70 protein-coding genes, 2 rRNA genes and 1 other annotated feature (2 of these 73 only partly in view) are annotated in these 56,768 nt (G+C 46.9%); all 72 genes read left to right on the top strand.

From position 1 onward, the window contains the following. Positions 1–496, top strand: a 23S ribosomal RNA gene (locus tag N288_RS00560) (it extends 2,449 nt beyond the left edge of the window). A 69-nt stretch (positions 497–565) separates the two neighbouring features. Beyond that, positions 566–682, top strand: a 5S ribosomal RNA gene (gene rrf, locus N288_RS00565). A gap of 1,390 nt (positions 683–2,072) precedes the next feature. Continuing rightward, positions 2,073–2,537, top strand: a complete 465-nt coding sequence (locus N288_RS00570) for a CtsR family transcriptional regulator (protein ID WP_263623464.1) — start codon at positions 2,073–2,075, stop codon at positions 2,535–2,537. A 27-nt stretch (positions 2,538–2,564) separates the two neighbouring features. Next, the gene (locus N288_RS00575) at positions 2,565–3,113 is read left to right on the top strand and encodes a UvrB/UvrC motif-containing protein (protein ID WP_009791535.1); all 549 of its coding nucleotides are present in this window, start codon (positions 2,565–2,567) and stop codon (positions 3,111–3,113) included. Positions 3,114–3,117: 4 nt separating this feature from the next. After that, a complete protein-coding gene (locus tag N288_RS00580) occupies positions 3,118–4,185 on the top strand; it encodes a protein arginine kinase (RefSeq protein ID WP_009791536.1) in 1,068 nt (355 codons plus the stop codon). A 16-nt stretch (positions 4,186–4,201) separates the two neighbouring features. Further along, positions 4,202–6,655, top strand: coding sequence for an ATP-dependent protease ATP-binding subunit ClpC (clpC, locus tag N288_RS00585; RefSeq protein ID WP_009791537.1), 2,454 nt, complete (start codon positions 4,202–4,204; stop codon positions 6,653–6,655). Positions 6,656–6,879: 224 nt separating this feature from the next. Continuing rightward, the gene (radA, locus tag N288_RS00590; protein WP_009791538.1) at positions 6,880–8,262 is read left to right on the top strand and encodes a DNA repair protein RadA; all 1,383 of its coding nucleotides are present in this window, start codon (positions 6,880–6,882) and stop codon (positions 8,260–8,262) included. A 3-nt stretch (positions 8,263–8,265) separates the two neighbouring features. Continuing rightward, the gene (gene disA / locus N288_RS00595) at positions 8,266–9,339 is read left to right on the top strand and encodes a DNA integrity scanning diadenylate cyclase DisA (RefSeq protein ID WP_009791539.1); all 1,074 of its coding nucleotides are present in this window, start codon (positions 8,266–8,268) and stop codon (positions 9,337–9,339) included. Between the two features lie 210 nt (positions 9,340–9,549). Beyond that, positions 9,550–10,632, top strand: coding sequence for a PIN/TRAM domain-containing protein (locus N288_RS00600; RefSeq protein WP_009791540.1), 1,083 nt, complete (start codon positions 9,550–9,552; stop codon positions 10,630–10,632). Positions 10,633–10,653: 21 nt separating this feature from the next. Further along, positions 10,654–11,346, top strand: coding sequence for a 2-C-methyl-D-erythritol 4-phosphate cytidylyltransferase (gene ispD / locus N288_RS00605; RefSeq protein WP_009791541.1), 693 nt, complete (start codon positions 10,654–10,656; stop codon positions 11,344–11,346). Positions 11,347–11,364: 18 nt separating this feature from the next. Beyond that, positions 11,365–11,844 (top strand): 2-C-methyl-D-erythritol 2,4-cyclodiphosphate synthase, encoded by a 480-nt coding sequence (ispF, locus tag N288_RS00610; RefSeq protein ID WP_009791542.1) that lies wholly within the window; start codon positions 11,365–11,367, stop codon positions 11,842–11,844. 92 nt (positions 11,845–11,936) lie between these two features. Next, on the top strand, positions 11,937–13,394 hold the full coding sequence (gene gltX / locus N288_RS00615; protein ID WP_009791543.1) for a glutamate--tRNA ligase: 1,458 nt from the start codon (positions 11,937–11,939) through the stop codon (positions 13,392–13,394). Between the two features lie 492 nt (positions 13,395–13,886). Beyond that, positions 13,887–14,537 carry a serine O-acetyltransferase gene (gene cysE, locus N288_RS00620; RefSeq protein ID WP_009791545.1) on the top strand — a complete coding sequence of 217 codons (651 nt, stop codon included), beginning with the start codon at positions 13,887–13,889 and terminating at the stop codon, positions 14,535–14,537. Next, entirely contained in the window at positions 14,537–15,934 is a 1,398-nt protein-coding gene (gene cysS, locus N288_RS00625) for a cysteine--tRNA ligase (protein WP_009791546.1), read from the top strand. The genes cysE and cysS overlap by 1 nt, the downstream gene beginning before the upstream one ends. 4 nt (positions 15,935–15,938) lie before the next feature. Further along, positions 15,939–16,364, top strand: a complete 426-nt coding sequence (locus N288_RS00630; RefSeq protein WP_009791547.1) for a Mini-ribonuclease 3 — start codon at positions 15,939–15,941, stop codon at positions 16,362–16,364. After that, positions 16,361–17,104: a 23S rRNA (guanosine(2251)-2'-O)-methyltransferase RlmB gene (rlmB, locus tag N288_RS00635; RefSeq protein WP_009791548.1), complete on the top strand. Its 744-nt coding sequence runs from the start codon at positions 16,361–16,363 to the stop codon at positions 17,102–17,104. The genes N288_RS00630 and rlmB overlap by 4 nt, the downstream gene beginning before the upstream one ends. A gap of 3 nt (positions 17,105–17,107) precedes the next feature. Next, positions 17,108–17,617, top strand: a complete 510-nt coding sequence (locus N288_RS00640) for an NYN domain-containing protein (protein WP_009791549.1) — start codon at positions 17,108–17,110, stop codon at positions 17,615–17,617. A gap of 93 nt (positions 17,618–17,710) precedes the next feature. After that, positions 17,711–18,349, top strand: a complete 639-nt coding sequence (gene sigH / locus N288_RS00645) for an RNA polymerase sporulation sigma factor SigH (RefSeq protein ID WP_009791550.1) — start codon at positions 17,711–17,713, stop codon at positions 18,347–18,349. 114 nt (positions 18,350–18,463) lie between these two features. After that, complete coding sequence (gene rpmG, locus N288_RS00650; RefSeq protein WP_009791551.1) at positions 18,464–18,607, top strand: 50S ribosomal protein L33; 144 nt, start codon at positions 18,464–18,466, stop codon at positions 18,605–18,607. 57 nt (positions 18,608–18,664) lie between these two features. Next, on the top strand, positions 18,665–18,835 hold the full coding sequence (gene secE, locus N288_RS00655; RefSeq protein ID WP_009791552.1) for a preprotein translocase subunit SecE: 171 nt from the start codon (positions 18,665–18,667) through the stop codon (positions 18,833–18,835). Positions 18,836–19,082: 247 nt separating this feature from the next. Further along, a complete protein-coding gene (gene nusG / locus N288_RS00660; protein WP_009791553.1) occupies positions 19,083–19,616 on the top strand; it encodes a transcription termination/antitermination protein NusG in 534 nt (177 codons plus the stop codon). Positions 19,617–19,789: 173 nt separating this feature from the next. Beyond that, a complete protein-coding gene (gene rplK / locus N288_RS00665; RefSeq protein ID WP_141195060.1) occupies positions 19,790–20,215 on the top strand; it encodes a 50S ribosomal protein L11 in 426 nt (141 codons plus the stop codon). Positions 20,216–20,381: 166 nt separating this feature from the next. Beyond that, positions 20,382–21,080: a 50S ribosomal protein L1 gene (rplA, locus tag N288_RS00670; protein ID WP_009791555.1), complete on the top strand. Its 699-nt coding sequence runs from the start codon at positions 20,382–20,384 to the stop codon at positions 21,078–21,080. 50 nt (positions 21,081–21,130) lie between these two features. Next, positions 21,131–21,268, top strand: a sequence feature (ribosomal protein L10 leader region). Positions 21,269–21,300: 32 nt separating this feature from the next. Beyond that, positions 21,301–21,801: a 50S ribosomal protein L10 gene (gene rplJ / locus N288_RS00675; RefSeq protein ID WP_022543216.1), complete on the top strand. Its 501-nt coding sequence runs from the start codon at positions 21,301–21,303 to the stop codon at positions 21,799–21,801. Positions 21,802–21,852: 51 nt separating this feature from the next. Continuing rightward, positions 21,853–22,218, top strand: coding sequence for a 50S ribosomal protein L7/L12 (gene rplL, locus N288_RS00680; protein WP_022543217.1), 366 nt, complete (start codon positions 21,853–21,855; stop codon positions 22,216–22,218). 121 nt (positions 22,219–22,339) lie between these two features. Further along, the gene (locus N288_RS00685; protein ID WP_009791338.1) at positions 22,340–22,942 is read left to right on the top strand and encodes a class I SAM-dependent methyltransferase; all 603 of its coding nucleotides are present in this window, start codon (positions 22,340–22,342) and stop codon (positions 22,940–22,942) included. A 301-nt stretch (positions 22,943–23,243) separates the two neighbouring features. Beyond that, positions 23,244–26,804 (top strand): DNA-directed RNA polymerase subunit beta, encoded by a 3,561-nt coding sequence (gene rpoB / locus N288_RS00695; RefSeq protein ID WP_035401163.1) that lies wholly within the window; start codon positions 23,244–23,246, stop codon positions 26,802–26,804. A gap of 111 nt (positions 26,805–26,915) precedes the next feature. Further along, positions 26,916–30,515 (top strand): DNA-directed RNA polymerase subunit beta', encoded by a 3,600-nt coding sequence (gene rpoC, locus N288_RS00700; protein WP_009791336.1) that lies wholly within the window; start codon positions 26,916–26,918, stop codon positions 30,513–30,515. A gap of 200 nt (positions 30,516–30,715) precedes the next feature. Then, positions 30,716–30,964: a 50S ribosomal protein L7ae-like protein gene (locus N288_RS00705; RefSeq protein ID WP_022543219.1), complete on the top strand. Its 249-nt coding sequence runs from the start codon at positions 30,716–30,718 to the stop codon at positions 30,962–30,964. A 102-nt stretch (positions 30,965–31,066) separates the two neighbouring features. Beyond that, the gene (gene rpsL / locus N288_RS00710) at positions 31,067–31,489 is read left to right on the top strand and encodes a 30S ribosomal protein S12 (protein ID WP_009791334.1); all 423 of its coding nucleotides are present in this window, start codon (positions 31,067–31,069) and stop codon (positions 31,487–31,489) included. A 47-nt stretch (positions 31,490–31,536) separates the two neighbouring features. Continuing rightward, entirely contained in the window at positions 31,537–32,007 is a 471-nt protein-coding gene (gene rpsG / locus N288_RS00715; RefSeq protein WP_009791333.1) for a 30S ribosomal protein S7, read from the top strand. Between the two features lie 51 nt (positions 32,008–32,058). Continuing rightward, a complete protein-coding gene (gene fusA, locus N288_RS00720) occupies positions 32,059–34,137 on the top strand; it encodes an elongation factor G (protein ID WP_009791332.1) in 2,079 nt (692 codons plus the stop codon). Between the two features lie 118 nt (positions 34,138–34,255). Continuing rightward, positions 34,256–35,443, top strand: a complete 1,188-nt coding sequence (gene tuf / locus N288_RS00725; protein ID WP_009791331.1) for an elongation factor Tu — start codon at positions 34,256–34,258, stop codon at positions 35,441–35,443. A gap of 636 nt (positions 35,444–36,079) precedes the next feature. Further along, positions 36,080–36,388 (top strand): 30S ribosomal protein S10, encoded by a 309-nt coding sequence (gene rpsJ, locus N288_RS00730; protein WP_009791329.1) that lies wholly within the window; start codon positions 36,080–36,082, stop codon positions 36,386–36,388. Between the two features lie 36 nt (positions 36,389–36,424). Continuing rightward, positions 36,425–37,051 (top strand): 50S ribosomal protein L3, encoded by a 627-nt coding sequence (gene rplC, locus N288_RS00735; RefSeq protein ID WP_009791328.1) that lies wholly within the window; start codon positions 36,425–36,427, stop codon positions 37,049–37,051. A 28-nt stretch (positions 37,052–37,079) separates the two neighbouring features. Next, positions 37,080–37,703, top strand: a complete 624-nt coding sequence (rplD, locus tag N288_RS00740) for a 50S ribosomal protein L4 (RefSeq protein ID WP_009791327.1) — start codon at positions 37,080–37,082, stop codon at positions 37,701–37,703. Further along, positions 37,700–37,987 carry a 50S ribosomal protein L23 gene (rplW, locus tag N288_RS00745; RefSeq protein ID WP_170939578.1) on the top strand — a complete coding sequence of 96 codons (288 nt, stop codon included), beginning with the start codon at positions 37,700–37,702 and terminating at the stop codon, positions 37,985–37,987. Before rplD ends, rplW begins: the two co-directional genes overlap by 4 nt. A gap of 30 nt (positions 37,988–38,017) precedes the next feature. Continuing rightward, positions 38,018–38,848, top strand: coding sequence for a 50S ribosomal protein L2 (gene rplB / locus N288_RS00750; protein ID WP_009791325.1), 831 nt, complete (start codon positions 38,018–38,020; stop codon positions 38,846–38,848). Positions 38,849–38,908: 60 nt separating this feature from the next. Then, positions 38,909–39,187: a 30S ribosomal protein S19 gene (rpsS, locus tag N288_RS00755; RefSeq protein ID WP_009791324.1), complete on the top strand. Its 279-nt coding sequence runs from the start codon at positions 38,909–38,911 to the stop codon at positions 39,185–39,187. A gap of 18 nt (positions 39,188–39,205) precedes the next feature. Next, the gene (gene rplV / locus N288_RS00760; protein ID WP_009791323.1) at positions 39,206–39,547 is read left to right on the top strand and encodes a 50S ribosomal protein L22; all 342 of its coding nucleotides are present in this window, start codon (positions 39,206–39,208) and stop codon (positions 39,545–39,547) included. A gap of 3 nt (positions 39,548–39,550) precedes the next feature. After that, entirely contained in the window at positions 39,551–40,207 is a 657-nt protein-coding gene (gene rpsC, locus N288_RS00765; RefSeq protein ID WP_009791322.1) for a 30S ribosomal protein S3, read from the top strand. A gap of 1 nt (position 40,208) precedes the next feature. Beyond that, complete coding sequence (gene rplP / locus N288_RS00770) at positions 40,209–40,643, top strand: 50S ribosomal protein L16 (RefSeq protein WP_009791321.1); 435 nt, start codon at positions 40,209–40,211, stop codon at positions 40,641–40,643. Continuing rightward, entirely contained in the window at positions 40,633–40,836 is a 204-nt protein-coding gene (rpmC, locus tag N288_RS00775; protein WP_003351417.1) for a 50S ribosomal protein L29, read from the top strand. Before rplP ends, rpmC begins: the two co-directional genes overlap by 11 nt. A 19-nt stretch (positions 40,837–40,855) precedes the next feature. Further along, positions 40,856–41,119, top strand: coding sequence for a 30S ribosomal protein S17 (rpsQ, locus tag N288_RS00780; RefSeq protein ID WP_009791320.1), 264 nt, complete (start codon positions 40,856–40,858; stop codon positions 41,117–41,119). Between the two features lie 40 nt (positions 41,120–41,159). Beyond that, positions 41,160–41,528, top strand: a complete 369-nt coding sequence (gene rplN / locus N288_RS00785) for a 50S ribosomal protein L14 (RefSeq protein ID WP_009791319.1) — start codon at positions 41,160–41,162, stop codon at positions 41,526–41,528. Positions 41,529–41,561: 33 nt separating this feature from the next. After that, a complete protein-coding gene (gene rplX, locus N288_RS00790; protein WP_009791318.1) occupies positions 41,562–41,873 on the top strand; it encodes a 50S ribosomal protein L24 in 312 nt (103 codons plus the stop codon). Between the two features lie 25 nt (positions 41,874–41,898). Next, positions 41,899–42,438: a 50S ribosomal protein L5 gene (rplE, locus tag N288_RS00795; protein ID WP_009791317.1), complete on the top strand. Its 540-nt coding sequence runs from the start codon at positions 41,899–41,901 to the stop codon at positions 42,436–42,438. 25 nt (positions 42,439–42,463) lie between these two features. Continuing rightward, the gene (locus N288_RS24460) at positions 42,464–42,649 is read left to right on the top strand and encodes a type Z 30S ribosomal protein S14 (protein ID WP_009791316.1); all 186 of its coding nucleotides are present in this window, start codon (positions 42,464–42,466) and stop codon (positions 42,647–42,649) included. Between the two features lie 30 nt (positions 42,650–42,679). Then, entirely contained in the window at positions 42,680–43,078 is a 399-nt protein-coding gene (gene rpsH, locus N288_RS00800) for a 30S ribosomal protein S8 (RefSeq protein WP_009791315.1), read from the top strand. Positions 43,079–43,108: 30 nt separating this feature from the next. Next, positions 43,109–43,645 carry a 50S ribosomal protein L6 gene (rplF, locus tag N288_RS00805; RefSeq protein ID WP_009791314.1) on the top strand — a complete coding sequence of 179 codons (537 nt, stop codon included), beginning with the start codon at positions 43,109–43,111 and terminating at the stop codon, positions 43,643–43,645. A 32-nt stretch (positions 43,646–43,677) separates the two neighbouring features. Beyond that, entirely contained in the window at positions 43,678–44,040 is a 363-nt protein-coding gene (gene rplR, locus N288_RS00810) for a 50S ribosomal protein L18 (RefSeq protein ID WP_009791313.1), read from the top strand. 21 nt (positions 44,041–44,061) lie between these two features. After that, on the top strand, positions 44,062–44,562 hold the full coding sequence (gene rpsE / locus N288_RS00815; RefSeq protein ID WP_009791312.1) for a 30S ribosomal protein S5: 501 nt from the start codon (positions 44,062–44,064) through the stop codon (positions 44,560–44,562). A 13-nt stretch (positions 44,563–44,575) separates the two neighbouring features. Beyond that, positions 44,576–44,758 (top strand): 50S ribosomal protein L30, encoded by a 183-nt coding sequence (gene rpmD, locus N288_RS00820; RefSeq protein WP_009791311.1) that lies wholly within the window; start codon positions 44,576–44,578, stop codon positions 44,756–44,758. A 30-nt stretch (positions 44,759–44,788) separates the two neighbouring features. Next, positions 44,789–45,229, top strand: coding sequence for a 50S ribosomal protein L15 (rplO, locus tag N288_RS00825; protein WP_022543220.1), 441 nt, complete (start codon positions 44,789–44,791; stop codon positions 45,227–45,229). Beyond that, positions 45,229–46,524, top strand: coding sequence for a preprotein translocase subunit SecY (secY, locus tag N288_RS00830; RefSeq protein WP_009791309.1), 1,296 nt, complete (start codon positions 45,229–45,231; stop codon positions 46,522–46,524). Before rplO ends, secY begins: the two co-directional genes overlap by 1 nt. Before the next feature lie 59 nt (positions 46,525–46,583). Next, positions 46,584–47,234: an adenylate kinase gene (locus tag N288_RS00835; protein ID WP_009791308.1), complete on the top strand. Its 651-nt coding sequence runs from the start codon at positions 46,584–46,586 to the stop codon at positions 47,232–47,234. After that, a complete protein-coding gene (gene map, locus N288_RS00840; protein ID WP_009791307.1) occupies positions 47,234–47,980 on the top strand; it encodes a type I methionyl aminopeptidase in 747 nt (248 codons plus the stop codon). Before N288_RS00835 ends, map begins: the two co-directional genes overlap by 1 nt. An 11-nt stretch (positions 47,981–47,991) precedes the next feature. Further along, complete coding sequence (locus N288_RS00845; RefSeq protein WP_224952345.1) at positions 47,992–48,279, top strand: KOW domain-containing RNA-binding protein; 288 nt, start codon at positions 47,992–47,994, stop codon at positions 48,277–48,279. Between the two features lie 50 nt (positions 48,280–48,329). Continuing rightward, complete coding sequence (infA, locus tag N288_RS00850) at positions 48,330–48,548, top strand: translation initiation factor IF-1 (RefSeq protein ID WP_009791305.1); 219 nt, start codon at positions 48,330–48,332, stop codon at positions 48,546–48,548. Positions 48,549–48,585: 37 nt separating this feature from the next. Next, a complete protein-coding gene (rpmJ, locus tag N288_RS00855) occupies positions 48,586–48,699 on the top strand; it encodes a 50S ribosomal protein L36 (RefSeq protein WP_000868344.1) in 114 nt (37 codons plus the stop codon). Positions 48,700–48,720: 21 nt separating this feature from the next. Further along, positions 48,721–49,086: a 30S ribosomal protein S13 gene (gene rpsM, locus N288_RS00860; protein ID WP_009791304.1), complete on the top strand. Its 366-nt coding sequence runs from the start codon at positions 48,721–48,723 to the stop codon at positions 49,084–49,086. A 22-nt stretch (positions 49,087–49,108) separates the two neighbouring features. Next, positions 49,109–49,498, top strand: a complete 390-nt coding sequence (gene rpsK, locus N288_RS00865) for a 30S ribosomal protein S11 (protein ID WP_009791303.1) — start codon at positions 49,109–49,111, stop codon at positions 49,496–49,498. A 171-nt stretch (positions 49,499–49,669) separates the two neighbouring features. Further along, positions 49,670–50,614: a DNA-directed RNA polymerase subunit alpha gene (locus N288_RS00870; RefSeq protein WP_009791301.1), complete on the top strand. Its 945-nt coding sequence runs from the start codon at positions 49,670–49,672 to the stop codon at positions 50,612–50,614. Between the two features lie 65 nt (positions 50,615–50,679). Then, entirely contained in the window at positions 50,680–51,042 is a 363-nt protein-coding gene (rplQ, locus tag N288_RS00875; RefSeq protein ID WP_009791300.1) for a 50S ribosomal protein L17, read from the top strand. A 586-nt stretch (positions 51,043–51,628) separates the two neighbouring features. Further along, on the top strand, positions 51,629–52,468 hold the full coding sequence (locus N288_RS00880) for an energy-coupling factor ABC transporter ATP-binding protein (RefSeq protein ID WP_009791297.1): 840 nt from the start codon (positions 51,629–51,631) through the stop codon (positions 52,466–52,468). Continuing rightward, positions 52,444–53,313: an energy-coupling factor ABC transporter ATP-binding protein gene (locus N288_RS00885; RefSeq protein ID WP_009791296.1), complete on the top strand. Its 870-nt coding sequence runs from the start codon at positions 52,444–52,446 to the stop codon at positions 53,311–53,313. The genes N288_RS00880 and N288_RS00885 overlap by 25 nt, the downstream gene beginning before the upstream one ends. After that, on the top strand, positions 53,310–54,107 hold the full coding sequence (locus N288_RS00890) for an energy-coupling factor transporter transmembrane component T family protein (protein WP_009791295.1): 798 nt from the start codon (positions 53,310–53,312) through the stop codon (positions 54,105–54,107). Before N288_RS00885 ends, N288_RS00890 begins: the two co-directional genes overlap by 4 nt. A gap of 12 nt (positions 54,108–54,119) precedes the next feature. Further along, positions 54,120–54,857: a tRNA pseudouridine(38-40) synthase TruA gene (gene truA, locus N288_RS00895; protein WP_009791294.1), complete on the top strand. Its 738-nt coding sequence runs from the start codon at positions 54,120–54,122 to the stop codon at positions 54,855–54,857. A gap of 193 nt (positions 54,858–55,050) precedes the next feature. Continuing rightward, positions 55,051–55,485, top strand: a complete 435-nt coding sequence (gene rplM, locus N288_RS00900) for a 50S ribosomal protein L13 (protein ID WP_009791293.1) — start codon at positions 55,051–55,053, stop codon at positions 55,483–55,485. 22 nt (positions 55,486–55,507) lie between these two features. Beyond that, entirely contained in the window at positions 55,508–55,900 is a 393-nt protein-coding gene (gene rpsI / locus N288_RS00905; RefSeq protein ID WP_009791292.1) for a 30S ribosomal protein S9, read from the top strand. Between the two features lie 193 nt (positions 55,901–56,093). Further along, a complete protein-coding gene (locus N288_RS00910) occupies positions 56,094–56,537 on the top strand; it encodes a YbaK family protein (RefSeq protein WP_022543221.1) in 444 nt (147 codons plus the stop codon). Positions 56,538–56,614: 77 nt separating this feature from the next. Further along, positions 56,615–56,768, top strand: partial view of an N-acetylmuramoyl-L-alanine amidase CwlD gene (gene cwlD, locus N288_RS00915; RefSeq protein WP_009791290.1) — the start only. The gene runs 566 nt beyond the window's last position; only the first 154 of its 720 coding nucleotides appear in the window; it begins with the start codon at positions 56,615–56,617; its stop codon lies off the right edge, out of view.

The following is a 56,768-nucleotide window of genomic DNA, read 5'->3' on the forward strand; positions in this document are numbered from 1 at the left end:
GCATGGAAGGGCCATCGCTCAACGGATAAAAGCTACCCCGGGGATAACAGGCTTATCTCCCCCAAGAGTCCACATCGACGGGGAGGTTTGGCACCTCGATGTCGGCTCATCGCATCCTGGGGCTGTAGTCGGTCCCAAGGGTTGGGCTGTTCGCCCATTAAAGCGGTACGCGAGCTGGGTTCAGAACGTCGTGAGACAGTTCGGTCCCTATCCGTCGTGGGCGCAGGAAATTTGAGAGGAGCTGTCCTTAGTACGAGAGGACCGGGATGGACGCACCGCTGGTGTACCAGTTGTCTTGCCAAAGGCATCGCTGGGTAGCTATGTGCGGAAGGGATAAGTGCTGAAAGCATCTAAGCATGAAGCCCCCCTCGAGATGAGATTTCCCATAGCGTCAAGCTAGTAAGATCCCTGAAAGATGATCAGGTTGATAGGTCTGAGGTGGAAGCGTGGTGACACGTGGAGCTGACAGATACTAATAGATCGAGGACTTAACCACATTTGATTGCTTTGTAATTCTTCTTCTGCATTATCTAGTTTTGAGGGAACAAAAACCTCATCTAAATAGTCTGGTGGCGATAGCGAGAAGGTCACACCCGTTCCCATACCGAACACGGAAGTTAAGCTTCTCAGCGCCGATGGTAGTTGGGGGCTCTCCCCCTGTGAGAGTAGGACGCTGCCGGGCGAAACGAAGAACAGTCTGTGAGACTGTTCTTTTTTTGTGCTTTTTAGTTTATGTTGGAGTGGGTTTTGATCAGAAAAGGGATCGTTTGGTGAAAATGAATAGCCGGAGGGCTTTAAGAGCGTTGCTTGTGGTTTGAAAAAAGGGGAGAGCGGCTGTTTGAAATATGGATTTCATTAATTGGCTCGATAATCTACCGACTCGGCGATTAATTTTATCAATTGGACGATTAATTTACCGAATTCCTTAAATAATTTACCATTTACCACAAAACAGTCATAGTCTGCCCGCAAACTTCCCCAAATGGCTGAAAAATAGATGCCGGGCGGGCAAACAAGCAGTGTTTTAAATCAAATATATGAGCTAGCAGGCGTTTAAACTGTGAATTTAATCAAATGACCGATTAATTTACCAACTCAACGATTTATTCAATCAAACGACCGATTAATCTACCGAATTCCTCACTTAATTTACCAATTGCCACAAAACAGCCATAGCCCGCCCGCAAACTTCCCCATATGGCTGAAAAATAGATGCCGGGCGGGCAAACAAGCAGTGCTTTGAATCGAATATATGAGCTAGCAGGCGTTTAAACTGTGAATTTAATCAAACGACCGATTAATTTACCAACTCAACGATTTATTCAATCAAATGACCGATTAATCTACCGAATTCCTCGCTTAATTTACCAATTGCCACAAATATCGCGGGATCCCATCCGCAAGCTCCATCAATAGATTGCCATCTTCGTTCAAATCCAAACACAGTAGCACCGTCACCTAGCACTTTCATGCTGCTGGAAAAAGAAAAGTCCTGATGGATGAATAAACCTGGTTTTTATCCGACATAAGAGAGCTGTTAGCAAAAACCGCAAACTTAATCACTCCTACCGATATCCTACCAACCTAACGTCATATCTAACCGTTCTGCCAAATAGTTTACCAACTCCTACGTCTAATCAAATCGTCTAGCGAACTTCTCACTCATCCACTTACCACACACCATTGCCAAGCAAAGAAACGTCCCATCCAATCTCCCTCAACCCAGCTCACCCCAGCTCAACCCACCCCAACTTAGCACCCATTCAACTTCCCATCATCCCCACTCGCATTCACTCTCCCTCCTTCACCCGTATATTCCGGCTGCCCTCCCCAGCGAGCTGCAAACGTACCCTGCATACACGTCCCCCCTTTCACCAAAACCAAATTTCCCACCCATGACAAGCACCCAAAAGCCCACCGGCTGAATACTCTATACAGCTGGAAGAATTTGCTCTTGTTACGTTTGAGATATTTATTAAATGGGAAAATTAATAAGGCATCCATCTTGCAACTTTTTACATAATTCATTTATAATTAAAGTCAAATATAGTCAAAGTCAGGGAGGAGGAGGCCTGGTGAGGAATATATCCGACATAATCGAGAAATATCTGAAGGAAGTCCTGGAGCTGAGTGAACGGGAAAGTGTCGAGATCAAAAGAAGCGAAGTGGCTGATAAATTCCAATGTGTCCCCTCGCAGATCAATTACGTCATTAATACCCGATTTACAATCGAAAAAGGATATATTGTTGAAAGCAAGCGGGGCGGCGGAGGATATATCCGGATCATGAAGGTACAGTCCTATGATCATGCGGACCTGATTGATCAGCTGCTGATGCTGATCCAAAGCAGGATATCGCAGGGAAGCGCTGAGAGCGTCATCTTGCGCCTGGTGGAAGAGGAAGTCATCACACGCCGCGAGGCTAAAATCATGCTCAGTGTAATCGACCGGTCGGTTTTATATATAGAGCTTCCGTTCCGCGATGAATTGCGATCAAGAATGCTGAGAGCAATGCTGACTTCGTTGAAGTATAAATAAAGATTAAGCAGCTGGAGAGGTGAGTGCATGATTTGCCAAGAATGTAATCAGAGGCCGGCAACGCTGCATTTTACAAAGAGCATAAATGGCGGGAAGACCGAATTCCATCTTTGCGAGGTCTGCGCCAAGGAAAAAGGCGAAATGTTCATGATCAATAATCAGGCTTCAGGCTTTTCCCTCAACAGCCTGCTGGCGGGGCTTTTGAATATTGAGCCTGGTCTGCAGCAGCCGAAAAAAGAGCAAAGGCCGCAGGAGCAAGTTCTGCAGTGCAGCAAATGCCAGATGACTTTTAAGCAGTTCATTAAAATCGGACGGTTTGGCTGTGCCCACTGCTATTCGGAATTCAAGGGGCAGCTTGACCCGATCCTGAAGCGCCTCCACAGCGGGAACTGGTCCCATAGAGGGAAGATACCGGCGAGAGCCGGCGGGAGCATTCAGCTCAGGAGAAAGATTGAGGATATGAAAAAAGAATTGAAGGAATTGATCCTGCAGGAAGAGTTTGAAAAAGCTGCCGTGCGCCGGGATGAGATACGGTCCCTTGAAAAACAGCTGAGCAGCGGCAGGGAGGGGGACTGATATCATGTCACTGGAACGTTTCATCAGCCAGGCGGTCAGTTCCTGGATGAGTGCGGAAGGCCCTGATTCTGATATTGTGCTAAGCTCCCGCATCCGTCTGGCAAGGAATATGAATATATATAAGTTTCCTACTCTTTTTTCAAATGAAGAAGGACAGAGCATCATTGAAGATATCAGGAAGATTTCCACCGAGAAGCCTTTCAAAGGGCTTGGAGGATTGGAGCTTTTAGAGATGGGAAGTCTTCAGCCCCTCCAGAAAAGGGTGCTTGTTGAAAAGCATCTGATCAGCCCCAATCTGGCTGAGCAGTCTCCTTACGGGGCTTGTCTCCTGTCAGAAAATGAAGAGGTCAGCATCATGGTCAACGAGGAAGACCATATCCGGATTCAATGCCTGTTTCCTGCATTCAGGCTGACCGAGGCACTTGAGATGGCCAATAAGCTGGATGACTGGCTTGAGGAGAACCTTGAATTTGCCTTTGATGAAGACTACGGGTATCTTACCAGCTGCCCGACCAATGTCGGAACAGGGCTAAGGGCTTCTGTCATGATGCATCTCCCAGGTCTGATGCTCACCCATCAGATGAACCGGATCATCCCGGCCATCAATCAGCTGGGGCTTGTGGTGAGAGGGACATATGGCGAAGGAAGCGAGGCGCTGGGCAATATTTTTCAAGTGTCCAATCAGATCACGCTCGGAAAGTCTGAGGAAGATATCGTAGAAGATCTGAAGAGTGTCGTGGGCCAGCTCATCGCCCAGGAAAGATATGCCCGGGAAGCATTAGCAAAGACTTCAAACATACAATTAGAAGACAGAGTGTACCGTTCCTATGGGATTCTCTCCAACAGCCGGATCATTGAATCAAAAGAAGCGGCAAAATGCTTATCTGATGTCCGGCTGGGTATAGATATGGGATACATCAAAGATATTCCCAAAAATATTTTAAATGAATTGATGATTCTTACACAGCCCGGTTTCCTGCAGCAATATGCCGGCGGGCCGCTCCGGCCTGAAGAACGTGATATTAGAAGGGCTGCACTTATACGCGAAAGATTGAAAATGGAAAAACAATAGTCGGGAGGATGAAATTATGATGTTCGGACGATTTACTGAAAGAGCTCAAAAAGTATTGGCATTAGCACAGGAGGAAGCCATTCGCTTAGGACACAGCAATATCGGCACAGAGCATATCCTGCTCGGCCTCGTCCGTGAAGGAGAAGGGATTGCTGCAAAGGCGCTTTATGCACTCGGACTGGGCTCTGAAAAGATCCAAAAAGAGGTGGAAAACCTTATTGGCCGCGGCCAGGATTCCTCACAGACTCCCCACTATACACCAAGGGCTAAAAAGGTCATTGAGCTCTCAATGGATGAGGCCAGAAAACTGGGCCACTCTTATGTTGGCACAGAGCATATCCTGCTCGGCTTGATCCGTGAGGGTGAGGGTGTTGCCGCACGGGTGCTGAACAATCTGGGAGTCAGCTTGAATAAAGCAAGGCAGCAGGTGCTCCAGCTTCTGGGCAGCAATGATTCAGGAAGCCATCAGGGAGGATCAGCAGCAAGCGCTAATACACCGACCCTTGATAGCCTTGCAAGAGACCTGACAGCCATTGCCAGGGAAGGAAGCCTTGATCCGGTCATCGGCCGAAGCAAGGAAATCCAGCGCGTCATTGAAGTGCTGAGCCGCCGGACAAAGAACAATCCGGTCCTGATCGGGGAGCCTGGCGTCGGTAAGACAGCCATCGCAGAAGGACTTGCACAGCAGATCATCAACAATGAAGTGCCGGAGATCCTCCGCGACAAAAGGGTTATGACACTGGATATGGGGACAGTTGTTGCCGGAACAAAATACCGTGGCGAATTCGAAGACCGCTTGAAAAAAGTAATGGATGAAATCCGCCAGGCTGGCAATATCATTCTCTTCATCGATGAGCTTCATACTTTGATTGGTGCAGGAGGAGCAGAGGGGGCAATCGATGCTTCCAATATCCTGAAGCCATCCCTTGCAAGGGGCGAACTGCAGTGCATCGGCGCCACTACCCTGGATGAATACAGAAAGTATATCGAAAAGGATGCTGCGCTTGAAAGGCGTTTCCAGCCGATCACGGTAGATGAACCGACAGCAGATGAGTCTGTTCAGATCCTTAAGGGGCTGCGCGACCGCTATGAGGCCCATCACAGAGTATCCATCACAGATGAAGCCATCGAGGCAGCTGTTAAGCTTTCTGATCGTTATATCTCAGACCGCTTCCTTCCGGATAAGGCGATCGATCTGATTGATGAAGCAGGTTCAAAAGTACGCCTGCGTTCTTACACTACTCCCCCTAACCTGAAAGAGCTTGAATTGAAGCTTGAAGAAGTCAGGAAGGAAAAAGATGCTGCCGTCCAAAGCCAGGAGTTCGAGAAAGCTGCATCCCTCAGAGACTCTGAACAGCGCCTGCGCGAGCAGCTGGAGGAAACAAAGAAGAGCTGGAAAGAGAAGCAGGGGAAGGAAAACAGCGAAGTCACAGTTGATGATATTGCACATGTAGTAGCAAGCTGGACTGGAATTCCTGTAGCGAAGCTGGCTCAGACAGAAACAGCCAAGCTCCTGAACATGGAAGAAATTCTTCATTCCCGTGTCATTGGCCAGGAAGAAGCGGTCAAGGCGATCTCCAAAGCGGTCCGCCGTGCGCGTGCCGGGCTGAAAGATCCTAAGCGCCCAATCGGCTCCTTCGTATTCCTCGGCCCTACTGGGGTCGGTAAGACTGAGCTTGCGCGTGCGCTTGCAGAGGCGATGTTCGGCGATGAAGATGCAATGATCCGCATCGATATGTCTGAATATATGGAGAAGCATTCAACTTCCCGTCTTGTTGGTTCACCTCCGGGATATGTAGGATATGAGGAAGGCGGCCAGCTGACAGAAAAAGTCCGCAGGAAGCCATACTCAGTTGTCCTTCTGGATGAGATTGAGAAAGCACATCCGGATGTATTCAATATCCTCCTTCAGGTTCTTGAGGATGGACGCCTGACAGATTCTAAAGGCCGGACTGTCGACTTCCGAAACACAGTCCTGATCATGACATCCAATGTCGGGGCAGAAGCGCTGAAACGCAATAAATATGTCGGCTTTAACATCCAGGATGGAGAGCAGGACTATAAGGATATGAAAGGCAAGGTAATGGAAGAGCTTAAGAAGGCTTTCCGCCCTGAATTCCTTAACCGGATCGATGAAATCATCGTGTTCCACGCCCTTGAGAAAAAACATCTCAAGGAAATCGTTACATTGCTTTCCGATCAATTGGTTAAACGCCTGCAGGAACAGGAAATTGTCCTTGGCCTGACCGATAAGGCAAAAGAGAAAATTTCCGAGGAAGGGTACGACCCTGAGTATGGTGCAAGGCCGCTCCGCCGCGCGATCCAAAAGCATATCGAGGACCGTTTGTCAGAGGAGCTGCTGAAGGGCCAGGTGCTGACAGGGCAGAATGTCATTATCGATGTAGAAGATGGGGAATTTGTCGTGAAAACAGAAGAATCTCCTGAAACTGCAACAAACTTATCTAAATAAACGTCATATTATATAATAAAAAAGGTACACGGTGCACAATGCGTGTACCTTTTTTCCATTGAAGGCATTTCAATCTGTCCTTATATAAAAAATCAGCCATTTCCACTACTTTCCTTGGACAGGCATTTTTATATAAGCGGGGAAGTATAATATACTTTCCCTATAATGAAACTAATGGTGCACTTTTCACAATAGAAGAGAATGAAATAGAAAGGGAGAAACGGATGGCAAAAAGAAAGACCAAATTCATCTGCCAGGAATGCGGCTATGAGTCCGCCAAGTGGATGGGCAAATGTCCTGCCTGCGGGCAGTGGAATACAATGGTGGAGGAAACGGAGAAGCCTGCAGCTGGAGGAAGAAGGGGTGCATTTGCCCATTCGGCAGGCGTAACCCTTGCTTCTAAAGCGACGCCGATCACCTCAATTGAGACAGTCAATGAACCGCGGATCTATACAGACCTGAAGGAGCTCAACCGCGTTCTGGGAGGCGGGGTGGTAAGGGGCTCGCTTGTTCTGATCGGGGGCGACCCCGGAATCGGGAAGTCGACGCTCCTCCTGCAGGTATCTTCCCAGCTGGCCCGGAAGGATCATTCTGTTCTTTATATTTCCGGAGAGGAATCCATGAGGCAGACAAAGCTCAGGGCTGACAGGCTTGGGGTTGTATCAGATAAGCTGCTCGTATATGCAGAAACGAATCTCGAGGAAATCAGCCGGACCATTGAAAATGAAAATCCCAGCTTTGTGATCATTGATTCAATCCAGACTGTTTTTCATCCGGATATCACCTCGGCCCCTGGAAGCGTCTCGCAGGTAAGGGAATGTACCGCGGAGCTGATGAGGATCGGAAAGACCAAAGGCATCGCGATCTTTATCGTGGGGCATGTCACGAAGGAAGGATCGATTGCCGGCCCGAGGCTGCTCGAGCATATGGTTGACACAGTCCTCTACTTCGAGGGTGAAAGGCATCATACGTACCGCATTCTCAGGGCTGTTAAGAACCGTTTCGGATCAACCAATGAAATGGGCATCTTTGAAATGAAGGAATTCGGCCTTGAAGAGGTGGAAAATCCATCGGAAATATTCCTTGAAGAGCGCTCCCAGGGGGCATCCGGATCTACAGTTGTTGCCTCCATGGAAGGGACGAGGCCGGTGCTGGTTGAAATTCAGGCGCTCATTTCCCCGACGAGCTTCGGGAATCCGAGGAGGATGGCAACCGGGATCGATCATAACCGCGTCCCGCTTTTAATGGCTGTGCTTGAAAAGCGTGTCGGGATGCTTCTGCAAAATCAGGATGCTTATTTGAAGGTGGCAGGCGGCGTTAAGCTGGATGAACCTGCGATTGACCTGGCAATTGCCGTCAGCATTGCCTCAAGCTTCAGGGATAAGCCAACACAGGCCTCTGATTGCATCATTGGAGAAGTGGGTTTGACCGGCGAAGTCCGCCGTGTCTCCAGGATCGAACAGCGTGTCCAGGAAGCTGCTAAGCTTGGGTTTGAACGGATCATCCTTCCTGCTAAGAACCTTGGAGGCTGGGACTCTCCGCCGGGCGTGCAGCTAATCGGGGTTAATACAGTCAGCGAGGCCTTAAAAGCGGCATTAGGAGGATAAGATATGGACAATAAAAAGCTGGGCGAAAAGACCCGGAGCGACATTTTGAAATTTCTGGCACCGGGAACACCGATACGCGAAGGGATCGATAATGTCCTGCGTGCAAACACAGGCGGACTGATTGTACTGGGCTGCAATGAAAAGGTGAAGGCGATTGTAGATGGGGGCTTTCAGATCAATTGCCCTTTCACGCCAAGTTATCTGTATGAGCTGGCCAAAATGGATGGCGCCATCGTCCTGAATGAGACAGGCAGCAAGATTCTTATAGCCAATGCCCAGCTTGCCCCGAACCCGGGCATCCCTTCTTCGGAAACCGGGATGCGGCACCGGACGGCAGAGCGGGTGGCAAAGGAGACAGGGGCGCTTGTCGTTGCCATTTCACAGCGGCGGACAGTCATCACACTCTACCAGGGCCATTTCAGATATGCATTGAAAGACATCGCCGTCATTCTCGCAAAAGCCAACCAGGCAGTCCAGACGCTTGAGAAATACAAAGTGGTGCTGGAGCAGAGCATCGCAAGCCTCGGGATCCTTGAGTTTGAAGAGCTTGTGACCTACAGCGATGTTCTTCAGGTGCTGCACCGCTATGAGATGGTGCTGAAGATCAAGCAGGAACTGATGTCCTACCTGAGTGAACTGGGTACAGAAGGCAGGCTGATCCGCCTGCAGATGAACGAGCTCTTGACTGACATGGAAAAGGAAACTTCTTTGATCATCAAAGACTATGCCTTTGATAAGGATGTCAGCACGAAGGAAGCAATCAGCAAAATGCAGGAGCTGGCAAGCGGCGAAACGATCGAGGACAGCATCCTCCTGAAGCTGATCGGCTATAGCGGCTATGTCCACCTGGATGAAGGAATTTGTCCAAGAGGGTACCGGATGCTTAATAAAATCCCCCGGCTCCCGCCAATCATTATTGAAAATCTCATCACCAGATTCCAGGAGCTTCCTGAAATCACAGCAGCTTCAGTAGAGGATCTTGATGAGGTGGAAGGCATCGGTGAAGTCAGGGCGAGAAAAATCCGTGAGGGCCTCAAGCTGGTCAAGGAGCAGCTGTTTGCGGACCGTCAGCTTTAATTGCCCATTGAATTGGTCTATACAGTATGCTAAAATGGTGGTTTTATATTATTTGACACTCTGTTTGCACGGTGCTACGCTTAAGGTGTATCAGTATATAAAACCTCCGATATTATTATATTTAAATAATGTTACAAAAAACCAAATTAACATATTCTGCAGGTTTCAATTCAGGGAATTTGTTTATAATGATTAAAAGGAGGTGAAGGAATGTTAAAACGCATTGTACAGGCATGCTTTCTTATTACCGGGGGGACCCTTGGGATCTTTTTGATTCCGGACTTGCTCGGGCTAGTTGCTTTGGACGACATTCCTCTTTTAAATAATCCGTATGTGTCCGCTATTTTAGGTGCCATTATTTTTTATCTTATATCTTTTTGGGCAGTTGATTATGTAACCAATTTCGTGAGATGGGTAGAGGAATCATTGGTGAAAGCGCCTATAACAGATATTATTTTTGGCAGTGTGGGCCTTGCTTTCGGCCTGATAGTGGCATTTTTGATCGGCTTTGCGCTCAATGCAATCGAATTTCCGATTGTCAATACGGTCGCCCCGATCCTGCTGACGCTGATTTTTGGCTATCTTGGCTTCCAGGTGGGCTTTAAAAAGCGGGATGAGCTTCTGGGATTATTTACGAGCCGGAAAAAGAAATCCGGTGAAGAGGAAGCAGAGCCAGTTGAGAAAAACGCATTAAAGATTCTGGATACAAGTGTGATCATTGACGGAAGGATCGCGGATATCTGCCAGACGGGCTTCCTTGAAGGAACCATCGTCATACCCCAGTTCGTCCTTGAGGAGCTTCAGCATATAGCTGATTCTTCAGATGTATTGAAAAGGAACAGGGGGAGGCGGGGGCTGGATATCCTGAACCGTATCCAGAAGGAGCTTTCCATCAAGGTCGAGATTTATGAAGGGGACTTTGAAGAGATCCAGGAAGTAGACAGCAAGCTTGTGAAATTGGCAAAGCTGACGAACGGTGTTGTGGTGACAAATGACTTTAATCTTAACAAGGTATGCGAGCTACAGAAGGTATCTGTGCTCAATATCAATGACTTGGCCAATGCGGTCAAGCCGGTGGTGCTGCCTGGAGAAGAGATGAAGGTGCAGGTCATCAAGGACGGGAAAGAGCATAATCAGGGTGTTGCTTATCTGGATGACGGTACAATGATTGTCGTCGAAGATGGCCGCGATTATATCGGCAAGCACATCGATGTCCTTGTCACCAGCGTGCTGCAGACCTCTGCGGGCCGCATGATATTTGCAAAGCCTAAGCTGCTTGAAAAAGCTTTATAAAAGAGAGTTGGGAGACTGTTTATGCCTTATCAGGTAATTATTCCTGCTGCAGGCCAGGGGAAAAGGATGGGCGCCGGCAAAAATAAACTTTTGCTTGAGATCCGCGGTGTGCCGGTTTTCATACACACGCTGAGGGTGTTTGAAAGCGATCCGGATTGTACTGGCATCCTGCTTGCGGTCAATCCGTCCGAGAAGGCGGAGATCCAAGAGCTTCTTGCCTTTTACGATATCAAGAAAGTCATTGGACTCGTTCCCGGTGGATCCGAACGCCAATACAGCGTCTATAATGCGGTGAAGGAGCTGCAGGGCGATGGCATTGCCATGGTGCATGATGCGGCCCGCCCCTTCATCGACCAGCACCTGATCAGGAAGCTGACGGAGGCTGCGGATCAGGATGGCAGCGCAGTATTGGCCGTGCCAGTGAAGGATACTGTGAAAAAGGCTGCCGGCAATCAAATCCTGGAAACAGTTGAACGATCAAGTCTGTGGGCAGTCCAAACCCCACAGGCTTTTCGTGTTTCCACCCTCCTGCACATTCATCAGAAAGCGGCTGAGGAGGATTACCTCGGCACAGATGATGCCAGCCTGGCAGAACGGCTCGGCATCCCTGTGAAAATCGTTGAAGGAAATTATGATAATATCAAGCTTACAACCCCGGAGGATCTTTATTTTGCAGAAGCGATTATCCGGAAACGTGAAGCTCGAAGTAACTGACATAAAGGGGAATATACTATGTTTCGTATTGGACAGGGCTTTGATGTACATCAATTAACCGAAGGAAGGCCGCTGATTATCGGCGGTATTGAAATTCCCTATGAAAAGGGGCTGCTGGGCCATTCTGATGCGGATGTGCTTCTTCATACCATTGCAGACGCGTGTCTCGGGGCAATTGGGGAAGGCGATATTGGCAGACACTTTCCGGATACAGATCCTGAATTCAAGGATGCTGATTCAGCCAAGCTGCTGGAGCATGTATGGAAGATTGTAGATGAGAAAGGATATAAGCTTGTGAATGCCGATTGCACCATCATTGCGCAAATGCCGAAAATGGCGCCTTATATCGGCCAGATGAGAGAGCGGATTGCAGAGCTGCTGCAGGCAGATGCGGACCGCATCAATGTCAAGGCAACGACAACAGAAAAGCTCGGTTTTCCGGGCAGGGGCGAAGGGATCGCTTCACAGGCTGCCGTCCTGCTGCAGAAAAAGGACTGAGCCCCCCCGAAAAAATTAGCTTTATAAGGCAAAAACATGGTGTTAGAATATAGCAAAGAAGAAGGAAAATGACTACAATAGGAGGCTTATTCATGTCTAATGAAATCAGGGTCCGCTATGCGCCAAGCCCAACCGGACATTTACATATAGGCAATGCCCGCACAGCGCTGTTCAACTATTTGTTCGCACGCTCAAAAGGCGGGAAATTCATCATCAGGATCGAGGATACCGACCTTAAGAGGAATATTGAAGGCGGAGAGGAAAGCCAGCTGAAGTATCTGCAGTGGCTTGGAATCGACTGGGATGAAAGCATTGATAAAGATGGGGGATACGGCCCGTACCGCCAGTCAGAACGGAATGATATCTACCAAGAGCTGTACCAGGAGCTCCTGGATAAAGATCTTGCTTATAAATGCTATTGCACAGAGGAAGAGCTTGAAGCAGAGCGCGAAGAGCAGATGGCAAGGGGAGACAACCCCCAATATTCCGGCAAATGCCGCCATTTGACCCAGGAGGAAAGGGAAAAGCTGGAGGCTGAAGGCCGCAGGCCAAGCATCCGATTCATCGTGCCCAAAGGGAAGGTTTATGCATTCAATGATATGGTCAAGGACGAAGTTTCCTTTGAGTCTGACGGATTCGGCGATTTTGTCATCGTAAAGAAAGATGGAATTCCAACTTATAATTTTGCGGTGGCTGCCGATGACCATATGATGAAAATTTCCCACGTACTGCGCGGGGACGACCATATTTCCAACACACCAAAGCAGCTGATGATCTATGAGGCCTTCGGCTGGGAGCCTCCTGTCTTTGGCCATATGACGCTCATCGTCAATGAAAGCCGCAAGAAGCTCAGCAAGCGGGATGAATCCATCATCCAGTTCATCGAGCAGTACGAAGACCTTGGCTATCTTCCGGAAGCATTATTCAACTTCATCGCCCTGCTTGGATGGTCGCCTGCCGGAGAAGAAGAGATCTTCACGAAGGAAGAGCTGATCAATATCTTTGAAGCGGACCGGCTTTCAAAGTCGCCAGCTCTGTTTGATAAGCAGAAGCTGACATGGATGAATAACCAATACATCAAGCAGGAAGAACTCGATAAGCTGGTGGAAATTTCACTTCCTCATCTCATCAAGGCAGGAAAAGTAAGTGAAAACCTGACAGCCGCAGATGAAGAGTGGGTGCGCGGGCTCATTTCCCTTTACCAGGACCAAATGAGCTATGGCGCTGAAATCGTTGACCTTTCAGGTATCTTCTTCACAGAGGACGTCAGCTATGATGGAGAAGCGAAAGAAGTCCTGAGCGAAGAGCAGGTGCCGGAAGTGCTTTCTGCCTTCCTGACCGAGATTGATTCCCTGGAAGATTTTACGGCAGAAGAAATCAAAGCAGCCCTGAAGGCAGTCCAGAAAGGCACAGGCCACAAAGGCAAGAAGCTGTTCATGCCTGTACGTGCAGCCATTACAGGCCAGACACATGGACCTGATCTTCCTAAGGCCATCGCTCTTTTAGGAAAAGACAAGGTAAAAAATCGTTTGGCAAGCATTAATGATTAACATCTTGGCAAAAATGTAATATAGTAAGAGTAATTCAAATTTCATGATTCAAAAGTGTTGAAGAGGAAGAGTAGAAAAATGATGCTTCATAGCCTGGCCCATAACGGGATAAGGCTGAAAGAGAGAACCATCACCGGCTGAAAGTGGTTCAGGCCCCTCATTTTTTGAAGTGCCCCTCTGAGTCCCATTTCGAAAATGCAGAGTAGATTTGGGCGGATTTCCTACCGTTAACAGGGCAGAGTTGGGGCCTTTTTTACATGTGCCTAAACAGAGTGGAACCGCGCTTTCAGCGTCTCTGTCATTATGACAGGGGCGCTTTTTTGTTGTTAAGGATCAAAGCTTGCCGGGCTTGAATAAACAGCCCGAGGCCTGCTTGAGCACCCGGTCACTCGTATATGAGCCGCTCCGGAAGGGAATTCCCTGAAGGGATGCAGGCTGTCCGGAAGATAAATTTCAACCGTCAGATAGGCAAAAACAGGGAGGGGAGAACAAATGTTCCGAAGGCTTAAAGAGGATATAGAGGTGGTTTTTGACCAGGACCCCGCAGCCAGGAGTTATATTGAAGTTATACTTACGTATTCCGGAGTCCATGCCATATGGGCACATCGGCTGGCACATGCCCTGTTCAAAAGGAAATTCTATTTTTGGGCCCGGGTTGTTTCCCAGATCAGCCGATTCTTCACCGGTATTGAGATCCACCCTGGTGCAAAAATCGGCCGGCGTTTCTTCATTGACCACGGCATGGGCGTAGTGATCGGCGAGACATGCGAAATAGGCGATAATGTGACGGTGTTCCAGGGAGTCACCCTCGGCGGGACCGGCAAGGAAAAAGGAAAACGCCACCCGACCATCAAAGATAATGCCCTGATAGCCACCGGTGCGAAGGTTTTAGGTTCCATCACCATCGGCGAGAACTCGAAAGTGGGAGCGGGGTCGGTCGTCCTTAGGGATGTTCCCCCCAATTCAACGGTAGTGGGGATTCCGGGCAAGGTGGTCATCAAAGATGGCGTAAAGCTTAAGAAGGATCTCAACCACAGCGATCTGCCCGATCCAGTGAGCGACAGGCTGGTCGAGATGGAGAAGAAGCTTCAGGAGATGCAGGTCGAACTGGAGGATTTGAGAAGAGAAAGGAGCCTTAAATAATGGCAATTGCTATTTATAATACAATGTCCAGGCAGAAGGAAGAGTTTATCCCCCTTGAAGAAGGGAAAGTCAAAATGTATGTATGCGGACCGACCGTATATAACTATATCCATATAGGAAATGCCCGTCCGCCGATCGTTTTTGATACGGTAAGAAGATATCTGGAGTTCAGGGGCTATGATGTGCAATATATCTCCAATTTTACGGATGTGGATGATAAGCTGATCAGAGCTGCCAAGGAGCTTGGGGAGGATGTTCCATCCATTGCCGAGCGTTTCATCGATGCATATTTTGAGGATGTGTCAGCGCTTGGGTGCAAACGGGCGGATGTGCACCCGCGCGTAACTGAGAGCATGGATCTTATCATCCAGTTCATCGAGGCCCTGATTGAGAAAGGATTTGCCTATGAATCAAATGGAGATGTGTATTTCCACACCAGAAGATTCGATGAATACGGCAAGCTGTCACAGCAATCCATTGACGAACTCCGTGTCGGAGCCAGGATTGCTGTAGGGGAGAAAAAGCAGGATGCCCTTGACTTTGCACTCTGGAAAACGGCGAAAGAAGGAGAGATATCCTGGGAAAGCCCATGGGGCAAAGGACGTCCGGGCTGGCATATCGAGTGCTCTGCCATGGCGAGGAAATATCTTGGCGACACGATTGATATCCATGCCGGCGGCCAGGATCTCTCGTTCCCGCACCACGAAAATGAAATCGCCCAGTCCGAAGCGCTGACAGGCAAGACATTTGCGCGCTATTGGATGCATAACGGGTATATTAATATCAATAATGAGAAGATGTCCAAGTCGCTTGGCAACTTTGTCCTTGTGCATGACATCATCAAAAAGCATGATCCGCAGGTTTTGAGATTCTTCATGCTTTCTGTCCATTACCGCCACCCGATCAATTACAGCGATGAGCTGCTTGAAAATACACGCAGCGGGCTGGAAAGAATCACAACTTCTTATCAGAACCTTGCACACCGGAAGGAAGCAAGCGCCGAGCTGACAGACAACAACAGCGAATGGCTGAAGAAGATTGAAGATCTCCACGGGGAATTTATCAAGGAAATGGATGATGACTTCAATACAGCAAACGGGATCTCCGTCCTGTTCGAGCTTTCAAGGCAGGCGAATTATTATCTGCTGGAAAAGAATACGAGCGTCGAAGTAATCGAAGCCTTCATGAAAGAATTTGAAATTCTGTTCGATGTCCTCGGTCTGTCGCTTGGCGGCGAAGAGCTGCTGGATGATGAGATCGATGCGCTGATTGAAAAGCGCAACCAGGCGAGGAAAGAGCGGAACTTCCAGCTTTCCGACCAGATCCGTGATCAGCTGAAGGAAATGAACATCATTCTGGAAGATACGGCCCAGGGCACAAGATGGAAAAGAGGCTGACGTCATGCTCCGCTACGGAAATAAAGTCAATGAAAAGCAGCTGAACAGCCTCGCGCTTGCCTATATGGGCGATGCTGTATTTGAGCAGTATGTACGGAATCACTTGATCCAGAAGGGGACCGTGAGGCCGAACTTCCTTCATAAAGAGGCGACGGCTTATGTATCCGCCAAGGCGCAGTCCTATGTGATCCATAAATTCCTTGAAGCGGACTTTCTGGATGAAGAGGAAGCTGCCGTTGTCAGGAGGGGGCGGAATGCCAAGTCCGGAACCATCCCGAAAAATACTGATGTGCAGACATACCGGTACAGCACTGCATTTGAAGCGCTGATTGGCTATCTATATTTAGCTGGAGCGGAGGAGCGGCTGGAGGAAATCATCTCTGCCGCCTTCCTTCACGCCGAAGAAAGGAAAGGGGGGCAAGGAAAGTGAGCCAGGATTTTATTATTGGGAAAAACCCCGTGCTGGAAGCCTTAAGGGCTGAGCGGGATATCAACAAGATTTTTATAGCGGAAGGATCCCAGGGCGGGCAAATGCAGCAGGTTATCGGCCTTGCCAAAACAAACGGGGTGCTTGTGCAGTTTGTGCCGAAGAAGAAGCTTGACCAGATGGCAGAAGGAATTCACCAGGGCGTCGTGGCAGCGGTCGCGGCCTATGAGTACGCAGAGGTGGATGATCTCTTCGCGGCAGCGGAGAAAAAGAATGAAGCTCCGTTTTTCCTGCTGCTGGATGAGATTGAAGACCCCCATAACCTGGGCTCCATCATGAGGACGGCAGATGCTGTCGGTGCCCATGGCATCATCATTCCGAAAAGAAGGGCAGTGGGGCTGACCGCCACAGTGGCGAAGGCATCGACCGGTGCAATCGAGCATATCCCCGTCGCAAGAGTGACCAATTTGGCCAGGACGATTGATGAGCTGAAGGAAAAAGGTGTCTGGATCGCCGGGACGGATGCAAAGGGAAGCGAGGATTACCGCCGTTTTGACGGAACTATGCCGCTGGGCCTTGTGATCGGCAGTGAAGGAAAGGGGATGGGCCGCCTGATCCGCGACAAGTGCGATTTTCTGATCCATTTGCCGATGGCCGGGCATGTAACATCTCTGAACGCTTCTGTTGCAGCAGCACTTTTAATGTATGAGGTATACCGCAAACGCCATCCGCTAGAGGGATAAAAGATGGACATCCTTATAGTGGACGGCTATAACATCATTGGCGCCTGGCCTGATCTCAGGGAGCTGAAGAACAAGGATCTTGGTGCAGCAAGGGACAAGCTTGTAGAAAAGATGGCGGAATTCCAGGGATACTCAGGATACCGGGTCATCATCGTCTTTGATGCCCATTATGTCAAAGGAACAGAGAAAAAGTTCAAGAACTATAAAGTCGAGGTTGTTTTTACAAAAGAAAATGAGTCAGCAGATGAACGCATTGAAAAACTCGCCATCAGCCTGAACAACATTAAAACACAAATCCATGTCGCCACGTCCGATTATACCGAGCAATGGGCCATTTTCGGACAGGGCGCCCTGCGCATATCCGCGCGGGAGCTGTTGATCGAGATGGAGAGCACGGAAAAAAGGATCGAAAAAAAGGTGAAGAAAATCCAGGAAAAAAAGCCGGTTTCAAAGATCCCGCTCACTGATGAAGTGGCAGAAATTTTTGAAAAATGGCGCAGAGGACAGAAATGAGCGGTTGACGCTCAAAATTTTCCTGCTGTATAATATTTCTATCCAGTGGTTTGTGCGGTCAGGGGGATCTGTGTGAGTACCGATTTCAAGACGATGATCAACGAAGAGGAAAAGAATTATCTTCAGCTCGAAGATGAAGAGATAATTGAATTGGTCCACAGGGGCGAGAGCGAGGCTTTGGATTATCTGATCCAAAAGTACCGGAATTTCGTGCGTGCCAAGGCAAGGTCCTATTTCCTGATAGGCGCTGATAAAGAAGACATCGTCCAGGAGGGCATGATCGGCCTCTATAAGGCCATCAGGGACTTCAAAGAGGACAAGCTGTCTTCCTTCAAGGCGTTTGCCGAGCTGTGCATCACCCGGCAGATCATAACAGCGATCAAAACCGCCACCCGCCAAAAGCATATACCGCTCAATTCCTATGTTTCGCTTGATAAGCCGATTTATGATGAAGAATCGGACAGGACGCTGATGGATGTGATCTCCGGCGCCAAGGTGATGGACCCGGAAGAGCTGATCATCAACCAGGAGGAATTCGACAACATTGAAGTGAAAATGTCCGAGCTCCTGAGCGATCTGGAAAGGAAGGTCCTTGCCCTCTATCTTGACGGGCAGTCCTATCAGGAAATCTCCGAGGAGCTGAACAGGCATGTGAAGTCGATTGACAACGCCCTGCAGCGGGTCAAGAGGAAGCTGGAGAGATATCTTGAAGTCCGCGAATTTTCATTGTAAAGCCAATTATTACAAATAGATCCTTATTTCCTATGATTCTGACTCTTATTGACATGATAGGGGTGCCATGTTAAAGTTTGTAAGGAAACAGACAAGCAATAAGAAGGTGCCGATATGAGGAAAAAAGTTGTACTGGCTTGTGCAGAATGCGGGTCCCGCAACTATTCGACCATGAGCAATAAAGAATCAGAGCGTATGGAATTAAAAAAGTTCTGTGATACATGCAAGGCTCATACTGTCCACCGGGAAACAAAATAGCAATAGCACTCATCCATAGATCAGCAAGCAACCCTTGAAAGTTGGAGGTTACGAACCGTGAATTTTTTCCGTGATATTGGACGCGAAATGAGAAAGGTCAGCTGGCCAAAGCGCAAGGAGCTCACCAGCTATACGATAACAGTCCTTGTGACAGTAACGTTCTTCGCCCTTTTCTTCGCCGTTCTTGACTTAGGTATTTCTGAATTGATTCGTTTAATTCTTGAATAACTCCTGTAATCTCATGGTATAATGGAGAATAACACAGGAAACTTCTGCAAAGCCCGGAAACGGGTTTTTTCATTTGCTTAAAAAAAAGACAGGCATCCGCGCCTGTTTTGGCCTGGGAAGAGCGGAACTCTTTAAGGGAGCCGGAGGAGTAAACAGGATCCGGCCGTGTTCACAGGTATATTGGAAACCTACAGAGGGAAGTTTGATTTTATTTAGACAGGGAGGGAAGGACGAACAGTCCTCTTGAATGGAAAAAAACTGGTATGTAGTCCATACTTATTCAGGTTATGAAAACAAAGTAAAAGCCAACCTGGAAAAACGGGTGGAAACAATGGCGATGCAAGATAAGATCTTCCGCGTGATTGTGCCTGAAGAAGAAGAAACAGATATTAAGAACGGCAAGAAAAAAGTGGTGAAGCGAAAGGTATTCCCGGGTTATGTGCTTGTCGAGATCGTCATGACAGACGACTCCTGGTATGTAGTCCGCAATACACCGGGCGTTACAGGGTTCGTCGGTTCGGCAGGGTCGGGCTCAAAGCCGACGCCATTGCTCCCTGAGGAAGTAAATGTTATCCTTAAGCGCATGGGCGTTGATGAAAAGCGCGTGGACATCGACTTCGAAATCGGCGAGACCGTCAAGGTGAACGAAGGTCCTTTTGCGAACTTCACGGGCTCCATTGAAGAGATTGATAAAGACAAAGCGAAGATCAAAGTTCTGGTTAATATGTTCGGGCGGGAAACTCCTGTCGAGCTCGATTTTACACAAATTGAAAAATTATAGCCTGAAAAACTTGAAATCCGCTTTTAAAAATGTTACTATTTCATAGGTCAGTATGTCTCGGACAACGAGGCTGGACAAATTGCTATGTTCTTTATTTTTAATATAAAGACTACAAGTTGAGTGGGAGGGAAATTCCCTATTACCACATCACGGACTTTAAGGAGGTGTGTCTCGTGGCTAAAAAAGTTATCAAGGTAGTTAAATTGCAAATCCCTGCTGGTAAAGCAAATCCAGCACCGCCAGTTGGTCCTGCATTGGGTCAAGCCGGTGTTAACATCATGGGATTCTGTAAAGAGTTTAATGCTCGTACAGCTGAACAGGCTGGACTGATCATCCCTGTTGAAATCTCGGTTTTTGAAGACCGTTCATTTACATTTATTACGAAAACTCCTCCTGCTGCCGTTCTTCTTAAGAAAGCGGCTGGAATCGAGTCTGGTTCTGGTGAACCAAACCGTAATAAAGTAGCAACAGTTAAGCGTGATAAAGTACGCGAGATTGCTGAGACTAAAATGCCTGACTTAAATGCTGCTAGCGTTGAATCCGCTATGCGCATGGTAGAAGGTACTGCACGCAGCATGGGTATCGTCATCGAAGACTGATCCATGCTCGAAGATTAGGTTCTAACGGGGTTGCGGCTGAATTGGATTCACTCGCAACCTTTGTTCTGTAAAGCCCGGGCGCCCGGCCTTTTCGAGGGAGGGCGCCCCTGCTTTTGGGACGTGGGAGGTTATTCCGCTAAAACCACAATTCAAGGAGGAAATAATAATGGCTAAAAAAGGTAAGAAGTATTTAGAAGCTGCTAAGCTTGTAGATCGTTCTAAAGCTTACCCAGTCGCTGAAGCGATTGAGCTTGCTAAGAAAACAAACTATGCGAAATTCGATGCAACTGTTGAAGTGGCTTTCCGTCTTGGGGTTGACCCTAAGAAAGCTGACCAGCAAATCCGCGGAGCAGTCGTGCTTCCAAACGGAACTGGTAAAACTCAGCGTGTATTAGTATTCGCTAAAGGTGAAAAAGCGAAGGAAGCTGAAGCTGCCGGAGCTGACTACGTAGGCGATTCCGAGTACATCAACAAAATCAGCCAAGGCTGGTTCGAATTTGATGTAATCGTTGCTACTCCAGACATGATGGGTGAAGTTGGTAAGCTTGGACGTACATTAGGTCCTAAAGGCTTAATGCCAAACCCTAAAACTGGAACAGTTACTTTTGATGTAGAAAAAGCAGTAAACGAGATCAAAGCTGGTAAAGTTGAGTACCGTCTGGACAAAGCTGGAATCATCCACGTTCCAATCGGAAAAACTTCATTCGAAGATGCGAAGCTTGCTGAAAACTTCAACACGATCTACGATACTATGCTGAAGGTTAAGCCTGCTGCAGCAAAAGGAACTTACGTAAAATCTGTTACTGTAACAACAACTATGGGCCCTGGCGTCAAAGTTGATCCTTCTACAGCCGCAGTAAAATAATACCAATTGACAACAGCCGGTTTATTTCATATAATCTAAACTGTTGTGAAAATAAAATAACATTTGTACCGTAGACAGCAGGTGCGACAGCTTAATTTCCTGCCGAGGTCATACGATAGATTTTCTTTTGAACGGCTATTGTATACTTCCTCCATGTCTGCAAGATGTGGAGGTTTTTCTTTGGACGGTATAAATGAAAAAATCTACAGGAGGTGTAAGGATGAGCAGCGCTATTGAACAAAAGAAATTGATCGTTGACGAGATTGCCGATAAATTCAAAGCAAGCAAATCAACGGTTGTAGTTGACTACCGCGGACTGACTGTTGCTGAAGTAACTGAACTTCGTAAGCAGCTTCGTGATGCGGGAATCGAGTTCAAGGTTTACAAAAACAGCATGGCTCGCCGTGCTGCAGAAGCTTCTGAGCTTTCTGGCTTGAACGAAGCACTGACAGGTCCAAATGCGATTGCATTCAGTAATGAAGATGTAGTTGCACCTGCGAAAATCCTAAACGATTTCGCTAAAAAACATGAGGCTCTTGAAATCAAGGCTGGTGTAATCGAAGGCAACATCGCTTCTGTTGAGGATGTTAAAGCTCTTGCTGAACTTCCATCACGCGAAGGCTTGCTGTCTATGCTACTCAGCGTACTTCAAGCACCTATCCGCAATCTTGCTCTTGCTGCAAAAGCTGTTGCAGATCAAAAAGAAGAACAAGGCGCGTAAGCTAGTCTTTTTATAAAAAAATGAAACCAATCATAAGGAGGAAATTTTATCATGACTAAAGAACAAATCATTGAAGCAGTCAAAAGCATGACTGTTCTAGAACTTAACGACCTAGTAAAAGCAATCGAAGAAGAGTTTGGCGTAACTGCTGCAGCTCCTGTAGCTGTAATGGGTGGCGCTGCTGGCGGAGATGCTGCAGCTGAGAAAACTGAATTTGACGTTGTTCTTGCATCTGCAGGCGACCAAAAAATCAAAGTTATCAAAGTTGTTCGTGAAATCACAGGTCTTGGTCTTAAAGAAGCAAAAGAACTTGTTGACAACACTCCTAAGCCTGTTAAAGAAGGCGCTTCTAAAGAAGAAGCTGAAGAAATCAAAGCTAAGCTTGAAGAAGTTGGAGCTGGCGTTGAAGTTAAGTAATGCCAACTTTGAAAAGCCCGCTGCCTAGCGGGCTTTTTGCTTTTTTCTTTTGTATGATTTATAATTCGTCCGAACAGGATGCACGATCCTCAATGTGTTTCCTCAGGTTGGAGGTGATTCTATGACCGAACATTATTATTCCCGCACATCAAAAACGGAAAGTGACCCTGCCTATTGGGATTTTTCCCTAAGAGGGCATTCCTTCCGATTTAAAACCGATAATGGTGTATTTTCAAAAAAAGAAGTGGACTTCGGTTCAAGGCTTCTTGTTGAAGCGTTCAAACTGCCGGAGCTGGAAGGAAATATTCTGGATGTTGGCTGCGGCTACGGTCCGATCGGCTTGTCCATCGCCAAAAGCTTTCCGGAAAGGACGGTCCACATGGTTGATGTGAATCTCCGGGCAATCGAACTGGCAAAGGAAAATGCAGCCGGGAATTCAGTCAGCAATGCTGCCATCTATGAAAGTGACCGGTTAACCGGTGTTGGAGGGGGCAAGTTTGCGGCTATCCTGACAAATCCGCCAATCCGTGCCGGAAAACAGGTTGTCCATGACATTTTTGAACAAAGCTTTGAGCACATGCTGACGGGCGGAGAGCTCTGGGTTGTCATCCAGAAAAAGCAGGGTGCCCCTTCAGCGATCGAGAAACTTGACTCGCTTTTTTCAGACGTGGAAACCGTAGAGAAGAAAAAAGGCTACTTTATTTTAAAAGCGAAAAAAAGTTGACTTGACTTTTTCTCTATGATAGTATTGTAAAATGCCAACATAATACTTTCCGATTTATTTGCTATTTTGCAGTCGTTCTGTATAAATTTGGCTATAATGGGAAAGCTAATAAAATAATAGTCGAAATGTGAAAATGTGGTTTTTGAGTTGAAAACCCTTTTTCTTTTTGTCTTATGAAAAGTAAAAGCTGTCTGCGCCCGAGGGGGATTGGCAATGCCGGTTTGTATCAATGCCGGTTTCTCTTTTGGACAGGGTGCTTGCGCTTTTCGATAAATAACGCTTGATTTGAGGGGTGAATCAGTTGACAGGTCAACTAGTTCAGTATGGACGACACCGCCAACGTAGAAGTTACGCACGAATCAGTGAAGTTTTGGATTTGCCTAATTTAATTGAAATCCAAACCTCTTCTTATCAATGGTTTCTTGATGAGGGTCTTCGTGAAATGTTCCAGGACATTTCGCCAATTGAAGACTTTACTGGTAACTTATCGCTTGAATTTATTGATTACAGCCTTGGCGATCCAAAGTATTCCGTTGAGGAATCGAAAGAACGAGATGTTACATATTCAGCACCTTTGCGTGTTAAAGTGCGTCTTGTAAACAAAGAAACAGGCGAAGTTAAAGACCAGGATGTCTTTATGGGTGACTTCCCGCTTATGACAGAAACAGGTACGTTTGTGATCAATGGAGCAGAACGCGTCATCGTTTCTCAGTTAGTACGTTCACCGAGTGTATACTATAGCGGAAAGCTGGATAAAAACGGGAAAAGAGGCTTCTCTGCTACTGTTATCCCGAACCGCGGCGCCTGGCTTGAATATGAAACAGATGCCAAGGATGTCGTATACGTTAGAATAGATCGTACTCGGAAACTGCCCGTTACGGTTCTTTTGCGTGCACTTGGGTTCGGCTCTGATCAAGAAATCATTGATTTGATCGGAGACAATGAATATATCCGCAATACGCTTGAAAAAGACAACACAGAAAGTACAGATAAAGCCCTTCTGGAAATCTATGAGCGTCTTCGTCCGGGCGAGCCGCCGACTGTAGAAAATGCAAAAAGCCTGCTCGTTTCCAGATTCTTTGATCCAAAACGCTATGATTTAGCGAATGTTGGACGCTACAAGATCAATAAGAAGCTTCATATTAAAAATAGACTGTTCAATCAGCGCCTTGCTGAGACTCTGGTTGATCCTGAAACAGGCGAAATCATCGCTGAGAAAGGGACTATGCTGGACCGCCGCAACCTGGACCGCATCATCCCTAATCTTGAGAACAATATCGGCTTCAGGACAGCAGCTCCTTCAGGAGGAGTGGTGGAGGACGAGGTCCTTCTTCAATCCATCAAGGTGTATGCCCCTAATGAAGACGGAGAAAAAGAGATCAATATCATCGGCAATGCCTATGTCGAGGAAGCGGTCAAGAATATCGCGCCTTCTGATATCATTGCGTCCATTGGCTATTTCTTCAACCTTCTTCATGGAGTCGGCGATACCGATGATATCGACCACCTGGGGAACAGACGTCTTCGTTCAGTAGGCGAACTGCTCCAGAACCAGTTCCGAATCGGACTTTCCAGGATGGAACGTGTTGTCCGCGAGAGGATGTCCATCCAGGATACAAATACAATTACACCGCAGCAGCTGATCAACATCAGGCCTGTGATCGCTTCTATCAAAGAGTTCTTTGGCAGCTCACAGCTTTCACAGTTCATGGACCAGACAAACCCGCTTGCCGAGCTGACGCATAAGCGCCGTCTATCTGCATTGGGGCCTGGCGGTCTGACTCGTGAGCGCGCCGGCTTTGAAGTCCGTGACGTTCACTATTCACACTATGGCCGCATGTGTCCGATTGAAACGCCGGAAGGACCGAATATTGGTCTGATCAACTCACTGTCATCCTTTGCGAAGGTAAACCGCTTCGGATTCATCGAAACGCCTTACCGCCGCATCAACCCTGAGACAGGCAGAGTGACAGACCAGATCGATTACCTGACAGCTGATGAAGAAGATAACTATGTTGTTGCACAGGCGAATGCGCGTCTTGGCGATGACGGTACTTTCCTTGACGATGAAGTCGTTGCGCGTTTCCGCGGGGAAAATACAGTTGTGCCGAAAGACCGCGTCGACTATATGGATGTTTCTCCTAAACAGGTAGTATCAGCTGCAACAGCTTGTATTCCTTTCCTTGAAAACGATGACTCCAACCGTGCCCTCATGGGGGCGAACATGCAGCGTCAGGCTGTGCCATTGCTGCAGCCTGAAGCACCTCGTGTAGGTACAGGAATGGAGTATGTTTCCGGAAAAGACTCCGGTGCGGCTGTCATCTGCAAGCACGAAGGAATCGTCGAGCATGTTGAAGCTCGTGAAGTCTGGGTGCGCCGCATTTCCGAGGTCAATGGCCAGGAAGTCAAAGGCGACCTTGATAAATACAGGATGCTGAAATTCATCCGTTCCAACCAGGGAACATGCTATAACCAGCGTCCGATTGTTGCTGTCGGGAACCGTGTGACAAAAGGCGAGATCCTTGCCGACGGCCCTTCCATGGAGCTTGGCGAGCTTGCGCTGGGCCGCAATGTGCTTGTTGCCTTCATGACTTGGGACGGCTATAACTATGAGGATGCGATCATCATGAGCGAACGCCTTGTAAAAGACGACGTTTATACATCCATCCACATTGAAGAATATGAATCAGAATCAAGAGATACAAAGCTAGGGCCTGAAGAAATCACCCGCGACATCCCGAATGTCGGTGAAGATGCACTCCGCAATCTTGATGAGCGCGGAATCATCCGTACGGGTGCTGAAGTAAAGGATGGCGACCTGCTTGTCGGTAAGGTTACTCCTAAGGGTGTAACAGAGCTGACAGCAGAAGAACGCCTCCTGCATGCCATCTTTGGCGAGAAAGCCCGTGAAGTGCGTGATACTTCCCTTCGTGTTCCTCACGGAGGAGGCGGAATCGTGCTTGATGTCAAAGTCTTCAACCGTGAAGACGGAGATGAGCTGCCGCCAGGCGTGAACCAGCTTGTACGTGTTTATATCGTTCAGAAGCGTAAAATCTCCGAGGGAGATAAAATGGCAGGACGCCACGGAAATAAAGGGGTTATCTCCCGGATCCTTCCGGAAGAAGATATGCCTTACCTTCCAGATGGCACACCAGTCGACATCATGTTGAATCCGCTGGGGGTTCCTTCCCGTATGAACATCGGGCAGGTGCTTGAGCTTCACCTCGGCATGGCTGCGAGAGCGCTGGGCATTCACGTTGCTTCACCGGTATTTGATGGAGCGCGCGAGGAAGATGTCTGGTCAACAATTGAAGAAGCCGGCATGGCCCGTGATGCGAAGACAGTCCTGTACGACGGCCGTTCGGGAGAACCGTTCGACAACCGTGTATCTGTCGGCGTCATGTACATGATCAAACTGGCCCACATGGTTGATGATAAGCTCCATGCCCGTTCAACCGGCCCTTACTCACTTGTTACGCAGCAGCCTCTTGGCGGTAAAGCCCAGTTCGGCGGACAGCGTTTCGGGGAGATGGAGGTTTGGGCGCTTGAAGCTTACGGTGCCGCCTATACATTGCAGGAAATCCTGACAGTTAAATCAGATGACGTAGTCGGACGTGTGAAAACGTACGAAGCGATTGTCAAAGGCGAGAATGTACCTGAGCCGGGAGTGCCGGAGTCCTTCCGCGTATTGATGAAAGAGCTTCAGAGCTTGGGTATGGATGTTAAGATCCTGTCAGGCGATGAGAAAGAAATTGAAATGCGCGACCTTGAGGACGATGATGATGTACAGCAGGCTGAATCGCTGACCATCGCGCCGGATACAGAGGAAGCAAACACTGAAAAAGTAGCTAGCAAAGAATAAATAGAATAACTATATAAATTTGACTGCCGCTCCGCCTAAGGCGGAGGGCGGCATATTATTGCCGGATTAGCAATAAGGGTATAACCCGAGATTGAAAGGGAGGTAGGCCCCTTGCTGGATGTAAACAATTTTGAGTATATGAAGATCGGTCTTGCTTCACCTGATAAGATCCGTTCCTGGTCTTTTGGTGAAGTCAAAAAACCTGAAACAATCAACTATCGTACATTAAAGCCTGAAAAAGACGGCTTATTCTGCGAGCGTATTTTCGGACCTCAGAAAGACTGGGAATGCCATTGCGGAAAATACAAAAGGGTGCGCTATAAAGGCGTAGTCTGCGACCGATGCGGAGTGGAAGTCACCCGCGCGAAGGTTCGCCGCGAAAGAATGGGCCATATCGAGCTTGCTGCTCCTGTATCGCATATCTGGTATTTCAAAGGCATCCCAAGCCGCATGGGCCTTGTTCTGGATATGTCACCGCGTGCGCTTGAAGAAGTCATTTACTTTGCTTCATATGTAGTAACTGATTCCGGCGATACAGCACTAGAGAAAAAACAGCTTCTGTCTGAGAAGGAATACCGCGCTTACCGTGAGAAGTACGGCAATAAGTTCCAGGCATCCATGGGTGCAGAATCCATCAAGAAGCTGCTTTCTGATATCGATCTGAACAAAGAAGTAGACGCGCTTAAAGAAGAACTGACAACTGCCCAGGGCCAGCGCCGCACACGCGCCATCAAGCGCCTTGAGGTACTTGAAGCCTTCCGTGGATCTGGAAATGAACCATCATGGATGATCCTGGACGTGCTTCCTGTCATCCCTCCTGAGCTTCGTCCAATGGTTCAGCTTGACGGAGGAAGATTCGCGACGTCTGACCTGAACGATCTGTACCGCCGTGTCATCAACCGGAACAACCGTCTGAAGCGCTTGCTGGACCTCGGTGCTCCAAGCATCATCGTCCAGAACGAAAAGCGCATGCTCCAGGAAGCTGTAGACGCCCTGATTGACAATGGCCGCCGCGGACGTCCTGTCACAGGCCCGGGGAACAGGCCGCTTAAATCTCTTTCACACATGCTGAAAGGGAAGCAGGGCCGTTTCCGTCAGAACCTGCTTGGTAAGCGTGTTGACTACTCCGGACGTTCTGTTATCGTAGTAGGTCCTAACCTGAAAATGTACCAGTGCGGTCTGCCGAAGGAAATGGCGCTTGAGCTTTTCAAGCCTTTCGTCATGAAGGAATTGGTGGAAAAAGGACTGGCTCACAATATCAAATCAGCAAAGCGCAAAATTGAAAGAGTCCAGCCTGAGGTATGGGATGTGCTTGAAGAGGTAATCAAAGAGCACCCAGTTCTGCTGAACCGTGCACCTACTCTTCACAGGCTCGGAATCCAGGCCTTTGAACCAACATTGGTTGAAGGGCGCGCAATCCGTCTCCATCCGCTTGTATGTACAGCATACAATGCCGACTTTGACGGTGACCAAATGGCAGTCCACGTACCGCTGTCATCTGAAGCACAGGCAGAAGCACGCCTTCTAATGCTTGCGGCTCAGAACATCCTGAACCCTAAGGATGGAAAACCTGTTGTTACACCTTCCCAGGATATGGTGCTTGGTAACTATTACCTGACTATGGAAAGAGAAGGGGCAGTAGGAGAAGGAATGGTCTTCAACGATACAAGCGAAGCACTGCTTGCTTATCAGAACGGCTATGTCCACCTTCATACCCGTGTAGCAGTGAATGCAGGTACACTGAACAATGAAACATTCACAGAGGAACAAAGGAAAAAGCTTCTGATCACGACTGTCGGAAAGCTCGTTTTCAACGAAATCCTGCCGACTTCATTCCCGTATATCAATGAGCCGACAAAGACGAATCTTGAAGAAGAAACGCCTGCCCGCTACTTTGTAGAACGGGGAACGGATGTAAAAGAAGCTATTAAAAATATGCCGCTTGTTGATCCTTTCAAGAAGAAAATCCTTGGAAACATCATTGCGGAAGTGTTCAAGCGCTTTAAGATCACTGAAACATCCAAAATGCTTGACCGCATGAAGGATCTCGGTTTCAGACATTCCACTAAAGCCGGCATCACAGTCGGTGTGGCAGATATCGTCGTTCTTAAAGAAAAGCAGGAAATCATTCAGGAAGCCCAAGGCAAGGTTGATAATGTCCTTAAACAATTCAGGCGCGGTCTCATCACTGAGGACGAACGCTATGATCGTGTCATTTCCATCTGGAGTGCTGCGAAGGACACTATCCAGGCCAAGCTGATGAAGTCCCTGGATAAATCCAACCCGATCTTTATGATGAGTGACTCCGGTGCCCGTGGTAACGCATCTAACTTTACACAGTTAGCCGGTATGCGCGGACTCATGGCCAACCCGGCCGGCCGGATCATCGAACTTCCGATCAAGTCCAGCTTCCGTGAAGGACTGACAGTACTTGAGTACTTCATCTCCACACACGGAGCGCGTAAAGGATTGGCGGATACAGCCCTTAAGACGGCTGACTCCGGCTATCTGACCCGACGCCTTGTTGACGTTGCGCAGGATGTCATTGTACGTGATGATGATTGCGGAACAGACAGAGGACTGCAGATCAGCGCGCTGAAGGATGGCACCGAAGTTATCGAAGCACTGGATGAGCGCCTCATTGGCCGTTATGCACGCAGAGATATCAAGCATCCTGAAACAAACGCAGTAATCGTAAAAGAAAATGATCTTATTACAGAAGATCTGGCTGTTGAAATCGTGGAAGCAGGCATTGAGACTGTATGGATCCGTTCCGCCTTTACCTGCAACACGCGCCATGGCGTATGTAAGAAATGCTACGGGCGCAACCTGGCAACAGGCCAGGAGGTTGAAGTGGGCGAAGCTGTCGGAATCATCGCAGCCCAATCCATCGGTGAGCCTGGAACACAGCTTACAATGCGTACTTTCCATACAGGAGGCGTAGCAGGAGACGATATTACACAAGGTCTTCCGCGTATCCAGGAAATTTTCGAAGCACGTAACCCTAAAGGGCAGGCTGTCATTTCAGAGCTTGAAGGTGTTGTCGTGGGCATCAATGAAGGCCGTGACCGCCAGCATGAAATTGTGGTGCAGGGCGAGGTTGAATCCCGCACATATACTGCTCCATATACAGCACGCCTGAAAGTGGCTGTTGATGACAGGGTAGACCGCGGACAGGAATTGACCGAAGGTTCTATTGACCCTAAAGAATTGATTAAAGTAAGAGATGTAAATGCTGTACAGGAGTATCTGCTTCGCGAGGTGCAGAAGGTATACCGTATGCAGGGTGTTGAAATCGGCGATAAGCATATCGAGGTAATGGTCCGCCAGATGCTTCGCAAGGTGCGTGTCATCGATGCAGGGGAAACAGAAGTGCTGCCTGGCTCGCTTCTTGATATCCACCAGTTCACAGATGCCAATGAAAAGGCTCTGTTGAACGGCAAAATGCCTGCGACCGGCCGTCCTGTACTGCTCGGTATCACCAAGGCTTCACTTGAGACGGATTCCTTCCTGTCAGCTGCTTCCTTCCAAGAAACAACAAGGGTACTTACAGATGCTGCCATCAAAGGCAAGCGAGATGAATTGCTCGGGCTTAAAGAGAATGTCATCATCGGTAAACTGGTCCCTGCCGGAACTGGAATGCAGCGCTACCGCAGGGCAGAACCTTTCACTGCGGAAGAAGCATCCGAAGAAACAGTTACAGTGGAATAATGGAAATGCGGTGCCTGCCGAAAAGGAGGCACCGCATTTTATAGTAATAGCAAAACAGGAGGACGCACAGGTTCATAGATAGACTAAATGGAAATATGCATGAATCTAAAAAAATATTTGCCGTGATGTTGACAATATTCTTGTGCGATGGTACTATAGCAAAGGTGCTCCTATTTACCGGATACTTTGGAGGATATATCATGTCTTATGATAAAGTATTGCAGGCAAGAAATATTATAGTAGGAACAAAGCAAACAGTAAAAGCTCTGAAATCAGGAACAATCAGCGAAGTGCTGATCGCAGAAGATGCAGACCATAGAGCTGTTGAAAAAGTGATCAATGCGGCGCTTGAATATAAAGTTCCGGTCACCCGGGCCGGCTCGATGAAATCATTGGGAAAGGCCTGCGGAATCGACGTAGGTGCGGCAGCTGTTGCAATATCTATTTAAAAACTGTTTTTGTAGATGAAGATCTGCAAGGACTTTGTTTTTGCAACAAAATGAACCACCTGGATGTGTGGGCTTACACAAAAGACGAAGGGAGGAAAAATCATGCCTACAATTAACCAATTAGTGCGCAAGCCTCGTAAGACAAAAGAGGAAAAGTCAAAATCACCTGCGCTTAACAAAGGTTACAACAGCTTCAAAAAAGCACAAACTAACGTATCATCTCCACAGAAACGCGGTGTATGTACTCGTGTTGGTACAATGACTCCGAAGAAACCAAACTCAGCGTTGCGTAAATATGCTCGTGTACGCTTGACTAACGGAATCGAGGTTACTGCCTACATTCCTGGTATCGGACACAACCTTCAAGAGCACAGCGTAGTATTAATCCGCGGCGGACGAGTAAAGGACTTACCAGGGGTACGTTACCACATCGTGCGCGGCGCGCTTGACACTGCCGGTGTTAACAACCGTATGCAAGGCCGTTCTAAATACGGTACTAAGCGTCCTAAAGCAGCTAAAAAATAATGATTGACCACAAATAATATTCAGTTTTTTCGAAAGGAGGAAATTACATGCCACGTAAAGGTCCTGTAGCAAAAAGAGACGTATTACCAGATCCGATTTACAATTCAAAGCTAGTTAGCCGTCTTATCAACAAAATGATGGTTGATGGCAAGAGAGGTAAATCTCAAGCTATTCTTTATTCAGCATTTGATATCATCAGCGAGCGCAGCGGAAAAGAGCCAATGGAAGTGTTTGATCAAGCACTTAAGAACATCATGCCGGTTCTTGAAGTAAGAGCGCGCCGTGTAGGTGGTGCAAACTATCAAGTACCAGTTGAGGTGCGCCCAGACCGCCGTACGACTCTTGGTCTTCGCTGGTTGGTTAACTATTCTCGTCTTCGCGGTGAGAAAACAATGGAAGAGCGTTTGGCTAACGAAATCCTTGACGCTGCCAACAACACAGGTTCATCTGTGAAGAAGCGTGAAGATACTCATAAAATGGCTGAAGCTAACAAAGCATTCGCTCACTACCGCTGGTAGGATTGAACCCACAAACAAACTATTACATTTACTAGGAAGGAGAAAGACCCAATGGCAAGAGAGTTCTCCTTGGATAATACTCGTAATATCGGCATCATGGCCCACATCGATGCCGGTAAAACAACTACGACTGAGCGCGTACTTTACTACACTGGCCGTATCCACAAAATCGGTGAAACACATGAAGGTGCTTCACAGATGGACTGGATGGAACAGGAGCAGGAACGCGGTATCACAATCACTTCTGCAGCAACAACTGCACAGTGGAAGGGCCACCGTGTAAACATCATCGATACACCAGGACACGTAGACTTCACAGTTGAAGTTGAGCGTTCACTTCGTGTACTTGATGGTGCAGTAGCAGTCCTTGATGCACAATCAGGGGTTGAGCCTCAGACTGAAACAGTTTGGCGCCAGGCTACTACTTACGGTGTACCACGTGTGGTATTCGTAAACAAAATGGATAAGCTGGGTGCAGATTTCCTTTACTCACTCGGTACACTCCACGATCGTCTGCAAGCCAATGCAGCAGCTATCCAGCTGCCAATCGGTGCTGAAGACCAGTTCGAAGGAATCATCGACCTGATCGAGATGAAAGCGACTTTCTACGGCAACGACCTTGGAACAGACATCGAAGACCGTGAAATCCCTGAGGAATACAAGGCGCAAGCTGAAGAATACCGTGAAAAGCTGATTGAAGCGGTAGCAGAGCTTGATGAAGAATTAATGGAGAAATACCTTGGCGGTGAAGAAATCACTAACGACGAGCTGAAAGCAGCTATTCGTAAAGGTACTGTAAACGTTGAATTCTATCCTGTAATCTGTGGATCAGCGTTCAAAAACAAAGGTGTTCAGAAAATGCTTGATGCAGTAATCGACTATCTTCCGTCTCCACTGGACGTACCTGCAATCAAAGGTACTCTTCCGGATTCTGAAGAAGAAGTTACTCGTCCTTCAAGTGACGAAGAGCCATTCTCAGCTCTTGCATTTAAAGTTATGACTGACCCTTATGTCGGTAAGCTTACATTCTTCCGTGTATACTCTGGTACATTGAGCTCAGGTTCATACGTACAGAACTCTACTAAAGGCAAGCGTGAGCGTGTAGGACGTATCCTGCAGATGCACGCCAACTCCCGTGAAGAGATCTCTCAAGTATACGCAGGGGACATTGCTGCTGCCGTAGGTCTTAAGGATACTACTACAGGTGACACTCTCTGTGATGAGAAGAACCTTGTAATCCTTGAGTCCATGGAATTCCCTGAGCCGGTTATCCAATTGTCCATCGAGCCTAAGTCAAAGGCTGACCAGGACAAAATGACAACTGCTCTTCAAAAGCTTCAGGAAGAAGATCCTACATTCCGTGCGCATACTGACCAGGAAACTGGACAGGTTATCATCGCGGGTATGGGTGAACTTCACCTTGATATCCTTGTTGACCGTATGAAACGTGAATTTAAAGTGGAAGCAAACGTTGGTGCGCCTCAGGTTGCATACCGTGAAACTTTCCGTGCTTCAGCTAAGGTTGAAGGTAAATTCGCACGCCAATCTGGTGGACGCGGACAATTCGGACACGTTTGGATTGAATTCTCTCCAAACGAAGAAGGTAAAGGCTTTGAATTTGAAAACGGCATCGTCGGCGGTGTTGTTCCACGTGAATACATCCCGGCTGTTCAAGCTGGACTGGAAGATTCCCTTGACAGAGGTGTTCTTGCTGGATATCCGCTAGTTGATATTAAAGCAAGACTGTTCGATGGATCTTACCATGATGTCGATTCATCAGAAATGGCGTTTAAAATTGCCGCTTCAATGGCACTGAAAAACGCTGCTTCTAAATGTAACCCTGTTATCCTTGAGCCAGTCATGAGGATAGAAGTTATCATTCCAGAAGAATATCTGGGAGATATCATGGGTAACGTCACTTCCCGTCGTGGACGTGTAGAAGGTATGGATGCCCGCGGCAATGCTCAAGTTGTCCGTGCAATGGTTCCGCTGTCTGAAATGTTCGGATATGCAACTTCCCTGCGTTCAAGCACACAAGGCCGTGGAGTATTCTCCATGCACTTTGACCACTATGAAGAAGTACCGAAGTCGATTTCTGAAGAAATCATCAAAAAAAATAAAGGTGAATAATTGATTTTACCTTTATAATCAAGTATAACTACTATTGTAGAACCAAGCTGCTGATCGGCTTGCCTGTCAGCAGCTCTAAAAATACTTAACTTTTTAAAATTAAAGGAGGATTTTCCTAATGGGTAAAGCTAAATTCGACCGTTCAAAACCCCACGTTAATATTGGTACAATTGGTCACGTTGACCACGGAAAAACAACTCTAACAGCTGCTATCACTACAGTTCTTGCTAAGTCTGGCGGAGCTGAAGCACGCGCTTACGATCAAATCGACGGTGCTCCAGAAGAAAGAGAGCGTGGAATCACAATCTCTACTGCACACGTTGAGTACGAAACTCCTAACCGTCACTATGCGCACGTTGACTGCCCAGGACACGCTGACTATGTTAAAAACATGATCACTGGTGCTGCTCAAATGGACGGCGGTATCCTAGTAGTATCTGCTTCTGACGGCCCAATGCCACAAACTCGTGAGCACATCCTTCTTTCTCGTCAAGTAGGTGTACCTTACCTTGTTGTATTCATGAACAAGTGTGACATGGTTGACGACGAAGAGCTTCTTGAACTAGTAGAAATGGAAATCCGTGACCTTCTTTCTGAGTATGAGTTCCCTGGTGATGACATTCCTGTAATCAAAGGTTCTGCTCTTAAAGCTCTTGAAGGTGACGCTGCTTGGGAAGAGAAAATCAACGAGCTTATGGCTGCAGTTGACGAGTACATCCCAACTCCAACACGTGACACTGACAAGCCATTCATGATGCCTGTTGAGGATGTATTCTCAATCACTGGCCGTGGTACTGTTGCTACAGGACGTGTTGAGCGTGGACAAGTTAAAGTCGGTGACGTAATCGAAATCATCGGTCTTACTGAAGAGCCAAAATCAACAACTGTAACAGGTGTTGAAATGTTCCGTAAGCTTCTTGACTTTGCAGAAGCTGGAGACAACATCGGTGCCCTTCTTCGTGGTGTAGCACGTGAAGACATCCAGCGTGGTCAAGTTTTGGCTAAGCCAGGCTCAATCACTCCACACGTAAAATTCAAAGCTGAAGTTTACGTTCTATCTAAAGAAGAAGGTGGACGTCACACTCCATTCTTCACTAACTACCGCCCTCAGTTCTACTTCCGTACAACTGATGTAACTGGTATCTGCAACCTTCCTGAAGGTGTAGAAATGGTTATGCCTGGCGACAACATCGAAATGACTGTTGAGCTTATCGCTCCAATCGCTATCGAAGAAGGTACTAAGTTCTCTATCCGTGAGGGTGGACGTACTGTAGGCGCTGGCGTTGTTGCTACAATCACTGAGTAATCTCTGATTGATATATAAAGAAGCAGATGGATCAATTCCATCTGCTTCTTTTTTGCTTTTATCTCCGAACTAACCTTAGGTCTTTCATACATGAGGGTTGCTTTCAACCTGCCGTGAGTGGAAGCTGGCTCCAGAAGAACATAGATAGAAGCTTGCGTTTCAAGCTTGAATTTCTGTTGCGTAACAATACCAGGGGGTAATCGTTTATTTATCGGAATGCTGGATGGTGATGCCCTTGATGTCTGCCCATGCAAAACTGCTCTATAGTATAGAAGAAACAGGTTGCGCTGCTTAAGAAGAGAGAGGAAACAGTAACGGGTCCAGCATGAGTGACAGCAGGCTTTTTTAGTTTCAATATATAAATATACATCAGGCACAGTGAATTGTTAGACTTCTTCCAATCCCCTTGAAAACCTGCGATATACCCGCTATAATAGTAAAAGTGTGCGAAACATAAAAGAATATAACATTTCATGTTGCAATTCTTAAATGGTTTCTGTATAATAGACAATGTTGGTCTTTGACTGCGATGAAGTGAAAGGTTGCTGACACACCCGGCCGCTTTGCCATGGCGAGTGTGTGGGAAATTTTCACGGAGAATGTCTATATCAATATAGGCGAAAAGGAGGGAAAATAATGGCAAAACAAAAAATTCGTATCCGTTTAAAAGCGTATGATCACAGGATCCTTGATCAGTCTGCTGAAAAGATTGTTGAAACTGCAAAGCGTTCTGGTGCGGCTGTGTCCGGCCCGATCCCATTGCCGACTGAAAAGTCAATTTATACAATCCTGCGTGCGGTCCATAAGTACAAAGATTCACGTGAGCAGTTCGAAATGCGTACGCATAAGCGTCTGATCGACATCATCAACCCAACTCCACAAACAGTTGATTCACTGATGCGCTTAGACCTGCCATCAGGTGTAGATATCGAAATCAAATTATAATGAAATAAATTATTAAATTCTCAGGAGGTGTGACTAATGACCAAAGGAATCTTAGGAAGAAAGATCGGTATGACTCAAGTATTTGCTGAAAATGGCGACCTTATCCCGGTAACTGTTGTAGAAGCTACAGGAAACGTTGTTCTTCAAGTGAAATCTGTCGACACTGACGGATATGAAGCGATCCAGCTTGGCTTTGAAGATAAGCGCGAAAAGCTTTCCAACAAACCTGAACAAGGACATGTCGCGAAAGCTGATACTGCTCCTAAGCGCTTCGTTCGCGAATTCCGCGGAGTTGACTTAGCAGCATATGAAGTTGGTCAAGAAGTCAAAGTAGATATTTTCGCAGAAGGCGATACTGTTGATGTAACAGGAATCTCTAAAGGTAAAGGTTTCCAAGGCTCTATCAAGCGCCACGGACAATCACGCGGACCTATGTCACACGGTTCACGCTACCACCGTCGCCCTGGTTCAATGGGACCTGTAGCTCCTAACCGTGTATTCAAAGGTAAAGCATTGCCAGGACGCATGGGCGGAGACCAGATCACTGTTCAAAACCTGGAAATCGTTAAAATTGATGCAGAACGCAACCTGCTTCTGATCAAAGGAAACGTACCTGGAGCGAAGAAAGCTCTTCTAAAAATCAAAACTGCGGTTAAAGCATAATTAATCCAGTCAGAAAGGAGGAAATAGAATGCCTAAAGTAGCATTGTTAAACCAAGCTGGTTCACAAGTTGGAGAAATCGAACTAAATGAAACCATCTTCGGTATTGAGCCTAACAACCACGTACTATTCGAAGCTGTTGTAATGCAAAGAGCTTCTTTACGTCAAGGAACTCATAAAACTAAAATTCGTTCTGAAGTAGCCGGCGGCGGACGCAAGCCATGGCGCCAAAAAGGAACTGGACGCGCTCGTCAAGGTTCCATCCGTTCACCACAATGGCGCGGAGGCGGTACAGTATTCGGTCCTACTCCACGCAGCTACAGCTATAAGCTGCCTAAAAAGGTACGCCGTTTAGCAATCAAATCTGCACTATCTTCTAAAGTGGCAGAAGAAAACATTCTAGTATTAGAAAACCTTGCTTTAGAAACTCCTAAAACAAAAGACTTCAAGGGTGTCCTTACTGGACTGTCTGTTGATAAGAAAGCTCTTATCGTAACAGCTGATCTTGATGAGAACGTAGCATTGTCTGCGCGCAATATCCCTGGAGTGACTGTTGTAACTGCAACAGGCGTCAATGTTTTGGATGTTCTAAGCCATGATAAGCTTATCATGACTAAAGCAGCGGTTGAAAAAGTAGAGGAGGTGCTTGCATAATGGATGCACGCGATATCATTAAGCGCCCCGTTATCACTGAACGTTCTACTGACCTGATGGCTGACAAAAAGTATACTTTTGAAGTTGATGTTAGAGCTAACAAAACACAAGTTAAAGATTCTATCGAAGAAATCTTTGGCGTAAAAGTTGAGAAAGTAAACATCATGAACTACAAAGGTAAGTTCAAGCGCATGGGTAAATTCGGCGGCTATACAAACAAACGCCGTAAAGCTATCGTAAAACTAACTGCAGACAGCAAAGAAATCGAATTCTTTGAAGTCTAATAACCATAACTAGAAGAGGAGGGAAACGAAATGGCGATTAAAAAGTATAAACCTACCTCCAACGGTCGTCGCGGCATGACTACTTCTGACTTTGCTGAGATCACTACAGACAAACCGGAAAAGTCACTATTAGCTCCTTTAAAGCGTAAAGGCGGCCGTAACAACCAAGGTAAGTTAACAGTTCGTCACCAAGGCGGCGGACACAAACGTCAATATCGTATCATCGATTTCAAACGTGATAAAGATGGCATTCCAGGACGCGTTGCTACGATCGAATATGATCCAAACCGTTCAGCCAACATCGCACTAATCAACTACGTGGATGGAGAAAAGCGTTACATCCTTGCTCCTAAGAACCTTTCAGTGGGCACTGAAGTAATGTCTGGACCTGAAGCTGACATCAAAGTGGGTAACGCACTTCCACTTGCAAATATTCCAGTGGGTACTGTTATCCACAACATCGAACTGAAACCTGGCAAAGGCGGACAGCTTGTACGTTCAGCAGGTACTTCTGCTCAAGTATTGGGTAAAGAAGGCAAATATGTTCTTGTTCGTTTAAACTCTGGTGAAGTTCGCATGATTCTTGCTACTTGCCGCGCTACAGTAGGTCAAGTGGGCAACGAGCAGCACGAACTGATCAACATCGGTAAAGCCGGTCGTTCACGCTGGTTAGGCAAGCGCCCAACTGTCCGTGGTTCTGTAATGAACCCGAATGATCACCCGCACGGTGGTGGTGAAGGTCGCGCTCCTATCGGACGTAAATCACCAATGTCTCCTTGGGGCAAACCAACTCTTGGTGCCAAAACACGCAAGAAGAAGAGCAAATCCGACAAGTTTATCGTACGTCGTCGTAAAAAATAACGGGATTGAGCTACGGTTCCACAAGAGAACCGTAGAACGATCACGAAGGGAGGTTCAATCATGGGTCGCAGCTTAAAAAAAGGACCTTTTGTTGATGAGCATTTAATGACAAAGATCGAAAAGTTAAATGAAAACGAAGGCAAGCAAGTGGTAAAGACTTGGTCACGCCGTTCTACGATCTTCCCGCAATTCATTGGTCACACTATCGCAGTTTATGATGGTCGTAAACATGTACCTGTATATGTGACAGAAGACATGGTAGGGCACAAGCTTGGAGAATTCGCTCCATCTCGTACTTACAAAGGCCATGGCAATGATGATAAGAAAACAAGACGTTAATGAGAGGAGGGCATCCTGATGCAAGCTAAAGCTGTTGCAAGAACAGTTCGTATTGCTCCTCGTAAAGCTCGTTTAGTCGTAGATTTAATTCGAGGTAAGCAAGTAGGTGAAGCGGTGGCTATCTTAAACCATACGCCAAAAGCAGCTTCTCCTGTCGTTGAAAAATTATTGAAATCCGCATTGGCAAATGCTGAGCATAACTACGAAATGGACGTAAACAATTTAGTAGTATCTCAAGTATTCGTTGACGAGGGACCAACTTTGAAGCGTTTCCGTCCGCGTGCTATGGGCCGTGCAAGTGCAATCAACAAACGTACTAGTCATATTACTATCGTTTTATCAGAAAAGAAGGAGGGATAATCAGTGGGTCAAAAAGTAAATCCAGTCGGTTTGCGAATCGGTGTCATCCGTGATTGGGAGTCAAAATGGTTCGCAGGCAAAGACTATGCTGAACTTTTACACGAAGACCTTAAAGTGCGTGAGTACATTACGAAGCGTTTAAGCGATGCATCACTTTCTAAAGTTGAGATCGAGCGTGCAGCTAACCGTTTAAACATCACTATCCACACTGCTAAGCCTGGTATGGTTATCGGTAAAGGCGGTTCTGAAGTTGAAGCTCTTCGTAAAGCTCTTAACTCACTTACTGGCAAACGTGTTCACATCAACATTCTTGAAATCAAAAAAGCAGACATCGACGCGAAATTAGTTGCGGAAAACATTGCTCGTCAATTGGAAAACCGCGTATCTTTCCGTCGTGCTCAAAAGCAAGTTATCCAACGTGCAATGCGCGCTGGCGCTAAAGGTATCAAAACAATGGTATCTGGCCGTCTTGGCGGTGCTGATATCGCTCGTTCTGAATCTTACAGCGAAGGTACTGTTCCACTTCATACACTTCGTGCTGATATCGACTATGCTACTGCAGAAGCAGACACAACATACGGTAAATTAGGCGTTAAAGTATGGATCTATCGTGGAGAGGTGCTTCCTACAAAGAAGAAAACTGAGGAAGGAGGCAAATAATATGTTATTGCCAAAACGCGTTAAGTATCGCCGTGTACACCGCGGAAAAATGCGTGGACAATCAAAAGGCGGTACTGAAGTGAACTTCGGTGAATTTGGCCTTCAAGCTCTTGAGGCTTCTTGGATCACTAACCGTCAGATTGAATCTGCCCGTATCGCGATGACTCGTTACATGAAACGTGGCGGTAAAGTATGGATCAACATCTTCCCTCACAAGCCTTACACTGCAAAGCCTCTAGAAGTCCGAATGGGTTCTGGTAAAGGTGCTCCTGAAGGATGGGTAGCAGTAGTTAAGCCAGGGAAAATCATGTTTGAAATTGCCGGCGTATCTGAAGAGGTAGCTCGTGAAGCATTACGTCTTGCATCACACAAACTTCCTGTAAAGTGCAAGTTTGTAAAACGAGAAGAAATTGGTGGTGAATCAAATGAAAGCTAATGAAATTCGTGACCTTACCACTGCTGAAATAGAACAAAAAGTAAAATCTTTAAAAGAAGAGCTATTCAACCTGCGCTTTCAATTGGCGACTGGACAACTTGAAAATACAGCTCGCATTCGTGAAGTACGCAAAGCGATTGCTCGCATGAAAACTGTTATTCGTGAGAGAGAGATCGGCGTTAACAATCGATAATTGATAGGAGGTTCGCACAATGAGTGAACGTAACCAACGCAAGGTTTACACTGGACGCGTTGTTTCCGACAAGATGGACAAAACAGTCACTGTTCTTGTAGAAACATACAAAAAGCACACGCTCTATGGTAAGCGCGTTAAGTACTCTAAAAAGTTTAAAGCTCATGACGAGCAAAACGAAGCAAAAATTGGCGATGTGGTTCGTATTATGGAAACTCGTCCACTTTCTGCGACTAAACGCTTCCGTCTTGTAGAAGTAGTAGAAAAAGCAGTTATAATCTAATGGTTCGGAATAAGCTTCATCCCGAAGGGAGGTTACACGCATGATTCAACAAGAATCACGTTTGAAAGTTGCTGACAACTCAGGTGCTCGTGAAGTACTGACAATTAAAGTCCTTGGTGGCTCTGGCCGCAAAACAGCTAATATCGGTGATGTTATCGTTTGTACTGTAAAACAAGCAACACCAGGTGGCGTTGTTAAAAAAGGTGACGTCGTTAAAGCAGTTATCGTTAGAACTAAGCGCGGTGTCCGCCGTGATGACGGTACTTACATCCGTTTTGATGAAAACGCATGTGTAATTATCCGTGACGATAAGGGTCCACGCGGAACTCGTATCTTTGGCCCAGTTGCACGTGAATTGCGCGACAGCAACTTTATGAAAATCGTATCACTAGCTCCAGAAGTACTATAATTCAAACAAATTGCCTTTAAGGAGGTGCGACAGATGCATGTAAAAAAAGGTGACAAAGTCATGGTCATTTCTGGTAAGGATAAAGGCAAATCAGGTGTGATCCTTGCTGCTTTCCCAAAACAAAGCCGTGTGCTTGTTGAAGGTGTGAACGTAGTAAAGAAGCACTCTAAGCCATCCCAAGTGAATCCGCAAGGCGGAATCATCAGCCAAGAAGCACCTATTCATGTATCAAACGTGATGCCAATCGATCCTAAGTCAGGTAACCCGACACGTGTTGGTTACAAAGAGGTTGATGGCAAGAAAGTTCGCGTTGCGAAAAAATCCGGTGAAGTTCTAGATAAATAAGTAATTGAAGAAGGGAGGTACAAGAATGAACCGCCTAAAAGAGAAGTTTTCAAATGAAATTACACCTGCTCTTATGAGCAAGTTTAACTACGAATCAATCATGCAAGTACCAAAGCTTGAAAAAATCGTTATCAACATGGGTGTCGGCGATGCTGTTGCAAACGCAAAGTCGCTTGACAATGCTGTTGAAGAGCTTGCGGTTATCAGCGGCCAAAAGCCGGTTGTAACCCGTGCTAAAAAATCAATCGCTGGGTTCCGTCTTCGTGAAGGCATGCCTATCGGTGCTAAAGTTACTCTGCGCGGAGAGCGCATGTACGAGTTTTTTGATAAATTAGTATCTGTATCTCTTCCACGTGTACGTGACTTCCGCGGGATCTCAAAGAAATCCTTTGACGGCCGTGGCAACTACACTCTTGGTGTGAAAGAACAGTTAATCTTCCCTGAGATTGATTACGATAAAGTAAGCAAAGTTCGTGGTATGGATATCGTTATCGTTACTACAGCTAACACAGATGAAGAAGCTCGTGAACTTTTAACTCAATTTGGAATGCCATTCCAAAAGTAATCGCTAAATAGAGGGAGGCGACAACGTGGCTAAAAAGTCAATGATTGCGAAACAAAAACGCACGCCTAAATATCCGGTACAAGAATACACTCGCTGCGAACGCTGCGGGCGTCCACATTCCGTATACCGTAAATTTAAGCTTTGCCGTATCTGTTTCCGTGAATTAGCATACAAAGGACAAATTCCTGGTGTGAAAAAAGCTAGCTGGTAAAACCCAAAGTCTGGGAAGGAGGTAAAAACAATGGTCATGACAGATCCAATTGCAGATTTGCTTACACGCATCCGTAATGCGAATATGGTACGTCACGAAAAATTAGAGGTTCCTGCTTCTAATATCAAGAAAGAAATCGCTGAAATCCTTAAGCGTGAAGGTTTCGTTCGTGATGTAGAGTTTATCGAAGACAATAAACAAGGCATCATCCGCATTTTCCTTAAATACGGTGCAAACAACGAGCGCGTTATCACTGGTCTTAAGCGCATCAGTAAGCCTGGTCTTCGTGTATATGCAAAATCAAACGAAGTTCCTCGCGTGTTAAACGGTCTAGGAATCGCATTAGTATCTACTTCTCAAGGAGTTCTTACAGATAAAGAAGCCCGCGCTAAGCAAACTGGCGGAGAAGTATTAGCATACGTTTGGTAATAGAGTTTCTCAAGAATGGAGGTGCAATAAATGTCTCGCGTAGGTAAAAAACCAATTGAAATTCCAAGTGGAGTTACAATCACTGTAGATAATAACAATGTGACAGTTAAAGGCCCTAAAGGCGAATTGACTCGTTCATTCAGCCCTGATATGGCAATCAGCGTGGAAGAGAACATCATTAATGTTTCCCGTCCATCAGAAGCGAAAGAGCACCGCGCACTGCACGGAACTACTCGCGCCCTGATCGCAAACATGGTTGAAGGTGTTTCTAAAGGATTTGAAAGAGGCCTTGAGCTTATCGGTGTCGGTTACCGTGCTCAAAAGCAGGGGAAAAACCTGATCCTGAACGTTGGCTACTCTCACCCTGTTGAAATCGTTCCTGAAGAAGGAATCGAAATCGAAGTGCCTTCTAACACGAAGGTTATCGTAAAAGGCACAAGCAAAGAACGTGTTGGTGCACTTGCTGCTAACATTCGTGACGTTCGTCCTCCAGAGCCTTACAAAGGTAAAGGTATCCGCTACGAAGGCGAATATGTGCGTCGTAAAGAAGGTAAAACAGGTAAGTAATGCCGCATAGGCAAACGAAAGGAGTGACCTAAATGATTACGAAGGCTGATAAAAATCAAGTCCGCAAAAAAAGACATGCCCGCGTGCGTGCTAAACTTAGCGGTACTGAAGCTCGTCCTCGTTTAAACGTGTTCCGCTCTAACAAGCATATCTATGCTCAGCTGATCGATGATGTGAACAAAGTGACTGTTGCAAGTGCTTCAACACTTGATAAGGAAGTTGAACTTACTGCTACAGGAAACACAGATGCTGCTGTTAAGGTTGGAGAACTAGTTGCTAAGCGCGCTGTTGAAAAAGGTGTTAAAGCTGTTGTTTTTGACCGCGGAGGCTACCTGTATCACGGACGTGTTAAAGCATTAGCAGATGCTGCTCGTGAAAACGGCTTAGAATTTTAATAGAAGGAGGGACACATAAAGATGCTTCGTATTGACCCAAACAAACTTGAACTTGAAGAACGCGTAGTTACAATCAATCGTGTAGCGAAAGTTGTTAAAGGTGGACGTCGCTTCCGTTTTACTGCTCTTGTAGTAGTAGGCGATAAGAACGGACATGTAGGCTTTGGAACTGGTAAAGCCCAGGAAGTTCCGGATGCGATCCGCAAAGCAATTGAAGATGCTAAGAAAAACCTTATCGAAGTACCTATGGTTGGAACAACTATTCCACACCAAATCATCGGTCATTTCGGTGCTGGCGAAATCCTTTTGAAGCCTGCTTCTGAAGGTACTGGAGTTATCGCTGGTGGTCCGGTTCGTGCGGTTCTTGAATTGGCTGGTGTAGCTGATATCCTGTCTAAGTCATTAGGCACAAACACACCAATCAACATGGTTCGCGCAACTCTTGAAGGACTAAATAACTTAAAACGTGCTGAAGACGTAGCTAAGTTACGCGGTAAATCAGTAGAAGAACTGTTAGGATAAGGAGGGAAATCAAATGGCGAATAAACTAGAAGTTACCCTCACTCGCAGCGTGATTGGTCGTCCTCAAGACCAGCGCGAAACAGTTAAAGCTCTAGGATTACGTAAGATGAACCAAACAGTTGAGCACCAGGATAATGCTGCTATCCGCGGCATGATCAACAAGGTTGCTCACCTTGTAAAGGTCTCTGAGAAATAAGTTCGATTTTTTCAATAAGGAGGTGCCAAAATGAAACTTCATGAATTAAAACCTGCAGAGGGTTCTCGTCAAGAACGCAAGCGCAAAGGTCGCGGTATCGGTTCAGGCAATGGTAAAACTGCTGGTAAAGGTCATAAAGGTCAAAACGCACGTTCAGGCGGCGGTGTACGTCTTGGTTTCGAAGGTGGTCAAACACCTTTATTCCGACGCTTGCCTAAGCGCGGTTTCACAAACATCAACCGCAAAGAATATGCAGTTGTTAACCTTGATGCACTTAACCGTTTTGAAGACGGAACAGAAGTTACACCAGAACTTCTTATCGAAACAGGAGTCGTAAGCAACGAAAAAGCAGGAGTGAAAGTTCTTGCTAAAGGCAAAGTAGAGAAAAAGCTTACTGTTAAAGCTCATAAATTCTCCTCTGCTGCAAAGGAAGCTATTGAAGCTGCCGGCGGTCAAACAGAGGTGATCTAATGTTTCAGACAATCTCCAATTTTATGCGCGTGGGTGATATAAGACGAAAGATCCTATTCACCCTTTTAATGCTGATCATATTCCGCATCGGTACATTCATTCCTGTACCGCATGTGAATGCTGATCTGTTAAAAGCACAGGATGACTTGAGTGTATTTGGAATCCTGAATACATTCGGCGGAGGAGCGCTTCTCAACTTCTCTATCCTTGCAATGGGAATCATGCCGTATATTACGGCTTCGATCATCATTCAGCTATTGCAGATGGACGTAGTCCCGAAGTTTACTGAATGGTCAAAGCAAGGGGAAGTGGGACGCCGTAAGCTGGCTCAATTCACCCGTTACTTTACAATCGTGCTTGGTTTCATCCAGGCGCTGGGTATGTCCTACGGCTTTAATAACATGGCTGGCGGCATGCTGATTGAAAATCCGGGCATCGGAACTTATCTTCTGATTGCCACTGTACTGACTGCAGGAACAGCCTTCTTAATGTGGCTTGGAGAGCAGATCACATCTAAAGGTGTCGGAAACGGCATTTCCATCATCATATTTGCTGGTATCGTAGCGGCCATACCTTCCACGGTCAACCAGATTTACGCCCAGAAAATTGAAGATGCAGGTGAGCAGCTTTTCCTTAGCATTGTTACAGTAGTCCTGATCCTGGTTGCAGTCATTGCGATCATTGTTGGAACGATCTTCATCCAGCAGGCATTAAGGAAAATTCCGATCCAATACGCTAAGCGTATGGCCACAGGAGGCAATCCTGCGGGCGGACAATCAACTCATTTGCCTTTAAAGGTGAATGCTGCCGGAGTTATTCCAGTCATCTTTGCAGTCTCGTTCATCGTAACGCCAAGAACGATTGCTTCTTTCTTCGAGCAGAATGATGTGACGATGTGGATTCAAAGAGTGTTCGACTATACCCACCCAATTGGTATGATCGTGTATAGTGCATTGATCATTGCCTTTACGTATTTCTATGCTTTTATCCAGGTTAATCCGGAGCAGGTTGCCGACAACTTGAAAAAGCAAGGCGGCTATATCCCGGGTATACGCCCAGGTAAAAACACTCAGGAATATCTGACTCGTGTCTTATATCGTTTGACATTTGTCGGTGCGCTTTTCTTGACTGCCATTGCGATCCTTCCGGTTTTCTTCATCAATTTCGCCGGACTGCCGCAATCAGCCCAGATTGGCGGAACAAGCCTTCTGATTGTTGTGGGTGTTGCGCTCGAAACAATGAAGCAGCTTGAAGCCCAAATGGTTAAGCGTCACTATAAAGGTTTCATAAAATAATTCGGTTTTGGGAACTTTTAGTTCCCATTAACCTTATTAGAGACTGAGGGGGAAATCTTGTGAATTTAGTATTGATGGGGCTCCCAGGTGCCGGCAAAGGTACGCAAGCCGAGAAAATTGTCGAGAAGTACGGCATCCCTCATATCTCAACAGGAGATATGTTTCGTGCAGCTATAAAAGAAGGCACGGAACTAGGTTTAGAAGCTAAATCTTTCATGGATAAAGGCGAGCTTGTCCCTGACCAGGTGACAATCGGCATAGTCCGCGAAAGGTTAAGCAAGGAAGATTGCAATAAAGGCTTTTTGCTTGATGGCTTCCCAAGAACGGTTGCCCAGGCTGATGCCCTTGAAGACATTCTTTCAGAACTGGATAAAAAGATTGATTATGTCATCAACATTGATGTTGACCAAAGCATTTTAATGGAGCGCCTGACTGGCAGACGCATCTGCAAGAACTGCGGGGCAACTTACCACTTGGTATTCAATCCCCCGGCAAAGGCAGACGAATGCGACCGGTGCGGCGGCGAACTTTATCAGCGTGCTGATGATAACGCCGAAACTGTTAAAAACAGACTTGATGTCAACATTAAGCAGACTAAGCCTCTTCTTGATTTCTATGAAACAAAAGGGTATCTGCGCAATATTGATGGGCAGCAGGAAATTTCCAAGGTGTTCACTGATCTTGATGCGCTCCTCGGAGGCCTGCTTTAATGATCATCTGCAAAACACCGCGTGAAATTGAAATCATGCGTGAAGCCGGGCGTATTGTTGCCCTGACTCACCAGGAGCTGCAGAAGCATGTTGCACCGGGCATTACAACCGGAGAGCTGGATACAATTGCCGAGGCGTTTATACGTAAACATGATGCAATTCCATCTTTTAAAGGTTATAATGGTTTCCGTGGCAGCATCTGTGCATCTGTGAACAATGAACTTGTGCACGGGATTCCCGGGGATCGGGTGCTTAACGAAGGCGACATTATCAGCATCGATATAGGTGCTGAATATAATGGCTACCATGGCGATTCCGCCTGGACCTACCCTGTAGGCACTGTTGACAGACAAGTCCGGCAGCTGCTGGATGTCACAGAGCAGTCATTGTATGAAGGGCTTAAAGAGTCAAAGCCGGATGTACGTTTATCGAACATCTCTCATGCGATTCAGACGTATGCGGAAGCAAACGGTTTTTCCATTGTGCGTGAGTATGTTGGCCACGGAATCGGGCAAGACTTACATGAGGAACCGCAAATCCCTCACTACGGTCCGCCTAATAAAGGGCCGGTGCTTAAGCCGGGGATGGTACTGTGCATCGAGCCGATGGTCAATGCCGGAAGCAGGTATGTAAGAACCTTGGCTGATGACTGGACAGTCGTTACAGTGGATGGCAGCATGTGTGCGCATTTTGAACATACCATTGCCATTACTGAAACAGGCTATGAAATCCTCACTAAAGCTTGATGTGCAGGTGATTGCATAGGCTCATTCTGAAAATGGTCTGCGGCCCTGACAAGATCAATTTGATCTCTGGTCAAATTGTTTTGATTAAAAATGGGCGGGATGACGGCGAATATGATATAATTATAAGGTTGATAGATGGACGGTTTGTCTCTATAGCCGAAGGGGCCAGACGAAAGTCAGGCAATCCGCTGCTGAAGAGCGTCCGGCATCTGGAGCTGACTGATTATGTTTCTCCGGAAATCGAGTGCAGCATAAATGAAACCGGCCGTGCAATGAAGGGAAAATTACGTTTTGCGTAAGCAGCGTATGAATAGGTGAGATTCTGAAAAGAAGAAGGGAGACATGTTCGATGGCGAAAGACGATGTAATCGAAATAGAAGGCACAGTTATTGAAACTTTGCCAAATGCTATGTTTAAGGTAGAATTGGAAAACGGTCATACTGTTTTGGCTCATGTTTCCGGCAAGATCCGCATGCACTTCATCCGCATCCTGCCAGGAGATAAAGTAACAGTTGAGCTTTCACCATATGACTTGACTCGCGGAAGAATCACTTACCGCTTCAAATAGACTGATTGCACTCCGTAATATCAAGGAGGTTAGGATAATGAAAGTAAGACCATCAGTTAAGCCGATCTGCGAAAAGTGCAAAGTTATCCGCAGACGTGGTAAAGTTATGGTTATCTGTGAAAACCCTAAGCATAAACAAAAACAAGGCTAATAACAAGGAGGTGCGCATAGAATGGCACGTATTGCTGGTGTAGATATTCCACGTGAAAAACGTGTAGTAATCTCATTGACTTACATTTATGGTATCGGTAAAAATACTGCTCAAAAGGTTTTGGCTGAAGCTGGTGTTTCTGAAGACACTCGCGTTCGCGACCTTACAGAAGATGAGCTTAACAAAATCCGTGAAGTAATCGACAGACTCAAAGTTGAAGGTGACCTTCGCCGTGAAGTTTCACTCAACATCAAGCGTCTTATGGAAATCGGTTCTTACCGCGGTCTTCGTCACCGTCGTGGCCTTCCTGTACGCGGACAGAACACTAAGAACAATGCCCGTACACGTAAAGGTCCTCGTAAGACTGTAGCTAACAAGAAGAAATAATCGGTAAAGGAGGTAATATACAATGGCTCGTAAAACTAATACACGCAAACGCCGTGTTAAAAAGAATATTGAAAGTGGTATCGCCCACATCCGTTCAACATTCAATAACACTATCGTAACAATCACAGACGTTCATGGTAACGCTCTTTCTTGGTCAAGTGCTGGAGCTCTTGGATTCAGAGGTTCTCGTAAATCTACTCCATTTGCTGCTCAAATGGCTGCTGAAACTGCAGCGAAGACATCTATGGAACATGGTATGAAAACTCTTGAAGTTACTGTTAAAGGACCTGGTGCAGGACGTGAAGCTGCCATTCGTGCCCTTCAGGCTGCTGGTCTAGAAGTAACGGCTATCAGAGATGTTACTCCGGTTCCTCATAACGGATGCCGCCCGCCAAAACGTCGCCGCGTATAATTTTTTCTGTATAGAATTTGTATCCTTGTCTATAATGGGTTATGATACAATTTTCCGTTATACAGAAACTTTATTCCAGTTGTTGTGCACAAACGGGAACGTATACATGGGGGAATTTCGGCAGGCAGAAGCTAGCCGGGGTTTCGACGTTTTGAAGGAGGGTATATTTTGATGATCGAAATAGAAAAACCAAAAATCGAAACGGTTGAGATCAGCGATGATGCCAAGTATGGAAAGTTCGTCGTAGAGCCGCTTGAGCGTGGGTATGGTACTACTTTGGGTAACTCCTTACGTCGTATCCTTTTATCCTCACTCCCTGGTGCCGCTGTCACATCTATTCAAATTGATGGGGTACTTCATGAGTTCTCAACAATTGAAGGCGTCGTAGAAGATGTAACATCTGTAATCTTAAATATTAAAAAACTGGCTCTTAAAATCTATTCTGATGATGAAAAGACGCTGGAAATTGATATTCAAGGTGAAGGTGCGGTTACTGCAGCTGACGTAACGCATGACAGTGATGTCGAGATCCTCAATCCGGATCTTCATATTGCTACCCTTGGGTCCAATGGGCACTTGCGCATGCGCTTGACTGCCAAAAGAGGACGCGGTTATACACCAGCTGATCAAAACAAGCGAGAAGATCAACCAATCGGTGTCATTCCTATCGATTCCATCTACACTCCAGTATCGCGTATTTCCTACCAGGTAGAAAATACACGCGTCGGGCAAATGACTAACTATGATAAGTTAACATTCGATGTTTGGACTGATGGAAGCACTGGTCCACAAGATGCGGTTGCTCTTGGAGCGAAGATTTTAACTGAGCATTTGAATATCTTTGTCGGCCTTACTGACGAAGCGCAAAATGCTGAAATCATGGTTGAGAAAGAAGAGGACCAAAAGGAAAAAGTTCTTGAAATGACCATTGAAGAACTCGATCTTTCAGTCCGTTCATATAACTGCTTAAAGCGCGCAGGCATCAATACTGTTCAGGAATTGGCCAACAAGACCGAAGAGGATATGATGAAAGTCCGCAACCTTGGCAGAAAATCTCTTGAAGAGGTAAAACATAAATTAGAAGAGCTGGGATTAGGCTTACGCAAGGATGACTGATCTTAGGATCTATCACTCTTAGGTCTATCACCGACTGATCACTTCAACAAAGGAGGGAAACTTTCATGGGATACAGAAAGTTAGGACGCACTAGTGCTCAACGTAAAGCTATGCTACGTGACTTAGCTACAGACTTAATCATCAGTGAGCGCATCGAAACAACTGAAGCTCGTGCGAAAGAGCTGCGTTCAGTTGTTGAGAAAATGATCACTTTAGGCAAGCGCGGAGACCTGCATGCTCGCCGTCAAGCAGCTGCATTCATTCGCAATGAGGTAGCTAATGCTGAGACAAACCAAGATGCAGTACAAAAGTTATTCAGCGACATCGCAACTCGTTATGAAGAGCGCCAAGGTGGATACACTCGAATCATGAAGCTTGGGCCTCGTCGTGGAGACGGAGCACCAATGGTTATCATCGAGTTAGTATAATTGCTGCAGCAGACAACAAGGGCGCTGGACAGTTTATCATGAACTTGTTCTTTGCCCTTTTTCTGTAAAAGGCTTATCTTCCATTTTCTTCATAAGCCTTATATTCAAGCCAAACAAGAGCGTTACGATGAGCAAGATTCCGCTGCGCCTGAATCTCGGGCCTCTCAGTGCAAGTTCCATACTGACGGATGCAGTATAGGCATCCCGGACTTGTCTCGTCTAGCTCATGCACCTCTTCCGGAACTGTTTTATGCGCACAGAATGTAAATATTCTGCAGCCGGAATGAGGTGCAGGCTTTTTTATAAGTTTCAGGTTTTTTGGCAGAGAGCACAGATTAGAGAGGCAGCTAAAGCGATTATTGAGCTTTGATGCAATTAACGACACAAGCGCATATGTGCCGGCAGCCATCTGACTTCAGCTAATAATTCAATGTCTTCTGCAAATCAGGCTCGCCAAAAGGCGAGTTATTTTTATTTCCGGGAGATAATGATGTAATGCCTCATCCCACTTTAAAATGACAGGCGCTGAAGCAGTGAAGTCAAGGCTGTTTATGCAGCTGCAAGAAGAGCAGAGAGGAGGATCCCTATGTCAAATCCACTTGTTCAATTAGAAAACATTTCTTTTCAATATGATGCCGGCAGCCAGTATGCCTTAAGAAACGTTTCCTTTAACATACAGGAAGGGGAATGGCTTGCCATTGTCGGCCACAACGGATCAGGCAAGTCTACATTGGCCAAGCTCTTAAATGGGCTGCAGTATGCCCAGGAAGGCAGGATCCTGGTGAAGGGGACTGAACTGACAGAAGAGACCGTCTGGGACGTCAGAAGGGCTGTAGGGATGGTGTTCCAGAATCCCGATAACCAGTTTGTCGGAACAACGGTGCAGGATGATGTGGCTTTTGGTTTAGAAAACAATGGAGTCCCGCAGGAAGAGATGAAAGAAAGAGTGAGTTCCTCATTAGAGATGGTCAATATGGGCCAATTTCTAGATCAAGAGCCGCACCATCTTTCAGGCGGCCAGAAACAAAGAGTCGCCATTGCAGGGGTTATCGCCCTGCGGCCGTCGCTGATCATACTGGATGAAGCTACAAGCATGCTGGACCCCCGCGGAAGAGAAGAGGTCCTGCAGACGGTAAGAGAGTTAAAGAGCGAGCACAGGATGACGGTTATCTCCATCACCCATGATCTTGAAGAAGCGGCCAAGGCAGATCGGATCATCGTCATGAACCAGGGGCAATTATACAGGGAAGGCACACCGGAGGAAATTTTCCAGATGGATGAGGAGCTTGTAAAGCTCGGCCTGGACATTCCATTCCCGGTAAAAATGAGCAAGGCACTGCGTGAAAAAGGGCTGGCCATCCCAAAATTTTATTTAACAGAAGAAGAGTTGGTGGAAAAGCTATGGACATCTTACTCCAAAATGTAGAGCATAGATACCAGATAAACACACCATTTGAGCGGCTGGCCATCCAGGATGTATCAATTGATATCCCATCAGGCACATATCTCGCCCTAATCGGCCATACCGGTTCAGGCAAGTCTACTGTCCTTCAGCATTTGAATGCCCTGTTAAAGCCGACAAAAGGCAGTGTCAAAATAGGGGACAGGGAAATTACTGCAGGGAAAAAGGAGAAAAACCTAAAGGCGGTCCGCCAAAAGGTCGGGATTGTCTTTCAGTTCCCAGAGCACCAGCTTTTCGAAGAAACAGTCGAAAAGGATATCTGCTTCGGCCCGATGAATTTTGGCGTCAGTGAGGCCGAGGCTAAGGAAAGGGCAAGAAAGGCAATCATTCAGGTCGGCTTGACCGAGTCGGTTCTTGAGAAGTCTCCTTTTGATCTATCCGGTGGCCAAATGCGGAGAGTGGCCATTGCCGGTGTGCTTGCCATGAACCCTGATGTAATCGTTTTGGATGAACCGACAGCTGGCCTGGACCCGCGCGGGCGGAAAGAGATCATGGAGATGTTCTATTCGCTCCATAAGGAAAGAGGCCTTTCCACTATCCTGGTGACCCACAGCATGGAGGACGCTGCCGCCTACGCCGATCAGATTGTGATCATGCATAAAGGCGAGGTATACAGAAAAGGCGTTCCGGTAGAAATCTTTGCGGATCCGGCAGGACTTCTTGAGCTCGGCCTGGATGTACCGGAGGTTGTAAAATTTCAGCAGAAGTTCGAGAAGGCATTCGGATTGAAGCTCGGAATGACCTGCCTGACGATGGAGCAGCTGACAGATGCGATAGCAGGCGCAGTGAAGCGGGGTGAGGCCAAATGATGGAGAAAATGATTTTTGGCCGCTATGTGCCTGCCGACTCCGTCCTTCACCGGATGGATCCCCGTGCGAAGCTTGCCATTATCTTTTTATTTGTTTGTGTCGTTTTTTTAGCCAATAATATCCTGACTTATGCCATTCTCACTGTCTACACGCTGATGATGGTCCGTTCATCCAGGGTCCCTGCGAGGTTCATTTATATGGGGCTGCGGCCGGTGCTGTGGCTTGTGCTTTTCACCCTGCTGCTGCATGTATTCATGACAAAGGGCGGAGAGGTCATCCTCGACCTTGGATGGCTGAAAATTTATGAAGAAGGCCTGAAGCAGGGTCTGTTCATCTCTATGCGCTTTTTCCTGCTGATCATGATGACGTCGCTATTAACCCTGACAACGACCCCCATTGAAATTACCGATGGGCTGGAAAGCCTGCTGGGTCCTTTGAACAAGGTGAAGTTCCCTGTCCATGAGCTGGCTCTGATGATGTCGATTTCGCTTCGCTTCATCCCGACCCTCATGCAGGAAACAGATAAGATCATGAAGGCGCAGACTGCCAGGGGAGTCGATTTTTCAGGCGGACCGATCAAGGACCGTGTAAAGTCGATCATTCCGCTGCTGATCCCTTTATTCGTCAGCTCGTTCAAACGCGCTGAGGAGCTCGCCACCGCTATGGAGGCAAGAGGCTACCGCGGAGGGGAAGGCAGAACGAAATACCGGCAGCTGAACTGGAGCACAAGGGACACCCTTATGCTGCTCCTGCTCCTGGCAGTTGCGGCACTGCTTGCTGTATTCCGCACATAATGGGGTGTAAAAATGCAAAGATTCAAATGCAAGATTGCCTATGACGGCTCACAGTTCTCCGGATACCAGGTGCAGCCGGGAAAGCGGACTGTGCAGCTTGAAGTGGAAAGGGCACTGGCCAAAATCCATAAAGGAAACCCGGTGAAGATCTTTGCTTCAGGCAGGACAGACGCCGGGGTGCATGCGAGAGGGCAGGTCATCCACTTTGACTCGCCGCTCGCCATTCCTGAGGACAGATGGGTGACAGCCCTGAACTCCCTCTTGCCGAAGGACATCGCTGTGGAGAGCACTGAGAAGGCCGCTGAAGGCTTTCATGCCCGCTTTGATGCATGCGGGAAAGAATATCGCTACTTTATTTACAGAGGGAAAATTCGAAGCCCGTTTGAGCGGCACTATAGCTATCACTATCCTCACCCCCTTGATATCCGAGCGATGAGGGAAGCTGCGGAACATCTTCTCGGCACCCATGACTTCTCAAGCTTCTGCGCCTCCAGGACAGATGTGGAGGACAAAGTAAGGGAAATCCGGAAGGTTCATGTCGAGGAGGCAGGGGAGATGCTGGAGCTCCATTTTACGGGCAGCGGCTTCTTATATAATATGGTCCGCATCCTGACAGGCACGCTCCTCGAAGCAGGAGCAGGAACGAGAGATCCGGGGAGCTTCCCGGAAGTCATTTCAGGCAGGGACAGGAGCCTGGCTGGCAAGACAGCTCCTGCCGAGGGGTTGTATCTATGGAAGGTATTCTATTAAAGGGAAAAAGGAAAAAATTATTTTTTTCAAAACAACTAAACCTGGCGTAACATTCCCTTGACATTGTACTATATAGGATATATCATAATATGGTATGTATTTTAACCCCACAAATAAGCCCCGGAACTTATCTGTGTGATAATATACGAAATCAAAGAACATGAATATGATTGATTATTTAGGAGGGAAACCCATGCGTACGTTTATGGCTAACGCAAACAATATCGAGCGTAAATGGTATGTTGTTGACGCTGAAGGCAAGACTCTAGGTCGCCTTGCAAGTGAAGTAGCAGCAGTCCTGCGCGGCAAAAATAAACCAACTTTCACACCGCACGTTGACACTGGTGACAATGTGATCATCATCAACGCTGAGAAAATCGAACTGACTGGTAAGAAGCTTACTGACAAGATCTATTACCGTCACACAATGCACCCAGGCGGTCTTAAAACAAGAACTGCTCTTGAGATGCGTACAAACTACCCTGTGAAAATGCTTGAGCTTGCTATCAAAGGCATGCTTCCAAAGAATTCACTTGGCCGTCAAATGTTCAAAAAATTACACGTATATGCTGGCAGCGAACATCCGCACCAAGCACAACAACCTGAAGTTTACGAACTTCGTGGATAATTTTTAAAGGGAGGTTATTATCTTGGCACAAGTTCAATATATCGGTACTGGTCGTCGTAAAAGCTCCGTTGCCCGTGTTCGTTTAGTTCCTGGCGATGGCAAAATCATCATCAATGGTCGTGAGATCGAAAGCTACATCCCATTCGCAGCTTTGCGTGAAGTAGTTAAGCAGCCGCTTGTTGCTACTGAAACACTAAACAGCTACGATATCCTGGTAAACGTTAATGGCGGTGGATACACTGGCCAAGCTGGCGCAATCCGTCACGGCATCGCTCGTGCATTGCTTCAAGCTGATCCAGAATTCCGTCCAACATTAAAGCGCGCTGGACTATTGACTCGTGACGCACGTATGAAAGAGCGTAAGAAATACGGTCTTAAAGGTGCTCGTCGTGCTCCTCAGTTCTCAAAGCGTTAATCATTACTCTATCAAAGGCTCCCAGGCTTACGTCTGGGGGTCTTTTTTGCTGTCTGTCTTTGCAAAGAGTCACCAATAGCTTTTGAAAAATGGGTGGCCTTCATCCGCTTTATTCTCTGTCAAAATTGCCAGTGCTTTCTTGAATGACACCCATTGGGCGGATGAAGACTATCTTTAAGGGGTGAAGAAAGCTGTGAGTGTGATTACAACCTTTACAGATAAACAACGTGAAAAGCAGATCAAATATGAAAAAACGGTCCTAAAGGACATTTCGATAAAATCTCTGAAGGAAAGTGTGAAAGGGCATTTTGGAAGTATAAGGTTTACGTCGGGGCTCCTGATGAATACAGGAGTGGAGGAGGCCTGTTATGATGTCGCAATCGAAGCCTACCTCCTTGGGGCCCATTTCAGCCGGTTCGGCTATTATGGAGAAGGCGTTGAACAGGTCCTCGAAAGATGCAGGAGCGAGGAAAAGCATTTTGTTGATACGCTCTATAATTTCCTTCTTTACTGGGGGAGCGGTGAAGAAGCGGCTGCGAACGAGTCACTGGCTGGCACCTGTGAGCATTATGTGCGCCATTGGTGGATGGAGGGCTTTCAAAAGGGCCAGCGGCGCCATAAGCTGAGACTTCATTGATCTCTTTAAAAATGTTCTAACCCCTTCCCTTGTCCCATATATATGAATGAGGACAAGCGGAGGGATGGGTTAGGACGATGAAGCGAAAATTGCAGATGGCTGCTTTTGCGGCCGGACTTATAATCTTATTTTTAATCTTTCGATACGATTTTCTCGAAAATAACTCCTGGAAGTCATGGAATTTGCCGCTCACAGGAGAAATCATCCTCCTGGATCCAGGACATGGCGGAC

It is taken from the genome of Bacillus infantis NRRL B-14911, assembly GCF_000473245.1.
Taxonomy (GTDB): Bacteria; Bacillota; Bacilli; order Bacillales; family Cytobacillaceae; genus Bacillus_AB; species Bacillus_AB infantis.

Coding starts and splice junctions, on each gene's coding strand:
- rpsE (WP_009791312.1), top strand. CDS start 44,062: ATGCTTCGTATTGACCCAAACAAACTTGAACTTGAAGAACGCGTAGTT.
- truA (WP_009791294.1), top strand. CDS start 54,120: ATGCAAAGATTCAAATGCAAGATTGCCTATGACGGCTCACAGTTCTCC.
- nusG (WP_009791553.1), top strand. CDS start 19,083: ATGGAAAAAAACTGGTATGTAGTCCATACTTATTCAGGTTATGAAAAC.
- rplA (WP_009791555.1), top strand. CDS start 20,382: ATGGCTAAAAAAGGTAAGAAGTATTTAGAAGCTGCTAAGCTTGTAGAT.
- rpmG (WP_009791551.1), top strand. CDS start 18,464: ATGAGGAAAAAAGTTGTACTGGCTTGTGCAGAATGCGGGTCCCGCAAC.
- N288_RS00890 (WP_009791295.1), top strand. CDS start 53,310: ATGATGGAGAAAATGATTTTTGGCCGCTATGTGCCTGCCGACTCCGTC.
- rplR (WP_009791313.1), top strand. CDS start 43,678: ATGATTACGAAGGCTGATAAAAATCAAGTCCGCAAAAAAAGACATGCC.
- rplC (WP_009791328.1), top strand. CDS start 36,425: ATGACCAAAGGAATCTTAGGAAGAAAGATCGGTATGACTCAAGTATTT.
- rpmJ (WP_000868344.1), top strand. CDS start 48,586: ATGAAAGTAAGACCATCAGTTAAGCCGATCTGCGAAAAGTGCAAAGTT.
- rpsQ (WP_009791320.1), top strand. CDS start 40,856: ATGAGTGAACGTAACCAACGCAAGGTTTACACTGGACGCGTTGTTTCC.
- rplJ (WP_022543216.1), top strand. CDS start 21,301: ATGAGCAGCGCTATTGAACAAAAGAAATTGATCGTTGACGAGATTGCC.
- N288_RS00575 (WP_009791535.1), top strand. CDS start 2,565: ATGATTTGCCAAGAATGTAATCAGAGGCCGGCAACGCTGCATTTTACA.
- N288_RS00580 (WP_009791536.1), top strand. CDS start 3,118: ATGTCACTGGAACGTTTCATCAGCCAGGCGGTCAGTTCCTGGATGAGT.
- rpsJ (WP_009791329.1), top strand. CDS start 36,080: ATGGCAAAACAAAAAATTCGTATCCGTTTAAAAGCGTATGATCACAGG.
- cysE (WP_009791545.1), top strand. CDS start 13,887: ATGTTCCGAAGGCTTAAAGAGGATATAGAGGTGGTTTTTGACCAGGAC.
- N288_RS00880 (WP_009791297.1), top strand. CDS start 51,629: ATGTCAAATCCACTTGTTCAATTAGAAAACATTTCTTTTCAATATGAT.
- rplM (WP_009791293.1), top strand. CDS start 55,051: ATGCGTACGTTTATGGCTAACGCAAACAATATCGAGCGTAAATGGTAT.
- N288_RS00885 (WP_009791296.1), top strand. CDS start 52,444: ATGGACATCTTACTCCAAAATGTAGAGCATAGATACCAGATAAACACA.
- gltX (WP_009791543.1), top strand. CDS start 11,937: ATGTCTAATGAAATCAGGGTCCGCTATGCGCCAAGCCCAACCGGACAT.
- rpsL (WP_009791334.1), top strand. CDS start 31,067: ATGCCTACAATTAACCAATTAGTGCGCAAGCCTCGTAAGACAAAAGAG.
- rplP (WP_009791321.1), top strand. CDS start 40,209: ATGTTATTGCCAAAACGCGTTAAGTATCGCCGTGTACACCGCGGAAAA.
- rplD (WP_009791327.1), top strand. CDS start 37,080: ATGCCTAAAGTAGCATTGTTAAACCAAGCTGGTTCACAAGTTGGAGAA.
- N288_RS00685 (WP_009791338.1), top strand. CDS start 22,340: ATGACCGAACATTATTATTCCCGCACATCAAAAACGGAAAGTGACCCT.
- rpsH (WP_009791315.1), top strand. CDS start 42,680: ATGGTCATGACAGATCCAATTGCAGATTTGCTTACACGCATCCGTAAT.
- rplV (WP_009791323.1), top strand. CDS start 39,206: ATGCAAGCTAAAGCTGTTGCAAGAACAGTTCGTATTGCTCCTCGTAAA.
- rpsM (WP_009791304.1), top strand. CDS start 48,721: ATGGCACGTATTGCTGGTGTAGATATTCCACGTGAAAAACGTGTAGTA.
- map (WP_009791307.1), top strand. CDS start 47,234: ATGATCATCTGCAAAACACCGCGTGAAATTGAAATCATGCGTGAAGCC.
- N288_RS00600 (WP_009791540.1), top strand. CDS start 9,550: ATGTTAAAACGCATTGTACAGGCATGCTTTCTTATTACCGGGGGGACC.
- N288_RS00870 (WP_009791301.1), top strand. CDS start 49,670: ATGATCGAAATAGAAAAACCAAAAATCGAAACGGTTGAGATCAGCGAT.
- rpsG (WP_009791333.1), top strand. CDS start 31,537: ATGCCACGTAAAGGTCCTGTAGCAAAAAGAGACGTATTACCAGATCCG.
- N288_RS00630 (WP_009791547.1), top strand. CDS start 15,939: ATGCTCCGCTACGGAAATAAAGTCAATGAAAAGCAGCTGAACAGCCTC.
- rplE (WP_009791317.1), top strand. CDS start 41,899: ATGAACCGCCTAAAAGAGAAGTTTTCAAATGAAATTACACCTGCTCTT.
- cysS (WP_009791546.1), top strand. CDS start 14,537: ATGGCAATTGCTATTTATAATACAATGTCCAGGCAGAAGGAAGAGTTT.
- rpmC (WP_003351417.1), top strand. CDS start 40,633: ATGAAAGCTAATGAAATTCGTGACCTTACCACTGCTGAAATAGAACAA.
- ispF (WP_009791542.1), top strand. CDS start 11,365: ATGTTTCGTATTGGACAGGGCTTTGATGTACATCAATTAACCGAAGGA.
- tuf (WP_009791331.1), top strand. CDS start 34,256: ATGGGTAAAGCTAAATTCGACCGTTCAAAACCCCACGTTAATATTGGT.
- radA (WP_009791538.1), top strand. CDS start 6,880: ATGGCAAAAAGAAAGACCAAATTCATCTGCCAGGAATGCGGCTATGAG.
- rplB (WP_009791325.1), top strand. CDS start 38,018: ATGGCGATTAAAAAGTATAAACCTACCTCCAACGGTCGTCGCGGCATG.
- rplX (WP_009791318.1), top strand. CDS start 41,562: ATGCATGTAAAAAAAGGTGACAAAGTCATGGTCATTTCTGGTAAGGAT.
- sigH (WP_009791550.1), top strand. CDS start 17,711: ATGATCAACGAAGAGGAAAAGAATTATCTTCAGCTCGAAGATGAAGAG.
- rpmD (WP_009791311.1), top strand. CDS start 44,576: ATGGCGAATAAACTAGAAGTTACCCTCACTCGCAGCGTGATTGGTCGT.
- clpC (WP_009791537.1), top strand. CDS start 4,202: ATGATGTTCGGACGATTTACTGAAAGAGCTCAAAAAGTATTGGCATTA.
- N288_RS00705 (WP_022543219.1), top strand. CDS start 30,716: ATGTCTTATGATAAAGTATTGCAGGCAAGAAATATTATAGTAGGAACA.
- rplQ (WP_009791300.1), top strand. CDS start 50,680: ATGGGATACAGAAAGTTAGGACGCACTAGTGCTCAACGTAAAGCTATG.
- rpsS (WP_009791324.1), top strand. CDS start 38,909: ATGGGTCGCAGCTTAAAAAAAGGACCTTTTGTTGATGAGCATTTAATG.
- N288_RS00640 (WP_009791549.1), top strand. CDS start 17,108: ATGGACATCCTTATAGTGGACGGCTATAACATCATTGGCGCCTGGCCT.
- rplF (WP_009791314.1), top strand. CDS start 43,109: ATGTCTCGCGTAGGTAAAAAACCAATTGAAATTCCAAGTGGAGTTACA.
- fusA (WP_009791332.1), top strand. CDS start 32,059: ATGGCAAGAGAGTTCTCCTTGGATAATACTCGTAATATCGGCATCATG.
- secY (WP_009791309.1), top strand. CDS start 45,229: ATGTTTCAGACAATCTCCAATTTTATGCGCGTGGGTGATATAAGACGA.
- rplN (WP_009791319.1), top strand. CDS start 41,160: ATGATTCAACAAGAATCACGTTTGAAAGTTGCTGACAACTCAGGTGCT.
- rplO (WP_022543220.1), top strand. CDS start 44,789: ATGAAACTTCATGAATTAAAACCTGCAGAGGGTTCTCGTCAAGAACGC.
- disA (WP_009791539.1), top strand. CDS start 8,266: ATGGACAATAAAAAGCTGGGCGAAAAGACCCGGAGCGACATTTTGAAA.
- ispD (WP_009791541.1), top strand. CDS start 10,654: ATGCCTTATCAGGTAATTATTCCTGCTGCAGGCCAGGGGAAAAGGATG.
- rplL (WP_022543217.1), top strand. CDS start 21,853: ATGACTAAAGAACAAATCATTGAAGCAGTCAAAAGCATGACTGTTCTA.
- rpsK (WP_009791303.1), top strand. CDS start 49,109: ATGGCTCGTAAAACTAATACACGCAAACGCCGTGTTAAAAAGAATATT.
- infA (WP_009791305.1), top strand. CDS start 48,330: ATGGCGAAAGACGATGTAATCGAAATAGAAGGCACAGTTATTGAAACT.